This window comes from Pseudidiomarina planktonica, assembly GCF_900177775.1.
Lineage (GTDB): Bacteria > Pseudomonadota > Gammaproteobacteria > Enterobacterales > Alteromonadaceae > Pseudidiomarina > Pseudidiomarina planktonica.
This window is the reverse complement of the sequence record NZ_FXWH01000003.1, coordinates 230,686-287,941: the sequence shown is the minus strand read 5'-3', so window position 1 is coordinate 287,941 and position 57,256 is coordinate 230,686. Positions and strand designations below refer to the sequence as shown.

Annotated in this window: 56 protein-coding genes and 1 tRNA gene (2 of these 57 running past the window's edge); 29 read left to right on the top strand and 28 right to left on the bottom strand. The window is 47.8% G+C overall.

The genetic code is table 11. From position 1 onward, the window contains the following. From fliE to CCE91_RS11445, 6 genes are all read right to left on the bottom strand, one after another. Window positions 1-8, bottom strand: partial view of a flagellar hook-basal body complex protein FliE gene (fliE, locus tag CCE91_RS11470; protein ID WP_086435432.1) — the 5' portion only. The gene continues 334 nt to the left of window position 1, outside the view; the window shows 8 of its 342 coding nt (coding positions 1-8); the start codon lies at window positions 6-8; its stop codon lies beyond the left edge, outside the window. Window positions 9-92: 84 nt separating this feature from the next. Continuing rightward, complete coding sequence (locus tag CCE91_RS11465) at window positions 93-1,469, bottom strand: sigma-54-dependent transcriptional regulator (protein WP_234996333.1); 1,377 nt, start codon at window positions 1,467-1,469, stop codon at window positions 93-95. Continuing rightward, the gene (locus CCE91_RS11460; protein WP_086435431.1) at window positions 1,462-2,532 is read right to left on the bottom strand and encodes a sensor histidine kinase; all 1,071 of its coding nucleotides are present in this window, start codon (window positions 2,530-2,532) and stop codon (window positions 1,462-1,464) included. The genes CCE91_RS11465 and CCE91_RS11460 overlap by 8 nt, the downstream gene beginning before the upstream one ends. 143 nt (window positions 2,533-2,675) lie before the next feature. Continuing rightward, complete coding sequence (locus CCE91_RS11455) at window positions 2,676-4,121, bottom strand: sigma-54 dependent transcriptional regulator (RefSeq protein ID WP_086435430.1); 1,446 nt, start codon at window positions 4,119-4,121, stop codon at window positions 2,676-2,678. A gap of 90 nt (window positions 4,122-4,211) precedes the next feature. Continuing rightward, window positions 4,212-4,745, bottom strand: coding sequence for a DUF1285 domain-containing protein (locus tag CCE91_RS11450; RefSeq protein WP_086435429.1), 534 nt, complete (start codon window positions 4,743-4,745; stop codon window positions 4,212-4,214). A 3-nt stretch (window positions 4,746-4,748) separates the two neighbouring features. Further along, window positions 4,749-5,375 (bottom strand): LuxR C-terminal-related transcriptional regulator, encoded by a 627-nt coding sequence (locus CCE91_RS11445; protein ID WP_086435428.1) that lies wholly within the window; start codon window positions 5,373-5,375, stop codon window positions 4,749-4,751. Between the two features lie 260 nt (window positions 5,376-5,635). Here CCE91_RS11445 and CCE91_RS11440 point away from each other — a divergent pair, with 260 nt between their 5' ends. Genes CCE91_RS11440 through pdxH form a run of 3 tightly spaced genes read left to right on the top strand, consistent with a single transcriptional unit; the run spans window position 5,636 to window position 8,927 of the window. Beyond that, the gene (locus CCE91_RS11440) at window positions 5,636-7,324 is read left to right on the top strand and encodes an amidohydrolase (RefSeq protein ID WP_086435427.1); all 1,689 of its coding nucleotides are present in this window, start codon (window positions 5,636-5,638) and stop codon (window positions 7,322-7,324) included. Next, window positions 7,321-8,289, top strand: coding sequence for a DUF3369 domain-containing protein (locus tag CCE91_RS11435; protein WP_086435426.1), 969 nt, complete (start codon window positions 7,321-7,323; stop codon window positions 8,287-8,289). The genes CCE91_RS11440 and CCE91_RS11435 overlap by 4 nt, the downstream gene beginning before the upstream one ends. Further along, a complete protein-coding gene (gene pdxH, locus CCE91_RS11430) occupies window positions 8,289-8,927 on the top strand; it encodes a pyridoxamine 5'-phosphate oxidase (RefSeq protein ID WP_086435425.1) in 639 nt (212 codons plus the stop codon). Before CCE91_RS11435 ends, pdxH begins: the two co-directional genes overlap by 1 nt. A gap of 27 nt (window positions 8,928-8,954) precedes the next feature. Here the strand turns inward: pdxH and CCE91_RS11425 are convergent, their stop codons facing one another. After that, window positions 8,955-10,040: an Ldh family oxidoreductase gene (locus CCE91_RS11425; RefSeq protein ID WP_086435424.1), complete on the bottom strand. Its 1,086-nt coding sequence runs from the start codon at window positions 10,038-10,040 to the stop codon at window positions 8,955-8,957. 74 nt (window positions 10,041-10,114) lie between these two features. Between CCE91_RS11425 and CCE91_RS11420 the strand changes: the two genes are divergently transcribed. From CCE91_RS11420 to CCE91_RS11395, 6 genes are all read left to right on the top strand, one after another. Continuing rightward, entirely contained in the window at window positions 10,115-11,173 is a 1,059-nt protein-coding gene (locus tag CCE91_RS11420; protein WP_268802174.1) for an ATP-dependent 6-phosphofructokinase, read from the top strand. Window positions 11,174-11,273: 100 nt separating this feature from the next. Continuing rightward, window positions 11,274-12,200 carry an agmatinase gene (gene speB / locus CCE91_RS11415; protein WP_086435423.1) on the top strand — a complete coding sequence of 309 codons (927 nt, stop codon included), beginning with the start codon at window positions 11,274-11,276 and terminating at the stop codon, window positions 12,198-12,200. Beyond that, window positions 12,200-14,107 carry a biosynthetic arginine decarboxylase gene (gene speA / locus CCE91_RS11410; protein WP_086435422.1) on the top strand — a complete coding sequence of 636 codons (1,908 nt, stop codon included), beginning with the start codon at window positions 12,200-12,202 and terminating at the stop codon, window positions 14,105-14,107. Before speB ends, speA begins: the two co-directional genes overlap by 1 nt. Window positions 14,108-14,211: 104 nt before the next feature. Next, window positions 14,212-14,287: transfer RNA gene (locus tag CCE91_RS11405), tRNA-Phe, on the top strand. Window positions 14,288-14,457: 170 nt separating this feature from the next. Beyond that, entirely contained in the window at window positions 14,458-15,663 is a 1,206-nt protein-coding gene (locus tag CCE91_RS11400; RefSeq protein ID WP_086435421.1) for a tyrosine-type recombinase/integrase, read from the top strand. Between the two features lie 102 nt (window positions 15,664-15,765). Beyond that, the gene (locus CCE91_RS11395; protein ID WP_086435420.1) at window positions 15,766-17,460 is read left to right on the top strand and encodes an AIPR family protein; all 1,695 of its coding nucleotides are present in this window, start codon (window positions 15,766-15,768) and stop codon (window positions 17,458-17,460) included. Window positions 17,461-17,539: 79 nt separating this feature from the next. Here CCE91_RS11395 and CCE91_RS11390 read toward each other — a convergent pair whose 3' ends face one another. Then, the gene (locus CCE91_RS11390) at window positions 17,540-18,451 is read right to left on the bottom strand and encodes a DUF2971 domain-containing protein (RefSeq protein ID WP_086435419.1); all 912 of its coding nucleotides are present in this window, start codon (window positions 18,449-18,451) and stop codon (window positions 17,540-17,542) included. Window positions 18,452-18,579: 128 nt separating this feature from the next. Then, window positions 18,580-19,134 (bottom strand): recombinase family protein, encoded by a 555-nt coding sequence (locus tag CCE91_RS11385; RefSeq protein ID WP_086435418.1) that lies wholly within the window; start codon window positions 19,132-19,134, stop codon window positions 18,580-18,582. 304 nt (window positions 19,135-19,438) lie between these two features. Between CCE91_RS11385 and CCE91_RS12240 the strand changes: the two genes are divergently transcribed. Next, a complete protein-coding gene (locus CCE91_RS12240) occupies window positions 19,439-19,885 on the top strand; it encodes a hypothetical protein (RefSeq protein WP_126797218.1) in 447 nt (148 codons plus the stop codon). A gap of 66 nt (window positions 19,886-19,951) precedes the next feature. Further along, entirely contained in the window at window positions 19,952-20,725 is a 774-nt protein-coding gene (locus tag CCE91_RS11370) for a hypothetical protein (RefSeq protein ID WP_086435415.1), read from the top strand. Between the two features lie 48 nt (window positions 20,726-20,773). On the opposite strand, the gene CCE91_RS11365 is transcribed toward CCE91_RS11370, so the two are convergent. The 3 genes from CCE91_RS11365 to CCE91_RS12415 form a co-directional block, all read right to left on the bottom strand. Then, window positions 20,774-21,103, bottom strand: a complete 330-nt coding sequence (locus CCE91_RS11365) for a hypothetical protein (protein WP_086435414.1) — start codon at window positions 21,101-21,103, stop codon at window positions 20,774-20,776. Between the two features lie 92 nt (window positions 21,104-21,195). Further along, entirely contained in the window at window positions 21,196-21,726 is a 531-nt protein-coding gene (locus tag CCE91_RS11360) for a hypothetical protein (protein WP_086435413.1), read from the bottom strand. Further along, entirely contained in the window at window positions 21,719-21,907 is a 189-nt protein-coding gene (locus CCE91_RS12415) for a helix-turn-helix transcriptional regulator (protein ID WP_086435412.1), read from the bottom strand. The genes CCE91_RS11360 and CCE91_RS12415 overlap by 8 nt, the downstream gene beginning before the upstream one ends. Window positions 21,908-22,314: 407 nt before the next feature. On the opposite strand from CCE91_RS12415, the gene CCE91_RS11350 reads away from it, so the two are divergent. The 7 genes from CCE91_RS11350 to CCE91_RS11320 all read left to right on the top strand — a co-directional run bounded on the left by CCE91_RS11350 (window position 22,315) and on the right by CCE91_RS11320 (window position 27,992). Further along, a complete protein-coding gene (locus CCE91_RS11350; protein WP_086435411.1) occupies window positions 22,315-22,659 on the top strand; it encodes a hypothetical protein in 345 nt (114 codons plus the stop codon). Between the two features lie 26 nt (window positions 22,660-22,685). Then, window positions 22,686-23,240 (top strand): DNA polymerase ligase N-terminal domain-containing protein, encoded by a 555-nt coding sequence (locus CCE91_RS11345; RefSeq protein ID WP_086435410.1) that lies wholly within the window; start codon window positions 22,686-22,688, stop codon window positions 23,238-23,240. 105 nt (window positions 23,241-23,345) lie between these two features. Further along, window positions 23,346-23,963 carry a glutathione S-transferase family protein gene (locus CCE91_RS11340; RefSeq protein ID WP_086435409.1) on the top strand — a complete coding sequence of 206 codons (618 nt, stop codon included), beginning with the start codon at window positions 23,346-23,348 and terminating at the stop codon, window positions 23,961-23,963. 9 nt (window positions 23,964-23,972) lie between these two features. Beyond that, entirely contained in the window at window positions 23,973-24,638 is a 666-nt protein-coding gene (locus tag CCE91_RS11335; RefSeq protein WP_086435408.1) for a glutathione S-transferase family protein, read from the top strand. A 102-nt stretch (window positions 24,639-24,740) separates the two neighbouring features. Next, window positions 24,741-25,118, top strand: coding sequence for a photoactive yellow protein (gene pyp / locus CCE91_RS11330; protein WP_086435407.1), 378 nt, complete (start codon window positions 24,741-24,743; stop codon window positions 25,116-25,118). Between the two features lies 1 nt (window position 25,119). Continuing rightward, window positions 25,120-26,409, top strand: a complete 1,290-nt coding sequence (locus CCE91_RS11325) for an AMP-binding protein (protein WP_086435406.1) — start codon at window positions 25,120-25,122, stop codon at window positions 26,407-26,409. A 2-nt stretch (window positions 26,410-26,411) separates the two neighbouring features. Then, window positions 26,412-27,992, top strand: coding sequence for an HAL/PAL/TAL family ammonia-lyase (locus CCE91_RS11320; RefSeq protein WP_086435405.1), 1,581 nt, complete (start codon window positions 26,412-26,414; stop codon window positions 27,990-27,992). On the opposite strand, the gene CCE91_RS11315 is transcribed toward CCE91_RS11320, so the two are convergent. Together CCE91_RS11315 and CCE91_RS11310 are read right to left on the bottom strand one after the other, a co-directional pair. Then, entirely contained in the window at window positions 27,984-28,418 is a 435-nt protein-coding gene (locus CCE91_RS11315) for a CBS domain-containing protein (protein ID WP_086435404.1), read from the bottom strand. The genes CCE91_RS11320 and CCE91_RS11315 overlap by 9 nt on opposite strands. Before the next feature lie 3 nt (window positions 28,419-28,421). Next, on the bottom strand, window positions 28,422-29,765 hold the full coding sequence (locus tag CCE91_RS11310; protein WP_086435403.1) for a M24 family metallopeptidase: 1,344 nt from the start codon (window positions 29,763-29,765) through the stop codon (window positions 28,422-28,424). A 217-nt stretch (window positions 29,766-29,982) separates the two neighbouring features. Here CCE91_RS11310 and aceB point away from each other — a divergent pair, with 217 nt between their 5' ends. Both aceB and aceA read left to right on the top strand, forming a co-directional pair. Then, entirely contained in the window at window positions 29,983-31,578 is a 1,596-nt protein-coding gene (gene aceB / locus CCE91_RS11305) for a malate synthase A (RefSeq protein WP_086435402.1), read from the top strand. A gap of 46 nt (window positions 31,579-31,624) precedes the next feature. Further along, window positions 31,625-32,965 carry an isocitrate lyase gene (gene aceA, locus CCE91_RS11300; RefSeq protein WP_086435401.1) on the top strand — a complete coding sequence of 447 codons (1,341 nt, stop codon included), beginning with the start codon at window positions 31,625-31,627 and terminating at the stop codon, window positions 32,963-32,965. Here aceA and aceK read toward each other — a convergent pair. Then, entirely contained in the window at window positions 32,949-34,679 is a 1,731-nt protein-coding gene (aceK, locus tag CCE91_RS11295; protein ID WP_086435400.1) for a bifunctional isocitrate dehydrogenase kinase/phosphatase, read from the bottom strand. The genes aceA and aceK overlap by 17 nt on opposite strands. Window positions 34,680-34,831: 152 nt before the next feature. Here aceK and CCE91_RS11290 point away from each other — a divergent pair, with 152 nt between their 5' ends. From CCE91_RS11290 to CCE91_RS11275, 4 genes are read left to right on the top strand one after another with little or no spacing between them, the layout of a single operon-like run. Beyond that, window positions 34,832-36,106 carry an efflux RND transporter periplasmic adaptor subunit gene (locus CCE91_RS11290; RefSeq protein WP_086435469.1) on the top strand — a complete coding sequence of 425 codons (1,275 nt, stop codon included), beginning with the start codon at window positions 34,832-34,834 and terminating at the stop codon, window positions 36,104-36,106. 33 nt (window positions 36,107-36,139) lie between these two features. Then, window positions 36,140-36,859 (top strand): ABC transporter ATP-binding protein, encoded by a 720-nt coding sequence (locus CCE91_RS11285; protein WP_086435399.1) that lies wholly within the window; start codon window positions 36,140-36,142, stop codon window positions 36,857-36,859. 11 nt (window positions 36,860-36,870) lie between these two features. Beyond that, window positions 36,871-38,184 (top strand): ABC transporter permease, encoded by a 1,314-nt coding sequence (locus CCE91_RS11280; protein ID WP_086435398.1) that lies wholly within the window; start codon window positions 36,871-36,873, stop codon window positions 38,182-38,184. A gap of 23 nt (window positions 38,185-38,207) precedes the next feature. Then, complete coding sequence (locus tag CCE91_RS11275) at window positions 38,208-39,425, top strand: ABC transporter permease (protein WP_086435397.1); 1,218 nt, start codon at window positions 38,208-38,210, stop codon at window positions 39,423-39,425. A gap of 20 nt (window positions 39,426-39,445) precedes the next feature. On the opposite strand, the gene CCE91_RS11270 is transcribed toward CCE91_RS11275, so the two are convergent. Both CCE91_RS11270 and CCE91_RS11265 read right to left on the bottom strand, forming a co-directional pair. Next, entirely contained in the window at window positions 39,446-40,381 is a 936-nt protein-coding gene (locus CCE91_RS11270) for a LysR family transcriptional regulator (protein WP_086435396.1), read from the bottom strand. A 79-nt stretch (window positions 40,382-40,460) separates the two neighbouring features. Beyond that, complete coding sequence (locus tag CCE91_RS11265; protein WP_086435395.1) at window positions 40,461-43,658, bottom strand: amidohydrolase family protein; 3,198 nt, start codon at window positions 43,656-43,658, stop codon at window positions 40,461-40,463. Between the two features lie 177 nt (window positions 43,659-43,835). On the opposite strand from CCE91_RS11265, the gene CCE91_RS11260 reads away from it, so the two are divergent. The 4 genes from CCE91_RS11260 (at window position 43,836) to CCE91_RS11245 (ending at window position 48,591) form a co-directional block, all read left to right on the top strand. After that, window positions 43,836-45,212 carry a sensor histidine kinase gene (locus tag CCE91_RS11260; protein ID WP_086435394.1) on the top strand — a complete coding sequence of 459 codons (1,377 nt, stop codon included), beginning with the start codon at window positions 43,836-43,838 and terminating at the stop codon, window positions 45,210-45,212. Between the two features lie 192 nt (window positions 45,213-45,404). Further along, entirely contained in the window at window positions 45,405-46,502 is a 1,098-nt protein-coding gene (locus CCE91_RS11255) for a hypothetical protein (protein WP_126797220.1), read from the top strand. A 97-nt stretch (window positions 46,503-46,599) separates the two neighbouring features. Next, window positions 46,600-47,508, top strand: coding sequence for an alpha/beta fold hydrolase (locus CCE91_RS11250; protein WP_086435392.1), 909 nt, complete (start codon window positions 46,600-46,602; stop codon window positions 47,506-47,508). A gap of 12 nt (window positions 47,509-47,520) precedes the next feature. Next, window positions 47,521-48,591: a hypothetical protein gene (locus CCE91_RS11245; protein WP_086435391.1), complete on the top strand. Its 1,071-nt coding sequence runs from the start codon at window positions 47,521-47,523 to the stop codon at window positions 48,589-48,591. Window positions 48,592-48,726: 135 nt separating this feature from the next. On the opposite strand, the gene CCE91_RS11240 is transcribed toward CCE91_RS11245, so the two are convergent. The 7 genes from CCE91_RS11240 to CCE91_RS11210 all read right to left on the bottom strand — a co-directional run bounded on the left by CCE91_RS11240 (window position 48,727) and on the right by CCE91_RS11210 (window position 52,649). After that, window positions 48,727-49,137 (bottom strand): BON domain-containing protein, encoded by a 411-nt coding sequence (locus CCE91_RS11240; protein ID WP_086435390.1) that lies wholly within the window; start codon window positions 49,135-49,137, stop codon window positions 48,727-48,729. Window positions 49,138-49,211: 74 nt separating this feature from the next. After that, window positions 49,212-49,505 (bottom strand): hypothetical protein, encoded by a 294-nt coding sequence (locus CCE91_RS11235; RefSeq protein ID WP_086435389.1) that lies wholly within the window; start codon window positions 49,503-49,505, stop codon window positions 49,212-49,214. Between the two features lie 10 nt (window positions 49,506-49,515). Further along, window positions 49,516-49,869, bottom strand: a complete 354-nt coding sequence (locus CCE91_RS11230; protein WP_234996332.1) for a phage holin family protein — start codon at window positions 49,867-49,869, stop codon at window positions 49,516-49,518. 4 nt (window positions 49,870-49,873) lie between these two features. Continuing rightward, a complete protein-coding gene (locus tag CCE91_RS11225; RefSeq protein WP_086435387.1) occupies window positions 49,874-50,131 on the bottom strand; it encodes a DUF883 family protein in 258 nt (85 codons plus the stop codon). Window positions 50,132-50,290: 159 nt separating this feature from the next. Further along, window positions 50,291-50,743, bottom strand: coding sequence for an azurin (gene azu, locus CCE91_RS11220; protein ID WP_086435386.1), 453 nt, complete (start codon window positions 50,741-50,743; stop codon window positions 50,291-50,293). 93 nt (window positions 50,744-50,836) lie between these two features. Next, window positions 50,837-50,995 carry a YqaE/Pmp3 family membrane protein gene (locus tag CCE91_RS11215; protein ID WP_086435385.1) on the bottom strand — a complete coding sequence of 53 codons (159 nt, stop codon included), beginning with the start codon at window positions 50,993-50,995 and terminating at the stop codon, window positions 50,837-50,839. A gap of 124 nt (window positions 50,996-51,119) precedes the next feature. Continuing rightward, on the bottom strand, window positions 51,120-52,649 hold the full coding sequence (locus CCE91_RS11210) for a S10 family peptidase (protein ID WP_086435384.1): 1,530 nt from the start codon (window positions 52,647-52,649) through the stop codon (window positions 51,120-51,122). Window positions 52,650-52,804: 155 nt separating this feature from the next. Between CCE91_RS11210 and CCE91_RS11205 the strand changes: the two genes are divergently transcribed. Next, complete coding sequence (locus CCE91_RS11205) at window positions 52,805-53,617, top strand: sterol desaturase family protein (RefSeq protein WP_086435383.1); 813 nt, start codon at window positions 52,805-52,807, stop codon at window positions 53,615-53,617. On the opposite strand, the gene CCE91_RS11200 is transcribed toward CCE91_RS11205, so the two are convergent. The 4 genes in view from CCE91_RS11200 to CCE91_RS11185 are tightly spaced (each overlapping or abutting the next) and all read right to left on the bottom strand, a layout consistent with a single transcriptional unit that may run on beyond the window. After that, complete coding sequence (locus CCE91_RS11200) at window positions 53,614-54,228, bottom strand: CDP-alcohol phosphatidyltransferase family protein (protein ID WP_086435382.1); 615 nt, start codon at window positions 54,226-54,228, stop codon at window positions 53,614-53,616. The two genes, CCE91_RS11205 and CCE91_RS11200, sit on opposite strands and share 4 nt — an antisense overlap. Next, window positions 54,221-54,856 (bottom strand): ATP-binding cassette domain-containing protein, encoded by a 636-nt coding sequence (locus tag CCE91_RS11195; protein WP_086435381.1) that lies wholly within the window; start codon window positions 54,854-54,856, stop codon window positions 54,221-54,223. The genes CCE91_RS11200 and CCE91_RS11195 overlap by 8 nt, the downstream gene beginning before the upstream one ends. Further along, window positions 54,843-56,528: an ABC transporter permease gene (locus CCE91_RS11190; RefSeq protein ID WP_086435380.1), complete on the bottom strand. Its 1,686-nt coding sequence runs from the start codon at window positions 56,526-56,528 to the stop codon at window positions 54,843-54,845. Before CCE91_RS11190 ends, CCE91_RS11195 begins: the two co-directional genes overlap by 14 nt. Next, window positions 56,504-57,256: the 3' portion of an ABC transporter substrate-binding protein gene (locus tag CCE91_RS11185; RefSeq protein WP_086435379.1), read on the bottom strand. Its footprint extends 384 nt past the window's final position; 753 of the gene's 1,137 nt are visible here — the last part of the coding sequence; its start codon lies beyond the right edge, outside the window — the gene reads right to left on this strand; it ends in the stop codon at window positions 56,504-56,506. The genes CCE91_RS11190 and CCE91_RS11185 overlap by 25 nt, the downstream gene beginning before the upstream one ends.

The following is a 57,256-nucleotide window of genomic DNA, read 5'->3' as shown; positions in this document are numbered from 1 at the left end:
ATATCCATAACAGCCTCGGCGTCAAAATTTTGCGGTTCTTAACCCCTAATCAGAGGCTCTTTGTTAAGACTATGCAAAGGTAGTGCCAGCATTTATCTGCCCGGCAAAACCATGCCGTCTTCGCGCATTTTGGCTAGCTTGTAGCGCAGCGTTCGGGGGCTAATGCCCAGGTGTTCAGCTACCGGCTTGCGCTTGCCTTTAAAGCGCTGCAGGGTTTCCAGAATAATCTGACGCTCTTGCTGCCAGAGTTCTGCTCCAAGCGCTTCACTATGTGCAACCTGTTCGGGCAACACGTGATCAGAAGGGGTATCAGATGCCAGCTTATTGGCGGTATCCAACATCAGGGCTTCAGCAGTAATAGTGTCACCTTGCTGCAGAATTAACGCGCGTTGAATCACGTTCTCCAGTTCGCGTACGTTGCCCGGCCAGCTATGTTGCAACAGCATTTCATGCGCACAAGGGCTGAACTTCACCGCGGCCACGCCGGAGCGTTCGCAGTGGCGAGTCAACAAATGATCAGCCAAAGGCAAAATGTCGCCCTTACGTTCAACCAGTGGTACCCAGGCTAGTGGGAACACGTTCAAACGATAGAATAAGTCTTCGCGGAACTCGCCCGATTTAACCGCTTCCTGCAGGTCGCGGTTGCTGGTTGCAATAATGCGAACATCCAGTTGAATAAGTTTACGGCTGCCAATACGCTCCACCTGACGCTCTTGCAATACGCGCAGCAGCTTGGCTTGCAGGCCCAAATCCATTTCAGTGATTTCGTCCAGCAACAAGGTTCCGCCCTGCGCCAGCTCAAATTTGCCCGGACAAGCTTGAACAGCACCGGTAAAGGCACCTTTCTCGTAACCGAATAAAGTGGCTTCGAGCATATTTTCCGGAATGGCAGCACAGTTAATGGCCACAAAAGGCGCATTACTGCGCGGTGACTGGCGGTGAATAAACTGCGCCAACACTTCTTTACCAGAACCACTTGGACCGGAAATCATAACCGTTGCCTGAGTTTGCGCCACGCGCTGCGCCAACCGCAGTAAATCGCGACTGCGTGAATCGCCAACCACAGGATCATTGGTGCTGTTGGCACTGGCTGGTAAATAGCGCTCCACTAATAATTGCAGGCTTTCGGTTGAGAATGGTTTGCTCAAATAATCAATAGCGCCTTCGCGCATGGCCACTACCGCGTCATCAACTTTGGCGTAAGCGGTCATCATAATAGTTGGAATATCAATGTTCTGGTGACGCATGCTGCGTAACAGTTGCAGCCCGTCAAGGCCAGGCATTTGCACATCGCTGATCACCAACTCTACCGGTTGCTGTTTCAGCATTACCAGTGCAGCTTCACCACTGTCAGCTTCCAGACACTGATACCCCGATAAACTCAGGGTATCAATAATTGCTTCGCGCAGAGCGGCATCATCTTCAACAACAAGTAAGGTGCGCTGAGTCGATTGCATGGCTTCAGACATAAGAGAATTCCTTCTGCAGGGTCGTGGTTTCCTGACGGGTAAAAGTTGGCAAGGTTGCTATTGGCAATTCAATGGTGAAGGTTGTGCCTTCGCCCACAGTGCTGGCTACCTGAATGTTGCCCTGATGCGATTTGGTTACGGCCTGAACTACCGCCAAACCCAGGCCGGTGCCATGAGTTTTGGTAGTAACGAAAGGGGTGAATACGTTCTTCTGCTGCTGCTCGTCCATGCCACAACCGTAATCGCTTACTTCAATAGTCAAAGCGTCGTCGCAGGTGGTGGCATCAACATCAATAGTGGCGCCGGCCGAGCTTGCCTGAATACCATTCATCACCAGATTCTGAAGCGCACCAACCAACGAGTTCAGGTTGCCGCGCAGCATGGTTTGCGGGTGCTGCATGTGAATATTCAAATGCGCACGTTGCTGCTGCAAATAGGCTTCGGTTTGCTGTTCCAGTTGCTGCATAAGTTCAGCTAACGAGAAGGTTTGCAATACTTGCTGATCGCCGCTCTTGGCGAACAGCAGCATGTCGTTTACCTGATGCTCTAAGGTTTGCAGTCTGGAACTTAGTTTTTCCAAGAAGGGTAAGCGCTGGCCTTCCGGTAAGCGCGGACTCTTTAAATTATCGGTGTAGAGCATGGCGGCAGACAAAGGTGTACGAACCTGATGCGCCAGTGCCGCAACCATCCGGCCCATGGCTGACAGCCGTTGCATTTGACCAACACGCGCCTGCAAGGCGCGTGTTTCGGTTAAATCGGTAAGCACAATAAGCTGACCCGGCTCTGGCGCCAGGGTAGAAATATCGATGCGAACCCGGCGTCCGCTGCGCAACGAAACTTCATGACCGTCATCGGCGCGTGGTGCAAAGAAGTCACCAACCACATCACGCCACAAGCGGCCTTCCAGGGTATCGTTTAACAGATTAATGGCAGCCGCATTGGCGTGCTCAATCACACCCGCTGAGTTCAGCGTAATAATGGCGTGAGGCATCGCTTCTAAAATGGCATCAACATGAGATTGTGCTGCGGCTGATGCGGCCGATTGTGCAATTACATTTTGCATGGACAAAAACCCGTTAGTTATTTCAACTTAACGGATTCTTTGCAATTGATGTGCCATTTTTATTCGTTATAAATCAATGGTTTATTTTTAAAGTTTGCTAGATCACGCGCCAATTTTCTGGCGCGGTGATTATTTGGGGCGGGTTAATCGCGGACTAACTGAAATTTCTTCATTTTCTCAACTAAGGTGGTGCGGCGCATACCTAATAATTCGGCTGCCCGGGCTACCACCCAGTCTTGTTGCTCAAGCGCCTGGCGAATTAAATCAACTTCCAATTCACTTAGCATTTCTTTTAAGTTCACACCTTCGTCGGGCAGTTGCGATGATACCCCAAGGCCATTCCCGTTTGCCGCCAGTTCAGCCTCGGCCTGCACTTTCTCATCGGTAAACATTGCCGACAGCGCTTCGCGTTCGAGCAATTCTTCCGGATACTCAGGAACAATAGTAGGCACATCTAAATGACGGTATTTTACCGGCAAATCGCCAACATCAACGATACCGTTCGGATACATAATGGCCATACGTTCAACCAAGTTTGAAAGTTCCCGTACGTTACCCTGCCAACGGTGCAACTGCAGTGACTCCAGCGCGGTATCGGTAAAACGAACCGACACCTTGGTTTCCGCCTTAACCCTTGCTACCAGTTCGTGAATCAATAACATCACATCTTCCTGGCGCTCACGCAGGGCCGGCATTTCAATTGGAAATACGTTCAGGCGGTAATACAGATCTTCGCGGAATTTGCCGTCCAGAATCATTTGCTCAAGCTCGCGGTGCGTTGCCGCCACCACTCGAATATCAGCCTGAATAGTTTTGTTACCACCAACCCGCTCAAAGGTACGCTCTTGTAACACACGCAGAAGCTTTACCTGCATAGGCAGTGGCATATCACCAATTTCATCCAGAAACAGAGTGCCGCCCTCGGCTAACTCGAAGCGACCTTTACGGGCACTTACGGCACCAGTAAAGGCACCTTTTTCATGACCAAAGAGCTCACTTTCCAGCAAATCTGGTGGTATCGCACCACAGTTTACCGGTACGAAAGGACCCTTTTGGCGTGAAGACAGAAAATGGATATTGCGGGCGACTACTTCTTTACCAGTACCCGACTCACCTAACACAATCACGTTCGCTTCAGTATCAGCTACTTGTTCAATAAGTTTGCGCACATGCTGAATGGCCCGGCTGCGCCCAACCAGACTGCGGAATAAGTAAGAATCGGTATCTGCTGAACGCGTGCCCGGGCGATGGCGGTGATATTCCTGACAGTAATGAAGTAACTGGGTTAGTGCGGTGTAACTAACTTGCTGAGGCAGCTTACCCACGACATTCATGAGTGCTAAGGCTTCTTCCTGCCCTTCGTCAGCAACAATAAATGGTAACGCCGGCAGCTGTTGCGCTAATTCCGCCAGTGGCTGATCGCTTGAGCCCATGACTACGCACTGAGGTAGGGTGTCTTCGCAAAGGCCAATGACCTCTGCGGCTGAGGTTTCAACCACAGTTTCACCAAGAAAGCTCAATACCGTCTCCAACTGGCGGAAACGTTCGGGCGAGTTCTCGATAATGTAAATTGTTTTTGATTTCTGCATCAGCCCTACAGTACTTCACATCTGCACAAGTTGCGTGCCATTTTATCCAAGGACAGTTCAGACGCAAGGTGAACGTGCGTCAGTTATAAATTAATCTACTTTGCCTAGCTTAAAGCTTTTTCCTGCACTCGTCAGCGTTAATTGACCGTTTTCGTCTAACTGAAGCGCCTGTTCAAAAAGGGATTCTACCCATTGATAATATACGTTGCGGTGTACTCGTGCCAACAAATCTCGTCCAACATCCACATAAGGAACGCCGTTTTTAACAATCAAAGGATGTTGTTCAGATAATGGAAATTCATCGCCAATGTTGGTTGTAAGCTGCATAACTGGGGGCTTAGCGTCACCATGCCAGCGCCACTGGGTAATTAAAAATGGCGCGTCGGCAACGGTTATCTGCATTTTTTCGACAGGAGTAACTAAAAAGTAATCGTCACCCTCTTTCACCAATACCGAAGCTAATAAACGAACTAATTTTTCACGGCGAATTGGCGAATTTTGATAAGACCATTCGCCACGCTCATTAATATGAATAGGCACAGTGCCGCAATCGGGCGGATCCCATAACTCGGTGGGGGCATGCTTAACCTGTTCCAGCGACGCTAACAGCTTGTCTAACTGCATGGCTTAATTAACCAACTTTTTCTGCCGCAAGAGGTACCACAATGTTGCTTCCGTTCTATTCGATACTTTGATGGCTTTGAAAATTGCCGATAAATGAACCCGAATAGTACCTTCAGTAATACCCAGAATATTTGCGATTTCCTTGTTAGACAAACCTTGAGCTAACAACTGCATAATTTCCAACTGCCGTGGCGACAGGAAGTTCTCGGCACTGCCTTGCGAAGGTTTTACTTCACTCAAGCTAGAGTCATCGGGTAAATAACGGTCGTTATTCAACAATGCCTTTACTGCCAGCTTGGCTTCCTCGGCAGAGGCATCTTTAGGTAAGTAACTACGCACGCCAGCCGCTAAAGCTTGACGAACATCAGTTAAAGGTTTGCGCCAGGTAAATAACACTACATGAGCATTCGGCGAGTATCGCTTCAAGCGCTGCAGCGCTGGCCGTATTTCCGAATCCGGAAGTTCCATTTCCAAAAATACCAAATTAAAATCAGGCTCGCTGGCTAGATAATCTTCCGCTACAGAGAAGCTTGACGCTTCATAAATTGCTACATTTGACGTGTAACTAGTCAGTAGTTGAATAAGCCCTGCACGGACAAAGAACTGAGAGTCAATAATTAGTATTTTCATGCGCGATATCGATTTTCCTGCAGGCTGTAAGTAGTATTGGCACCTAATAGCAATAGACCTTTCCAGATTCATTTGCCAGTTTTGCCTTGAAAACGAATCTGTTTTAACACCTAGACATATGTTAATTAAAGATTCAAATTAGACCGATAGTGTAACAAAACACTAAATCATTTATTAAGTTTTTACACATTTTCTTAAGCCGCGTGCAAAAAGCAGTTAGAGTAGTAACTTGTCTTTCTTCCTAAAAAAGAGAAATTAATATGAATTGCATACGTTTAGCTGCCGTTTTGTGCAGTATTTTTATCACTTGTCCAAGCCTTGCAGCAACCCAGCTGTACTTCAACACCAATGGCTACACATTAACTGGCCAGCCTGGTGCTGATGCCAAGTTAAAAGAATTCTCGGTGTTGGTGGTGGCTGATGGCCGCATTGTTGCCGTTGGCGGTGATGAATTAAAACAACGTTATGCAGAGGCCGATCAGAAAGTTGACCTGAACGGCAAAACCGTTTTACCGGGAATCACCGACGCGCACGGCCATGTGCTAGGTTTAGGCGACTACTTGTTACAAGCTGACTTACGTGAAGCAACGTCAGCACAGGACGCGGTCGCAAGGGTCGCTTCCTATGCCACTGCGAATGAACAACAACCCTGGATTATTGGCCGCGGCTGGAACCAGGAAAACTGGCCTGACCGTACTTTCCCAACCGCATCTATGCTGGATGAAGTGATTCAACAACGTCCGGTATGGCTTACCCGCGTTGATGCTCACGCCGGTTGGGCCAACAGCAAAGCATTAGAGCTGGCCGGTATTACGGCAGATACCATGGACCCGGACGGCGGCGAGATTGTGCGTGATGCTGATGGCAATCCAACCGGTGTGCTGATTGATAACGCCATGAACCTGGTTGACCGCATCCGCCCTATTCCGAGTGCACAGCAACTGGGCGCTTCATTTGAACGTGCCTTTGAGCACTTACTGGCGCGTGGTATTACCGGCGTGCACGATGCCGGCATTAGCGCCGCAGAATTAAGTGTGTATAAGCAACTTGCTGCCGACAAGCAATTACCGGTACGTGTTTATGGCATGCTGGCGGCAACTGAACCGCGCTTGCCAGAATTACTGGCTGAAGGCCCGGTTACCACCCCTGACGAAAGCTTCACCGTTGCCAGCGTTAAAATTTACGCCGATGGTGCACTGGGATCGCGCGGCGCTGCGTTACTGGAACCATACTCCGATGCAGACGATCAAATGGGACTCATGGTGACTTCTGAGCAAGGTATCGAAGAGCTGTATGACTTAGTTATACCAGCCGGATTCCAGATTAACATTCACGCCATTGGCGATCGCGCTAACCGCATTGCGCTGGATCAGTTCGAGCGTGCCTACGAGACTATGGGTGGCCGTAATCTTCGCCATCGCATTGAACACGCGCAGGTAGTTCACCCCGACGACTTAAAGCGCTTTAAAAGCCTGAACGTGATTGCTTCTATGCAACCAACCCATGCTACCAGCGACAAGAACATGGCTGAAGATCGCTTAGGCAAAGCCCGTATGGAAGGCGCTTACGCCTGGCAAACCCTGTTGGAGCAAGGCACTATTATTGCTGCCGGTTCCGATTTCCCGGTTGAGCTTGCCAACCCATTCTTTGGTTTACACGCCGCAGTGACTCGTCAGGACCGTGACAATAATCCAGCCGGCGGTTGGTACGCGCATGAGCAAATGACGCTACCGCAAGCACTGCGTGCCTTTACTCTGGATGCGGCCTATGCCAGCGGTCAGGAACAATCGCTAGGTTCGTTAGAGCCAGGTAAATGGGCTGACTTTATTGTGTTAGAGCAAGACCCTTTTTCAGTAAACTCAACTATACTTTGGCAAACCGACGTTTTGGCCACTTATGTTGCTGGTGAAAAACGTTACAGCCGCTCTAATAGTGATAACAATGAATGAGTGACGAATTCTTATTTGCCGAAGACGAACCCGAGCAAAATCCTGAGGTAGAGCTTGAGCCCTACCATATCCTGATCGTTGATGACGATCAGGAAATCCACACCATTACGCGCATGGCACTGGGTGACTTTAAACTAGATGGTCACCCACTGGATTTCACCTCAGCCTACTCAGGTGCCGAAGCCCGCGAAATGCTGAAATACCGCCACGACTTCGCACTGGTATTACTGGATGTAGTGATGGAAACCGACCATGCGGGTTTGGATACGGCGCAGTGGATTCGTGAAGAGCAAAAGAATCATTTAATTCGAATTGTATTGCGTACTGGCCAACCCGGTCAGGCGCCTGAAGAAGAAATCATCGCCAAATACGACATTGATGATTACAAAGAAAAAACCGAGCTAACCTACCGCAAACTGGTTACGCTCATTTACTCCTGTTTACGCGCCTACCGCGACCTGTGCTCAATAGAGCGCAATAAGTTAGGGCTTGAGAAAGTAATTGAAGCCTCCGCCGAAGTTTTTTCAGCACGTTCACTTAATCAGTTGTGTCAGGGTATTTTAGAGCAAATTGTTGCTCTGCTGACTCGCTCAGACGATGCCGCTTATTGTCGTGTAAATGGCTTAACAGCCACGTCTTCTGACCACGAGCCCTTCGAAATTATTAGTGGCACCGGTGACTACGCAGCCGCTATTGGGCATACCATTAATAAAGATGTAGACCAGAGCGTAGTAAACCGCATGCAGGCACTACCAAGTTCTTCCGCGGAACTGGTTGGCGGCCATTACTATGGTTTGTACACTACCAACAGCGGCAATCAGTATTTGCTATTTATTAGAAATATCAAAGAATTGAGTGAACTAGACACTAAATTGCTCCGTTTATTTATGAACAATACCGCCATTGCAATTGAAAACCTAAGTCAGATTCAGGCGCAATCGGTTGATAGCAGTAGAGGTGAGTAATGGATTTGCATTCCGTGCGGCGCGATTACGAGCGCGCTACCCTAAGCCGTAACGACATCGTTCAGAACCCGTTTAACCAATTCGAATCCTGGCTAGCGGCTGCGCATGCTTCCGGCGCACTGAGCGACCCAACGGCAATGACAATAGCAACAGTGAACGCCTCGGGTAACCCACGCCAACGTACAGTGCTATTGAAACAAAATGATCATCGCGGGCTGGTATTTTTTACTAATTTAAACAGCGCAAAAGCCCAGGATTTAGCAACCAACCCGGCTATTTCAGCCCATTTTTCCTGGCTGGCACTTGAGCAGCAAGTGAGTGTAGAAGGCCGTATTGAGTTACTGCCGCGTAGCGATGTTGAAACCTACTTTCACAGCCGTCCACGGGAAAGTCAGCTCGGTGCCTGGGCGTCACAGCAAAGTCAGCCCATTGATTCTCGCGCCAGCATGGAGCTGGTTTATCAAGAGCTAACCGAGAAATATAAAAGTGGTGACATTCCGGTACCTGAGCATTGGGGCGGCTACCGAATAGTGCCGCACCGCTTTGAATTCTGGCAAGGTGGTAAATTCAGACTACACGACAGATTTGAATATGTGCTAACCGACAATGATTGGCATATTCAGCGCTTACAGCCCTAATCAGGGCTGTGCGCCAGCGCCTGCTAATTAAGGCTTCGAAATAACTTCTGGTAAATCTACGCCACACATTACTGCGCATTTTTCCAACTGCCGCCACACCGCCGGCGTATAACTAACACCTTCGGCCAGCTGCTGCTTTTTCAGAGCAATCGCATTGCTGCCCGGAACCCGAACCGGCTGGTTAGCATCAATTGGCGTTGCAGCCAAAATAGCATCCAGTTGCGCCTGACTTTCAGTTAAGAATTCTTCCTGATCACCAAAGGCTGACGGGTCTAACACCTGCAACCAAACCGTATTGGCGTCGCCGTCTTCACTGCCCTGACGGCGTCCGTAGTTGCTAAGCGCCATAGTCCACAACTCACTGAACAGGGTTAACCCCGAGCCTTTATAGCCCAGGTCTTTACCACCTAAACTAGCCAGCACGCTGGGCGGATCCGCCAGGAAGGTCGTCGCGTCGTTGGTGTACTCGCCGCCTGGCGTAATTAAACCAGCGAACGGCAACGGCCGTTCTTCGGCAATAGCCTGACGCACTTTGCCTGCCGCCGTCATAGACAAACTCATATCCAGCAAAATGGGCTGGGTTTGTGTAGGAACGCCAATGGCAAAAGGGTTAGGTGAGAACACGGCCTGCTTGCTGCCAAACGGAGCTACTGCACGTTGTCCCGGGGTGCTGGCAAACATGGAAATCATAAAGCCACGGTCGGTAGCCAAGCTTAAATAGGCAGCCAGTGACGCCACATGCTGCGCGCGGCGAATCACAATAGTGCCGGTGCCGCAGGATTTCGCTTTATCACAAGCCGCATCAATCGCCTTAGGCAACACGTACAAACCTGGTAATAACTGCGCGTCCCAACTGGCCACGGCTTTTCGGTCCTTTAATACCAGTGGCTCGCCGGAAGCACGGCTACGACCATCGCGTAAACACTCCAGGTTGTAGCGCAGGCGCAATAACCCATGGGTGCGAAAGCCCAGTAAGTCGCCCTCAAGCAAATAAGTCGCTATGTGCTGCGCTACACCAGCATCAGCACCAACACTTTGAGCACAGGCACGCGCCCACTCATGAATGTCAGCGGCAGCAACATAAATAGGCTTTGTATTGGATATATTCGTCATCTGGGGCCTGCTCACTTGTCAAAGTTGATAAGTTAGATAAGCTTACCAGACATAAACCAGAAGGAGTACGTGCCGTGTCTGCACACGAGATAAAAAAAATAGCGGTATTAACCAGTGGCGGCGATGCCCCGGGAATGAACGCTGCGCTACGCGCCGTAGTACTGGCAGCAGAACATTATGGTTTGCAGGTATTAGCGTTTCGTCACGGCTATAAAGGATTACTCGAAAACGACGCAGTGCCACTAGTGGCACAAGACGTGCTCCATATTTTGCAATACTCAGGCACCATTATTAAAAGTGCCCGTTGTCCGGAATTTAAAACCGACGAAGCCGCAAAGAAGGCCGCGGAAAATCTACAGAACAATGATATTGATGCGTTAGTGGTTATTGGTGGTGACGGTTCCTTCCGTGGTGCGGAACATTTGTCTCACCACTGGAACGGCCAAATCATTGGCGTACCCGGCACTATTGATAATGACCTGTACGGCACCGACGCCACTATTGGTTTTGCCACCGCAGTGTCTATTGCCATGGACGCCCTCGATAAAATCCGTGATACCGCCGAGGCCATGGACCGCGTATTTATTGTGGAAGTAATGGGCCGCGAGGCTGGCTTTATTGGGCTAAGCAGCACTATGGCAAGCGGCGCCGAACGTATGATTTTGCCAGAGCTACAACGCGAAAAGCCGCTAACTATAGCGGCGCTGGTTAAGCATATTGAACGCGTGAAAAAAGTTCGTGGTGAAAGTAGCTATGTGATGGTGCTAAGCGAACACCAATGGCCAGGTGGAGCCGTGGCACTGGCTGAGCAGTTAGAAGCTGAATATCACTTACCTTGCCGCCCCTGTTTGCTGGGCCATATTCAACGGGGTGGTTCACCTGCCGCGGCAGACCGTATTCTGGCCGCACAGCTAGGGGTTTATGCTATTGAGCTTGCGCTGCAAGGTGAAACTCTGGTGATGTCGGGTATTCAGGGCAATAAAGCCGTAGCCACACCGCTGCCGGATACTTGGCAAATAGACAAACCGCTCGATCCGAATCTGGTTCATATTCAGCATCGGGTATTTAATCCGGTGAAGAAAAACGGCGATGCTGAACTGAGTGCAAAAAATTCAGTCACAAACGTGGCCTGAAGATGGTAAATGTTCGTATTTAGGCCGATAATGCGGCCTTTATTTTACGCTAGTAATGCTAGCGCCTAAAATTCTTTACTAAAATTCCCTCTGGAGGTGAATGACCTTGACTAAAGTTGCAAAATTGCCGGTTTCAACACAAGTACCGGTACGTCCTTTTTTTGGTGCAGAAGACGAGCGTGCATTGCATGCCAACCGCACCCATATCATCGGCTTTGGCTTTGATGGTACCGCCTGTTTCCGCAAAGGCACCAAGGACGGCCCTGATGGTTTGCGTTCAGTATCTGAAGATATTGAATCCTACTCACCATATTTAGATGCGGATTTACACGATCAGCCATTCTACGACCTGGGTAATTTGCAATTAGGTGACACCGCCGACGTTGAACAGCAGTGGCAACGGGCAACTGATGACTTCCAGCAGATATTCGCCACCAACGATATCGCGAAGAATAAAATTCGGGTGCTTACCTTAGGTGGCGAGCATTCTATTTCGTATGCGCCAATTAAAACCTATCTGGAACAATATCCGGACATGGTGTTGTTGCATCTGGATGCCCACGCCGATTTACGTGACGGTTTCTTAGGTTATCACTTCTCGCATGCGTCTATTATTCGTCGCGTGGTGGATCATTTCGGGCCTGATCATCAACTTATTCAATACGGTATTCGCTCTGGTACTCGCGAAGAATACCAGTGGATGAAAGAAAACGGCACAGTGCGCACCTCACGCAAAGACTTTCTGGAAAGTGTGGCTGCCATTGCCGATGACCGCCCTATTTATCTGACCCTGGATTTGGACTACTTTGACCCGGCATTTTTACCCGGTACAGGTACCCCTGAGCCAGGCGGTGAAGATTTTCACTCCTACGTTAGCCTGTTAAAAATTCTGCGCCACAAAAATCTGGTGGGTGCCGACGTAGTAGAGCTTTCACCAAAAATTGACCCAACCGGTAACTCGGATGTTTTCGCCGCCAAAATTGTGCGCGAACTACTGATAATCATGAATGAAAAAGGATCTCGCTAATGGCAGACAACTGGACGATTGACGACGCTGAAGAACTTTACGGCGTCAACCGTTGGGGCGCTGGTTACTTCTCAATAGGCGATAATGGCAGCATTCAAATTGCGCCGAATCATCGCCTGCCAGATGTCACTATAGACATGAAAGAAGTGATTGATGAAATTATTGCCGAAGGTATTCAATTCCCGGCAGTAATTCGCTTTCACGATATTCTGCGCTCGCAAGTTGAAATTCTGAACGAAACCTTTCAGAACACTATTGAAGACGCCAAATACGATGGCAAATATGTGGGCGTATTCCCGATTAAAGTAAACCAGATGCGGGAAGTGGTTGAAGAAATCATGGATGCCGGCGAACCGTACAACTACGGCTTGGAAGCAGGCTCTAAGCCAGAGCTGATGGCAGTTATGGCGTACAACGAGAACCCGAACGCACTGACCATTCTGAACGGCTACAAAGACGAAGATTACTTAACGCTAGCGCTATTAGGCCGCCACCTGAAGCGCAAGATGATTATTGTGATTGAAAAGCTCAGTGAACTTGAAATGCTGATTCCACTGGCGAAGAAGCTAAATGTTGAGCCATTAATTGGTTTGCGCAGCAAAATGATGGTGCGCAGCTCAGGTAAATGGGCCGGCTCCAGCGGCGACCGCGCTAAGTTTGGTTTAAGCATTACCGAAATTCTGAACATTATTGAAATGCTCAAACAAGAAGACATGCTGCACTGCGCCAAGCTGCTGCACTTCCACATTGGTAGCCAGTTGTCAGATATCCGCAAAGTAAAAGAAGCGGTATCTGAAGGTGCGCGGTTGTACGCCAAACTGATGCAAATGGGTGTGCCGCTGGAATATCTGGATATCGGTGGTGGCTTAGGTATTGATTATGACGGTACCAGCTCAACCACAGATTCCTCGCGCAACTACTCTACCGAAGAGTACGTAGCCGACGTGGTGTATGGCGTGAAGCAGGTGTGTGACTTAGAAGAAGTGCCACACCCAAATCTGGTAAGCGAAAGCGGCCGCGCCATTACTGCCCACCACAGCTGTGTAGTCACTAATATTGTTGGTGAAATTCGTAATACCGGCAATAAGTTCGACATCTCCCCTGCGGAAGATGAGCACATTCTGGTTAGCAATATGCGCGAGCTAATTAACGCTAGCGACCTGCACCCGCAGGAATGCTATAACGACGCTGCCTCGTTCAAAACCAGTGCTTATGAAGCCTTTAAGCTGGGTATTTTGTCGCTACCGGAAATGGCCAAAATAGACACCATGTACTGGCAAATTCTAAGCGACATCCATCAGTCACTGGATCGCGAAGGCTTTGTATTCCAGGAACTGGAAGAGTTAGAGGACATGCTGGCCAGCCAGTACCTGTGTAACTTCTCCATTTTCCAGTCGGCGGCAGACACCTGGGCAATCAATCAGGTGCTTCCTATAGTGCCGCTAACGCGCTTAAACGAAAAACCTGAAGTGCGCTGTACCATAGTGGATATAACTTGCGACAGCGACGGTAAGCTAAGCAAATACATTGAAGGCACCGAAATCAGCGACAACATTCCCATGCATAAGCTCAAAAAAGACGAGCAGTATCATGTGGGCATGTTCCTGACCGGCGCTTACCAGGACGTTATGGGCGACATGCATAACTTGTTTGGGCGCTTAACCGAAGTACACATTTACTGCCATGACGACGAGCCGGGCGACTTCTACATCGAAGAAATTGTACCTGGCACTTCGGCAGAAAAAGTACTGGCTACCATGCAGTACAATACCGAGTATATGGCCCAGGCCGTGAAGAAATGCATCGATAAAGAGGTTCGTAAGGGCTTACTGGCTCCTCGCGAAGGTGTTCGTTGGACAGATTTCTACGAGAAATGTTTAGCCGGCAGTACCTATTTAAAGGTGTAAAAACGCTCAACATGGGCAATAACTGACCAAACGGCCCATTTCAGCCGCTTTCGACGTAAAAAGCGGTTGACTTGGATCCGAAAAACTCGTTAAATACGCCCCACGCCCGGATAGCTCAGTCGGTAGAGCAGAGGATTGAAAATCCTCGTGTCGGTGGTTCGATTCCGCCTCCGGGCACCATCTTAAAGTATCAGATAGTGTCTGATCATACTAAAGCCAGCATAAATGCTGGCTTTTTTTATACCTTCGTGTCTACTATAGTCTCACTCAGTTCCTCTAAATCCCCCTATTTCAGGGGTACTTCCAGGGGTATTCTAAAGGAATAGCTAACTAAGTTGACGGCCTAGTAAATGAACCTAACCGAAACAAAGTTAAAACGCGCACCTGTTGTAGCTAGACGCCTATATGATCGAGATGGACTTTACATTCAATGCAATTCTTCTAAATCAGCTTACAGATACTGGCGACTCAAATACTATCGCCCAACAAATAAAAAAGAAGCTACGCTGGCGATAGGAACATATCCAGAGATAAGCCTAGCAGAAGCTCGTGAAAGCGTGCGTTTAGCTAAAAAACAGATAGCCCAAGGGGTTGACCCAAAAGACGTATTAATAGCTAACAGAACGCGATCTGAAGAACAGTCAAAGAGGACGTTTGAAAAAGTCACCCAAGACTGTCTAAAGCGACAAACTCTAGCTCCATCAACCCAAGTGAAGAAAAACTCTCGCATATCTCGCTATGTACTTCCTCACATTGGTAAGAAATCCGTTAAGTCTATTACAACGGCCGATTTAGCCGAGATTGTAAATAAGCTAATCGATGCGGGAAAGCTAGAAACCGCAAGAAAAATTAGGCGTGATATTGATAAAGTGTTTGTCTACGCTGCGCAAAACGGATTTATTGAACATAATCCGGCACAAAACTTAAGAGGACTGGTTCCCGCCTCCAAAGTAAAGCATCAGCCAGCAATCATCGAGCCTATTGCATTCGGCAAATTGCTCCGCGATATCGATACATACAATCATAATTCTGTTGTTGGCTTAGCCCTTAAACTAGCTCCACTAGTGTTTCAAAGACCAGGTGAACTTGTTTCAATGGAGTGGAGTGAATTAGATCTAGCAAAGAGTATCTGGGTAATTCCAGCAGAAAAGAAAAAAGAACGACAACATCTAACCGCTGATCACATTGTACCGCTGAGTCGACAAGCAATAGAGATTATAAAATCAGCAAAAACTATAACAGAGCACAACACTTTTGTTTTCAGTAATCAGCAGCATAACGAAAAACACATCAGCACTGCTTCCGTTATAAAGGCGCTTAGATCTCTTGGTTATGATACAAAAAAAGTTCAATCCATTCACGGCTTCAGAGCATCAGCTAGAACTCTACTTGAAGAACAGCTAAAAGTTAGACGTGAGTATATAGAGCAGCAGTTGTCACATACCGTTAAAGATTCCTTCGGGAGAGCTTACAACCGGACTCTTTTCGTTAAAGAGCGCAGCGATATGATGCAGAGTTGGGCTGATTATCTAGATCAACTAAAAAGTCTAAATTAGGCTATCGAATTATTAAAAAGACTCTAACTATCGCTCAACGTTTTGAGCAACTGCAACATGATGCTATTGTAAGTTTATTCTCAGAACCAGAGCAAAAATATCATGGCAAGCTTGAATGACTTCAAAATATTAAAGACGAAATGCCTTAAATATTTCGAGAACCTTCAGAACACTAAGCCGCTGAAAAGCACACCGAAAAATGACATAGAAAAGGAACGTTTAGGTTTCTATATATTTGCGCTAGAGAATCTCTGTAACCTCCGAGAGATAACGGATATTGTTGACTGCATTACAGATTCAGAGTTTCTTCAATATGAAACAGGAAAAAAATATGATGACTTCGGAATTGATGCCATTTATCTCGATGAGGACGAAGCTGAGATCAAGTTATTTAATTTCAAGTATCGCGAAAAATTTAATCTAGACAAAAGACAATCATCAAACGACGCAGTAATATCCACCAAGTTTATTAACGCTTTATACAACGAAAGCACTGCAAGCATGTCCGGCAGAATTAAACGGCTTACCCAAGGTCTAATCTCTGCTCTGAACGAAAATAGAACATGGAAAATTACTCTGTACCTTGTTAGTAATGAAAATAAAGTCGTCTTACCTACTGATCCGGCTATCAGTCAGTTAAAAGACCATTATGATTTAGAGGTACAGGCAGTTGGCCTCGATGAGGTAAGCCAAGTAATTTCTATTAGACCGGAACCAATAGATGCAACGATCATGTTAGATGCTGAGGCTCTCATGGTATACAGAGAGAGTAATCTATCAACATTCAATTCGTTCATTGCCCGCATCCCTAGTAGTGAAATTGTTCGCCTTACGTGCACGGATGAAAGTCTGAGGCATGACTACAATATCGAAGATTTGTCTGTGCTATCCGAAGCAAAATTAGACTACAGTGTACTATTTGATAATGTCCGAGGTTTCGTCGTTAAATCAAAGTACAATAAGAACATAATAGAATCACTTCGAAACGACCCTCAAAAGTTCTTTATGTATAACAACGGATTAACCGTAGTTGCTCATAGAGTTGAATCCCAACATACAAACGCCAAAAAGAAAGTAAAACTCAAGATATCCGGATTTCAAGTACTTAACGGTGGACAAACTCTCAGATCTATTCATAAGTTTAATAAAGATAGTAAAAGTAATATAGATGACTACCTCAGTAGCAGTGAAGTTCTTGTTAGAATATTTTCATCCGATAATGATCAAGAAACGGTAAATCGGATTGCAGAATATACTAACAGCCAGAATAAAATTTCTAACGTCGATCTCAAGTCACTCAGTACCGAGCAATTGCACTTAGAACAATATTTGGAAGATTTCGATATAATTTATTCTCGAAAGTCTGGAGATACAGGCATAACTGAGAAAAAATCATACCGTCATAAAATTAGTATGGAAAGATTCGGCCAAATACTATTTGCCCTGAGCGGTTCGCCTCATCAAGCCTCAAACCAAAAACAACAAATTTTCGGCCGATATTATGATCAATTGTTTGGCACGGCAGTCTTCAACATCGAATCTGCACCAAGAATTATCGAAGAATATTTTAGTATTGTTAAGTATTATGAAACGTTATCCAATACATATACTCCAATAGAACAAAAATATTATTATATTCTTTATCTAGGTACTATTTTACCGAAATTGACTATAGACGAAAAAATTACAATTCTCGAAGACTGCTTGAAAGCTTACGAAACCAAGACTGAACTATCTGATGCAAGAAAAATGATTCAAGTAGCATTTTTCAATTTCGTTAAAGAAAGAGCAGTTTGATTTTTGAGCACTTTAACATTTTAGGAGTACAGCCTAGTCGTTCATGTAATCAGTTTTTTGATTAGGATTTATTTGAAATTCAGTTTAAAGGGATGGCACAAAGGTCATAAGTTTTTTCACAGGTTTTTACATCATACAGCTTTGTTTTATCCCTAAATGCTTCGTGCAATCTAGCTCTCACCTCAGCGTCACAGCGCTGTCCAAACGAAATGCTTTCAATACTGTCTACCGAGAACGGTACAAGTTTATTTGCAGCACCTTCAACAACAATTCTAAACTCATTCTCTCTATCCCAACTTTTCGATTTAGTAAATAAATAAGGGGAAATCACTTTCTCTTCCATGAGTTTCTGTCGGGCTAAATCATCACTAGTAAAAGATAAACTCCAAAAAAAATCCCAAACATCAATTACTGGTCGATTATCTTGATAAGTTATATGGTCTCGAGCAACAATCAGCTCGTCATATTTTTCTGACGTACTTAAACCAGACGTGTCAAGACTATCAACGAGTCGTTCTTGGTCAAATTCGACTTTGACACCTGATACCCCGTTTGCGTATAGACTCCACATAAGTTTTTCATCATCCTGAGGGTTCTGACTCTTAGCTGAGTCAACAAAACAACATACCCCATGGTTTTCCATACGCTCTGTCATTAAATCGAAATAGGCTGTTTTCAGACGCTTTCGATGATAATCGTTATATTGTTGGAGACCGCTCAAGCTAATCCGTCGAAGAAGTTCTATCTCTGCCTCTAGTGGTGAGTACCCATAGGTAAGTGCAAGCATTTTTTTATGAACAGTTATTAGATCAGGATCTGTTGCTGACAATAACCCCTCATCGTCGAAAATGGGAAGAACCTCAAACGGATCATTCAGTTCTCGTGGCGCTCTGAAAAACAACTGACCACTAATTAAGTTTTCCACATAGCTAAAATCTGGTCGATTATCGACTACCTTTAGTAAATTTAGAAAGCGTGAAATCTTCTTCATAAGGAAACTACTTATACTCAATGAGAGATAACTATCTATTTGATATCTTAACGTTCTAAACGGTAAAGTATCTTGTACCTAAATTAAAAACACTTACATTAGGCTCAGGTAACAACCAAGGAACTTATCTAGCTACATGCCCTTTTCACTGACGAACTAGATATTCCAAAGTGCTCTGCCGTCATCGATATACTAGCGTTGTTTTCGCTCCTCCAAATTAGAACTGCCCTATTATCTATTGTTTTTCTACGGCCTAATGATTTCCCTTCTGCTTTTGCCCTATTAATTCCCGACATTTGACGCGCCTTAATATTTTTTCGCTCCAGCTCGGCAAGTCCTGCGAGCATTGTAAGCAGAAGTTTCCCATGATCAGATGTTAAATCAAAACCCTCTCTAATCGATACCAAAGAAACTCCGTTAAGTTTGAGTCTCTCTACTGTGTTTAATACATCTATTGTGTTGCGACCTAGGCGATCAATTGCATAAACAACAACAGTATCACCTTCTCTTACGTAGTTAAGCAACTCTCCGAGAGCTCTTCTATCTATACCTTTTATTACACCTGACGTTGCATGATCTTCGTACCAGCGCTCAACTTTGAATTTGCTTTCTATTATAGCTCTTTGCGATTCGGTATTTTGTTTTTCCGAGCTTACCCGCAAATACCCTACAACTATTCCCATACACTTCCCCTAGCTCAAAATATTTAGCTCATATTATACCGTGTAGTTCATATATATTCGACAATAATGAACCATATCTGTGAGCCCTTCCCTGAGTAGTTCAAAAGGTGTACTTTATGAGCCATCACCTAAACGCCAATAAGGAAAATTAAATGAAAATGCGAAATAGATTATCGCTAGCTTTGCTTTTAATCTTAATAACTATTTTGCTTTTAGCGATTGGAAACAAAACAGAATATAGCGTAACGGTTTCAGATTTTCTCAGCGCGTACACTCTAAGCTTAGCAATATATGCTCTAGAGGCATGGCGAGAACAAAAAAACAAGAGGATCTTTTATCAGAATACCGAATAATATCCAAATCGATTATAACGATAACTTATGCATCAAATGCATTTCTCAAGAACGCTAGACATGCTTTTGAACAACCACACCTCCGTACAAATCAGCATGAAATTGGCGAATTATTCTTATCAGATATAACTTCAGCCCATAACGAATTAATAACCTATCTCGCTTTGCACAATGAGTTAGATCCAAACTTTAAGATGCCAATCGATGAAGATAAGCATAATTTGCTAATTGAATCGGTACATAAAGTACAAAACTTGCTAAGTTTTTTCTGCTCTTTAAGTATGGTTGATGGGTTTAATTATCTAAATGCCAAAAATTTATGTGATGAGTTAAGCGAACAAATTAACGACCGCTACGATTCAGCAATAAAAGAACTGAAAAAGTATCATAAGAATTAAATATTTACAGATAATTAAAACTTACGTACTCTTTCGTGTATTAATTAATTTAAACAAGGATGTCTAATGAAATTATCATCAGCAGTACCAAAGACAATTGCAGGGGCTGCAATGGCAGGTATAGGACTTAGCCTTGGCAGGGATATCTATAAGTCATCTAAAAATAGCGGTGGTTTTTTATTAGCTGTAGCTATATTTGTTGCAGCACTGTGGCTGTATGTACAGTCTTGGACATGGTTATTCCGGAACTATCGTTCTCCCGTAGGAAGTATACTTGTTCGTATATTTAGCATACCGACTTTGGTAATAGGCTTAATTTTAACCTCATTTTCGCTTAGTGTGATCGCAGCTCTTGTAGTCGATTTTATGTCGAATATGGACGCCGCTGAACCGTTAATCCTATATACGATATTAGTTTGGTCTTCCGATCACATTGTTCTACCGCTTTACAACTCTCTCGTTCCATATACCGAATTAAATCAAGTAGAAGCACTTTTAGATAAAAATGCGAGCATCGGTTACAAATGGATTGTATCAATAACTATTTGGGGACTACTAATTTTTGCGGTTCTTGGGATTAAACGAGGAATATCTCAACGAAAAAGTAGAGCATTAGCATGGGAAGCCGAAGAACATAACCAAGCGTTTATGGATGAAATCGGACTATCTGAAATTAGTAATAACCAATTCATTGATGATGATGGTAATCGTTATAGACTCGAAAATGAATTTCGGGGAATGATTGAATTATTTCCAATAGGAAGAAGAAATCGTAGAGCTTACATTGAGTTCGATGAGAATGGTAAATTTATAAACTGGTCTGGAATTATAAAAATATAGAAAATAATTGTTCAATACAGCTATCAGGTTTCATAATAAGGCATAAAATCATAACTCTATACTTTTATGCCTAAACCGATTTGAACAAGCCAATTGAAATAATATTTCTCGACCATCTAACCCAATTTCAAATAAATAATTAAAATTCAAATCAGAATCAAAAACATCATATTCATCGAACTCATAAAACTCATCTCTCTCGGGCTTATCAATATGATATATGTATTTGTCGTTAGTTGAAAATAACTCACCATCAACATTCATTTCATATGATGATTTAATTTTAAGAGATTCGATTACATTGCTATTTAACGTAAATCCAATTGAATCATTAATTTTATCAATATCAATTATGATTTTATCATTTCTATAATTCATGCAGGACTCCACAATTGCTACCATCTATATGATAACAAAATTTGACAATCAAAGCACCTGAGCCTAACCCTTGATGCTTGGTTTTATGAATATCAATCAATCGGATTCCAGTCATATATTTCGAACCTATCGTCGTAATTTAATTTTTCGCCGAAAGTCTTAGTTGCGTAACCAACCCAACCAATACCTAAGTTCTTTTTGTAGGGCTTTACCACTACGTTCTTCGATTTAGTCAATTTAAACCATTGGCGCTTTATTTCTATTTCCAAATCCAAAGCTTTGTTTGGATTTGGTGGCTCCCACATGACTGCATGTATGTGATAGCCACCTGCCTTGTGCTTTTCAAAAAACGAGAACATTGCAGGAGATACACGGCTAGATCTAATTTTCCGCAGCTTGTTAATGTAATGCTTTCCGTAAAACCGTCGTTTTAGGAATTTTAGAAGAAGATTATTCTTTCTTACCGCTGTGACCAATCTTTCATTTGTCGAATCAAACACTAACGTTACTGCATAGTTAGGATGCCATTTATCAATCCAGTTTTTAAAAACCTCACGTGCTGAAGTTTCATTTATAAGCGCACTTATATTTATATCTCTTGAAACACTTAATATATTATCCATTTAATTGCCTACTACGATTCTTTTCTTCCCATTTATCAAGTTCACTTTTAGGCCATCTACTTATTCTTTCGGAAAACCTTACAGGCCTTGGAAATTTATCTTCCTTTATCCATCTATATATAGTGCTTTTTGACATTCGATAATGCATTTTCAACTCTGATAATCTGTAATACCTTTCCATAAATCACCTTAATCATTTAATAACTATGAATATGATAAAGCATATTTTAAGATCAGAAACAGAAACGCCTATTTTTTTTAATTTTTTTATTATATGATTTTAGAATTTATAATTAATACGATTAAACAATTTGTAAGGTATATATTGATATCTTTAAGAACGGGGGTACTATTGGGGGTACGCAACAGAAGCGTTATTACACAAATTATTTTATTACAATAGCTTAAGCACTAATTACTGTTCCGCCTCCGGGCACCATTATTGCCCGAAAAAGCCAGCTTCTTAGCTGGCTTTTTTGTTTCTGCTATTCCGCAATTTGATTCAAACTTCCCACTCGGTTATCGCAAACCACTTCTTTCTTCTACACTTACTAGTCATTGGCATTCATAAAACTTAGAGGTACTTCCATGGCTATTGAAAAATGTCCGAAGTGTGAAGATCAGGTATTAGATAATAAGCACGGCTGCCCAGGCTGTGGTTACGTAAAGTCATCCGATTCGGAGCAAAGTGCGGAACCAGGCAACCAGCCCGGCGGAAACAACATTACTACCCAAAACACGGCCAAAAATTTACAGGTACAAGGGCTGTTATCCGTACTGCTGTTTGTGGCCGGCCTGATTTGGTTTTTCCTAACCTCAGAAGACTATCAGCAGCGTGACGAAATAAACGTTATTCCACTGGTCATGTTTATTGTCGGCTTTGTCTGGTACGTGGTTACCCGCTTTAGAATCTGGAGCCAGAACAATAAATAATCCCGCATGATTTGAGAGGAGTCACTATGGCAACTTCAAAACAGCAGGCTAAAGACAAGTTTGACTGGGCCAACAAGGGCCCAGCGTTTGTTATTCAAAAGCACGACGCCACCAACCTACACTACGACTTTCGCATTGAAGTGAATGGGGTGCTGAAGTCCTGGGTGGTGCCTAAAGGTCCGTCAACGGATCCTTCCGAGCAACGCCTTGCTATTCCTACCGACGACCACAAGCTTAACTACGCAGATTTTGAAGGCACCATACCAGACGAGGAATATGGCGGTGGCACTGTGATGGTTTGGGACAGAGGTAGTTATAGAAACCTGAAATCCGAGAGTGACAGCAACGAGGGTAAGTCAGTTGAACAGCAGATTGATGACGGCCACATCACCATTTGGCTGGAGGGTGAAAAGCTTACCGGCGGCTATGCGCTTACTCGCACGGACATGGGCGACGATGAACGTTGGTTGTTGGTGAAAATGGACGACGACAAAGCCGACGCTCGCCGCAACCCGGTTTCAACCGAAGCGGAATCGGTAAAAAGTGACCGGAGTTTAGCTGATATCAAGAAACAGGAGTAAGCCACTGTTCGGTGGCACTGTTGCTTTTGACCTTTCCTGGTACAAAGAGTAGATTCTTTACAACCTGTTTTATCACAATAACTTACGCATTGGCTGTGAGGCATTATGAAAATTTATGAAATGGCAAAAGCGCCGAACCCGCGCCGGGTTCGCATGTTCCTGCAAGAAAAAGGTCTGCTGGATAAAGTTGAGTTTGTTGAAATGGATCTTACCAAGGGCGATAACCTGACGCCTGAGTTCAGAGCCCTGAATCCAATGAAAAAAGTGCCGGTACTTGAGCTTGAGGATGGCACCAGCATTGCTGAAACTATGGCTATTTGCCGTTACTTTGAAGAAAGCTTTACCGATGCCCCTACTTTGCTTGGCGATACTGCGTTAGAGAAAGCGCAAGTGGAGCAATGGTTACGCTGGCTTGAATTCTATTTCTTTATGCCAACTGGCATGTGCTTTCAGCATTCCACCGGCTATTTCAAAGATCGCATGACACCAATTCCCGAGTGGGGCGAAGTTTGTCGTGAAACTGTGCTTAAGTTTGTCAGCTTTTTAGAGAAGCATTTGGCCGGCAAAGACTATTTATGTTTAGACCGGTTTACCGCAGCTGACATCAATGCGTTCTGCACCATGGAGTTTGCCCGCGTGGTAGATATTCGTGTTGGCGATGAGAGTCCTAATCTTAAAGCCTGGTTGGGTCGTATTAAGCAACGTGAATCCGCCAGCGTTTAAGGAAGTATTATGATTGATCTCTACACAGCACCTACTCCGAATGGGCATAAGGTAACTGTTACGTTAGATGAAATGGGACTGGACTATAATTTAATTCCGGTTGATTTAAGTAAAAACGAACAGAAAACGCCTGAATTTTTAGGCCGCAATCCCAATGGTCGTATTCCGGTGATTGTTGACCGTGCTAACGACGACTTTGTGGTGTTCGAGTCAGGCGCCATTATGCTGTACCTTGCTGAAACCTACGGCAAGCTGTATCCAAAAGACGCGAAAGAGCGCTCACGCATGGTGCAGTGGCTGATGTTCCAAATGGGCGGTGTTGGCCCAATGATGGGTCAGGCAAATGTGTTCTATCGTTATTTTCCGGAGAAAATCGAGCCGGCTATTGCGCGCTATCAGAACGAATGCAGACGTTTGTTTGAAGTGCTGGACAAGCAACTTAGCCAGACCACCTACTTGGCGGGTGAGAACTTCTCGCTGGCGGACATTGCCAACTGGTGTTGGGTGCGCACTTACAAATGGTCAGGCGTAAGTGTTGAAGGGCTGCCTAATTTAAACCGTTGGTTGGAGTTAGTTGGCGACCGCCCTGCGTGCCAAAGTGGCATCACCAAGCCCGAGCGCCTGAAGGATCCCGACGAATTGGTAAAACACGCGAGGACGATGGTCCAAAGGTAAAGGGTCCAAAAATAGAGCAATGAAAGCTGGCGCTGAGTGATCCATTTAGCGCTAAAGGCTCTATATGATGATAACTTTTTAGAACAACAGAGGGTAATAACCATGGAAATGATTCGATTTGGTTCCGATGATATCGAAAACACCTTAGCGAAAATGCAAGACAGCCAGTTAAACGACGTGGCTTTCGGAGCAATTCAATTAGACGCGCAGGGTAAAATCATTAAATACAACGCTGCTGAAGGTGATATCACTGGCCGTAAGCCAGAGGAAGTAATTGGTAAGAATTTTTTCCGCGATGTAGCTCCTTGCACCAACAGCAAAGAGTTTAAAGGCCGCTTCGACGAGGGCGTGAAGTCAGGCAACCTGAACACTATGTTCGAATACGTATTCGACTATGAAATGAAGCCAACCAGTGTGAAAGTTCACATGAAAAAAGCGCTAACCGGCGACAGCTACTGGGTATTCGTGAAGCGTCTGTAATATGTCGAAGATGACTCTGTCCGCAGCACTGGTGCTGGATGTTATTAAAGCGCTGGTTGCGGACGAGCTAAAAGCAATTCGGCAAGTAGGCAATCACCAGCTATCGCCCGATAGCTGGAATGCCGACACCCAAATAACACCAACCGAACAAACTTCAACAGCAGCTTGTGACAACGCCTTGCAGGTTGACTCATTAGAGTGGCTCGCTATGGCAAGTCGCGTTATGCAGTTCTTCCAGTTGAACGATAGCGGTTATGAAGACTATCTGCTTAGGTACAAAACCTTAGGTGGCTGGGCCGAACTGGTGCAAACCGCCCGCGCCGATCATAGCAGCGACATTACTTTGCAAACCTCAGGTAGCACAGGCTCAGCACAAGCTGTTAGCCATAGCTTTGATTCATTAAGCACCGAGGCGCATACCTTTTTACAGCACTTTCAACTGCTGCTTGGGCAACAACCTAAACGAATTATTGCGTTAACCCCCTGCCACCACATTTACGGTTTTATTTTTACCGTGTTGTTGCCGGCTTTATTTCCGAATGAAAAGCAGCAGGTTGTACGTGGGCTAAAAGCTTTTAGTACGGTACAAGGTGGCAAACTGCAACCCGGTGACATCGTCATTGGTGTGCCCCATATTTGGCAGCAACTGCAGCGTTCCGGCGTGCAGTTTCCAGATGATGTGTGCGCCGTTACCTCTACCGGACCCTGTCCATCTGAGGTTGCGGCCGGGTTGAAGCAACAGGGCTTAAAGCACTTTATTGAAATTTATGGTTCCACTGAAACAGCCGGCATTGGCATACGCGCCAGCCACACCGAACCATTCGAGCTGCTACCACGGTGGAACCGCGAGCCCGACGCAGCGGATAAAGATACCCTGGTTGACGTAACTACTAATGCCAAGGTTACTTTGGGCGACCACCTGCACTGGCTGAACCAGCGTCAGTTTTTACCGCAGGGGCGCAAAGACAAAGCCGTGCAGGTAGCAGGCACCAATGTGTATCCGGCGCAGATTGAAGAACACTTATGCCAACATGCGGAAGTAGAGCAAGCGCGCGTGCGGCTCATGACCGCCAACGAGGGCAATCGCCTGAAGGCGTTTATTGTGCCTAAGCAACAATCAACTGGCGCTGCTGGCGAGCACGACCAATTGCTTGCAAAGCTACAAAGCTGGTGCCAAACCCTGAGCGCGGCGGCCCAGCCGAAGCATTTTAGCTTTGGTAACCAATTACCGGTTAATAGCATGGGCAAGGCTGCCGACTGGCCTATAACTTCAAATATCGAGGAAGTCTGATTATGACACGGCCGGTTCAACTTGCAGCAAATCAAGATTTAAGCCCGGCGCAGCTGGAAGCCGTTGCTAATGGCGCAGAGCTACAGCTAAGCCAGCAGCATTGGCAAGCGGTTCAGCAATGCTATGAGCAAGTGCAACAACTGCTGCAACAACGCGCCCGCATTTACGGCTTAACCACAGGTTATGGCCCCTTAGCAGATACTTATATCGACCCGGCCGACTCGGCCAGCCTGCAACGTAATTTAATTTATCATCTGAGCAGTGGCACCGGCCCATTATTGGCCGTAACCCAGGTGCGCGCCATCATGGCCGCCCGTGTTGCCACGCTTGCCCGTGGCCACTCGGGCGTGCACCCTAAGTGTTTGAAGCTATTACTAGCCTGTTTAAATCAAGATTTGATTCCGGTAGTGCCATCGCTCGGTACTGTTGGCGCCAGTGGTGACTTAACACCACTAGCACATATTGCCCGCGGCCTGCTGGGCGAAGGGAACATGCATGTGCAGGGCCAGCTGGTTACTGCAGCTGACGCCTTAGCAAAAGCTAAGCTAGAGCCACTAGCCCCAACGGGTAAAGACGCCCTGGCCTTAGTGAACGGCACGTCAGCAATGACCGCCATTGCCGGTTTAAACCAGCAACTTAGTGAACGCTTGCTTACCTTGTCGGTGAAGCACACCGTACTTTATGGTGAGGTGTTGTCGGGTAGTACGGAAGCCTTACAGCCTGGTCTTGGCCAGTTGCGGCCGCATGCGGGTCAATGCTGGGCGCACCAGCAACTGTTGGCGCAGGCTGAGGGTAGCGAACGCTTACAAGCCTACGCACCACCACCACAGCTGAACGATCAGGTGCAACAGCAGCAAGCCATGTTTGCGCAAGCCATGCCGCAGGACGCCTATAGCTTTCGCTGTGCCCCACAACACCTGGGCGCGGTTTACGACACCCTTAAGTTCCACCAGCAAACAGTAACCACTGAGCTGGCTTCGGTAACCGATAACCCGGTATTTTTAAATCAGCCCGACGGCTCAGTGCAAGTACTGCACGGCGGCAACTTCTTTGGGCAGCATATTGCGCTGGCGGCAGATGCACTGAATAACGCCTTACTAACCCTGGCTATTCATAGTGAACGGCGTATTGCGCGGGTAACCGACGACAAGCTAAATCAGGGCTTGCCACCTTTTGTACGCGGCAATAACAATGGTCTGCATAGTGGTTTTATGGGCGCTCAGGTTACGGCTTCAGCGCTAGTTGCAGAACTACGCACTCATGCGCACCCAGCCAGCATTCAGTCGATTCCCACCAATGCCAATAATCAAGACGTGGTTACCATGGGAACTATTGCGGCACGGCGCTGTGCTGAAACCTTGCAACGGTTAAGTGAGTTATTAGCTATTGAAGCCATGATACTGGCGCAGGCGGCCGAGCTTAGACATGCTTCGGTGACGTCGTTTAGCCCTGCCAGCCAAGCCTTTATAGGGGAAGTACGCAAACAAGTTAAGCCGTTAGGTGACGACAGGTCACTGGCAGATGATATTCAGCGGCTCGCTCACCACCTGCAGCAACCGGGCTTCAATGCTCAGTTAGTCTGACGCTACTTGCTGTTTACGTTGCTGTTGCAACTCGAGTGCTCGCATAATGTCGCGCCAACTCAAAATACCAACGGGTTTTCTGCTCTCATCCATTATGGGAATACAGGAAACCCGTTCGCGGTTAAACAGCCGCACCGCGTCGTAAATACCTGCCGTTGGCGGTAAGGTTCGGAGCTCTCGTTGCATCACCTGATGTACTTTTTTATTCAAAGTAGCCAGGTCACGCATGGTTTCAGCAGCGGTTCCTAAGTTGGGGCTCAGCGCTTTCAGTAAGTCACGATCCGATACCACGCCCACCAATTGAGTACCGTCTACCACCAACACATGGTGAAACTTATTGCGGCTAAAAATATGCTGTAAAGTTTCCAGCGTCTCGTCCATGCCAATAGTGGTGACCTGACGCGTCATAATATTCAGCAAACTCATGACCTACTCCTTGGAACGAATAACGTGTAGTTCGGTTTGGCGTCCATTGAGGTAATCAACTTCACCGTTCCAAAAAATAGCATCTTCTTCCAGCATAATCATCAGGTCCTGGCCCCATTCGGTGCCTGTAACCGTTGTGTTCAACTCAATAGAATAGGCGGTTCTATCGTATAGTGGGTACTCACCTGAACCCTCAATAGCGGCTTGTTTGTCCCACATACCAATAGTAGGGCCTGAGCCATGCCCGTAATAGCCAATCGGGTGACTATAAATACTAGGTTGCAAGCCTTGTTCACGTGCCTCGGCCAGCGCGCTCAGTAGAATTTCATTGCCCGTGCGCCCGGCTTTGAACTCATTCGTAAGTATGTTCTGCACCTGATTGCCGTCGGCCAGTGCCTGGCTTAAATACTCAGGAACTTCAGTTTCATTTTCTCGTAACACATAGGCCTGTTGCTGGGTGTCGGTATTCAGCCGTAAATAGGTGATACCAAAATCCACATGCAGTAAATCGCCCGGCAAAATAGCCTCCACCTGAGCGCGTGGATTACCTTCTAACTCGCCCTGCCGTTGCACAGTTACCGTCGGGGGAAACCACACATCCAAATCCAGTGCCTCCACCTGTTCACGCAGCCACCATTCCACTTCGGTAGTTGAGGTTTTACCCGGCTCTACCACTTGATTTGAAAAGGCTTCAGCAATCAGTGCATGAGCAATTTCCACCGCGTGTCGGTAATAAGGAAGCTCGGCTTCAATACGGGTTTCCAGCCAGCCCACAGCTAGCGGCTCGGCACTAACAATACGGTTGCGGTAGGTTTCATCCAGTGCCGCCAGTAACTCTTCTTTGTCAGTTGCAACAAGCCCATCTGCCTGAGCAAAATCAGCGGACTGATTCACGCCAATACGCTCCGGATTATGCTCGCGAACGAGCTCAGCTAAGCGCGCCCACTGGTCCGGTTGTTGCTCCGGATCCCAGGCCTTCTTAAATAAGTCACCGACGTCATAACGGGCTACCGCCAGAGCTTCAACGCCCTGGTCTACACCATCATGAACGCCGCGGTCTGACAGTACCAAAATGGTCCGTCGGCGGGCTGACAACCAGCTACTTGGCAGCATGGTTTTAAGCACAGGATCTTCGTTGTATTCCCGGCTTACCAATATCCACATATCAATATCGTGCTTGCGCATCAGTTGCGGCGCCAGAGTTTCAAGGCGCTCCTGCAGCAACTTATCAACTACTTGCCCGCGTTGTTGCAGCGACAAAGGTTTATCCACTGACTCGGGTAAAGCCTGAGCCGGATACGCCAGCAATAAACCGCCGACAAGTAACAGTGTGTAAAGGTATGGCATAGCGCACCTATGGTTTTTTTAACTTGCCTTCAGCTTACCAGCATTTCGCTAAAAACCGAATTTTCAAAACTACCGAAACAGGCTTATCCCTTTCGCTGTATTGGCCCAACCGTATATTCATTAAATAAATGGCCACAATTAAAAGGATAAATTAGTTTAATTTTAGGGGCAGCGCTAGTCTTGCTTCATTAACACGCAACCAACAAATGAGCTAAAAATGACCACCAATAACTCTCAGAACCTGCGCGTTCTTGCTGACCCGGTTAGCGGTCAGGACGAAATTCTTACTCCGGAAGCCATTAGCTTTCTCACCGATTTAGTGCGCGAGTTCCAGCCGCGTTTGCAGCAATTGCTAAGCCAGCGCAAAGTTCGCCAACAGCAAATAGATGCTGGCGCCCTACCCGACTTTGATGCCAACACAGCACCTATTCGTGACGGCAACTGGAAAATTGCCGAGCTACCGGCTGACTTGCAGAAGCGCCGACTAGAAATTACCGGCCCGGTTGACCGCAAAATGGTTATTAACGCATTAAATGCCAATGTGGATTGCTACATGGCTGACTTCGAAGATTCGCAATCACCTACCTGGCAAGGTGTGGTCGACGGCCAGATTAACCTGCGTGACGCCAACCGCGGTGAAATCTCTCACACCGACCCGAACAGCGGTAAAAGTTATCAGTTGAATGACAATCCAGCGCTGTTAATTGCCCGGGTGCGCGGTCTGCACTTACCTGAGAAACATCTGCAGTTAGACGGCCAGCCAATTCCCGGTGCGCTGATGGATTTCGCCTTGTACTTTTTGCACAACTATCAAGTACGCCAGCAAAACGGTAGCGGTGTTTATTACTATTTGCCAAAACTTGAGCACAGCACTGAAGCCAAGTGGTGGAGTGACGTATTTGCGTTCACGGAAGAACGCTTCAATTTACCAACTAGCACCATTCGCGCCACCATACTGATTGAAACTCTGCCTGCTGTGTTTCAAATGGACGAGATTCTGCACGAATTGAAAGATCACATTGCGGCGCTGAACTGCGGCCGCTGGGATTACATTTTCAGCTACATAAAAACCCTGAAAAACCATCCGGATCGGGTGCTGCCTGACCGTCAGGTGGTTACCATGAATCAGCCATTCCTGAATGCCTATTCACGTTTACTAGTGAAAACCTGTCACCGCCGCGGCGCGCTGGCTATGGGCGGCATGGCGGCCTTTATTCCAAGTAAAGATGCGGCCGAAAACGAAAAGATTTTGGCCAAGGTAAAAGCCGACAAAGAACTCGAACGCGACAACGGCCATGACGGCACCTGGATAGCTCACCCGGGTTTAGCCGACACCGTTCGTTCGGTATTTGTGGATGGCATTACCGGCATTAACCAACTGCATGTCAGCCGCGCCGAAGATGATGAAATTACGCAGGCACAGCTGTTGGAGCCATGTCCGGGCGAGCGCACCGAGGCCGGCATGCGAATCAATATACGCGTGGCCCTGCAGTATTTAGCGGCGTGGGTTTCCGGGGTTGGTTGCGTCCCTATTTACGGCCTGATGGAAGACGCTGCCACTGCAGAAATATCGCGCACTTCAATCTGGCAATGGATTAAACACCAGAAGTCACTGGATAACGGCCAGGTAGTAAGCAAGGACCTGTTCCGCAAATACCTGCAACAGGAAGCTCAACAGGTTCGCCAGGAAGTAGGCGATGAACGTTGGCAGCAAGGCAACTTTGCGCCTGCGTTGCGTTTGCTTGAAGACATTACCACCAGCGATGACCTGGTCGATTTTCTTACTTTACCGGGCTACGACCTGTTGTCGTAACCCCAGAACAACACATAACCATATAAAACATTACAGGACTAACACCATGACAACCACAACCTCGTTAACTCAAGCTGAAGCGGCCAAAGAACTTCAACAGCAATGGGACACCGACCCGCGCTGGAAGAATGTTGAACGCACCTACACAGCACTGGACGTGATTCGTTTGCGCGGCTCGCTAAAAGTAGAACATACCTACGCCAAACAAGGTGCCGAAAAACTTTGGCGTCTGGTTAATGGTGCCGCCCAGCAGAAATTCGGCAAAGACTACGTGAATGCCCTTGGCGCACTAACCGGTGGTCAGGCAGTACAGCAAGTAAAAGCTGGCTTGCAAGCCATTTACTTAAGCGGTTGGCAAGTGGCAGCAGACAATAACAGTGCCTGTAGCATGTATCCCGATCAGTCGTTGTACCCGGTCGATTCAGTGCCTACCGTGGTGGAGCGCATTAACAGTTCGTTTTCCCGCGCCGATCAAATTCAGTGGTCCAAAGGTATTACGCCTGAGCAGGAAGGCTACATTGACTACTTCGCGCCTATCATTGCCGACGCCGAAGCGGGTTTTGGTGGTGTTCTGAACGCCTACGAATTGATGAAGAGCATGATTGCCTCAGGCGCTGCCGGCGTGCACTTTGAAGACCAACTGGCCTCGGTGAAAAAATGCGGTCACATGGGCGGCAAAGTATTAGTGCCAACTCAGGAAGCCGTGCAGAAACTGGTTGCTGCTCGTCTGGCAGCCGATGTTGCCGGCGTGCCTACCTTGTTGCTGGCACGCACCGATGCCAACGCAGCCGACCTGCTAACCTCTGACTTTGACGCGAACGATTTACCGTTTTGCACTGGCGAACGCACCGCCGAAGGCTTTTACCGGGTTCGTGCTGGCATTGATCAGGCTATTTCGCGTGGTTTGGCCTACGCGCCATATGCGGACTTGCTGTGGTGTGAAACCGCCAAGCCTGATTTAGATGAAGCCCGTAAATTTGCCGAGGCTATTCACGCGAAGTTCCCGGGTAAACTATTAGCCTACAACTGCTCGCCGTCGTTTAACTGGCGCAAGAACCTGGATGACGCCACCATTGCGAAATTCCAGCGTGAATTGGCGGCTATGGGTTATAAATTCCAGTTTATTACCTTAGCTGGCGTGCATAACATGTGGTACCACATGTTCGAATTGGCGCACGATTATGCCCGCAATGACATGTCTGCTTATGTGAAATTGCAGCAACAGGAATTTGCAGCAGCCGACAAAGGCTACACCTTCGTAGCGCACCAACAGGAAGTGGGTACCGGTTACTTTGATGAGGTAACTAACGTGATTCAAGGTGGCCAGTCGTCGGTAACTGCATTAACCGGCTCAACCGAAGAAGATCAGTTTAAACATTCCGCTTAAACTGCATGCTGCTTGAATAAGGAAAAACATCCGTAACCACCCCGTTGCGGATGTTTTTTTGTTGCTGCCGCCAGAATTCTGCCTGAATTAATTCCGGGTGCTCACTAAGCAAAATATCCCGCCAGGGTTGTTTGGGTAGTGCAAAGGTAGCGAGTTGTTCCGGAAATACATCGTTGGGCGCAATGGCATACCAGGGCTCGGCAGATAACTGATCAACCGAGTTGTCAGCCACAGGTATTTCACGAAAGTTCATGTCGGTTAAGTACTGAACCTCGTCGTAATCATAAAACACCACCCGTTGGTGCCTAGTAACCCCAAAGTTTTTCAGCAGCATGTCGCCCGGAAATATATTGGCGGCAATCATTTCTTTTAAGGCGTAGCCATAATCAATAATAGCGTTACGGGTTTCCTGCTCAGACGCGTATTCCAAAAACAGGTTCAGCGGAATCATGCGGCGCTCCACAAACAGCTGCTTAATTACCAGGGTATCGCCTTCAATACGCAGTGAATCAGCTACCGTTGCCTGCAATTCTTCCAGTAAATCTGCCGACACCCGATTAAGCGGTATGGCCACATTTACGTACTCCAGGGTATCGGCCATACGCCCGGCGCGATCATGGCGTTTCACCAGCCGATAGCGCTCAATGACGGTGTCGCGGTCAATATGTTTCCCTGGCCCGAAGCGGTCTTTAATAACCTTAAAAACATAGGGGAAGGACGGCAGGGTAAACACCGTCATCACCATACCTTTCACCCCGGCTGCGGCCACTAACTGGTCGTCACTTTGCTGCAGGTGGTGCAGAAAGTCGCGATAGAACTCGGTTTTACTTTGCTTGTGCAGGCCAATAGCAGAGTACAACTCAGCCAGGGTCTTCTTCGGCATCAGGCTTTTCAGAAAACGAACCAGCGCCGATGGCGCCCGGGTTTGAACCATAAAATACGAACGGGCAAAGCCGAATATAACCGCCATGGCATCAGCCTGGGTTATTAAGGCATCCAGATAAATACCACCCTGGTCGGCTCTGAGTACCGGAACAATGAAGGGGTAAGTTGCAGTACTGGTAACAATACGCCCCACTACATAGGCTGCTTTATTGCGGTAAAACGGCGCGCGCATTACATCAATACGCATTTGGTAAGAGGCTAAGTCAGTTTCAATCGCCTGGGCTTTAAACGCTTGTCGCAGTAAGCGAATGTCCCCCTCAAGATCAACAAAAGGCGTACCAAAATCAATGTCGGCAATAACCCGTTGCAAGGTTCGCCGCATACCCTGCACAACGGGAAAGTAGGAGCGAAACTCGGTTTCCAGTGGTACCGGAATACTGTCACTAAGGGTGCTTTCGACGAAAATATAGGCGTTATTAAAGTAACGCCGGTGGAACAGGTTACAGAACACCGAGTTGTAAAAGGTTTCGGCCAGTTCAGCCTGAGGGTGAAACGCTAAATACGCATGATAAATCTGCCGGGTTTGCTGCCAAAGCTCTGGTTGCCAGTTCTCGTTGGTTAACTCACGCAGCAGTTTCGTGGTTTCCGACACCCGCTGGTCATATAACGAAATTCGCTCGCTGGCTGCTTGCTGGCCGCCCAGCCAGTCGCCCTGAGTAAACCGCTCACTAGCACCTGCTGTGACTTCCTGAAACACCTCATAGTGCTTATGGAAGCCCTGCAAAATACGCCTGGCGTATAACTCGGCTTGCTGTTGTTGGTCACTCATGTGGCAAAGGCTATGCGGTCAGTTATCCATAACCGCATTGTTACATGCTGTTACCCGTGCGCAACTTTATTTTTACACCGAGTAAACCTTTTGTAAGTTCCCAGCGACTCTTTGTTCATAACTCTACTTACAAAAAGGATTTAGCCGTGGCGATAAAGATTGCCGATACCAGTGGTCAGGACGTAGTCAGAGAGCCTGCAAATAACAACCATCGCCGCTGGCGCTATGGCCTGTTGGCCGTAGTTATAGTGGCACTTATAGTTATGGCCGTGCCGGTAATTTCGCAATGGGCCAAAGCCGAAGCTTCGGTTCCCCGTGACCGGCTGCGTTTAGCCACGGTCAGCACCACCGACTTTATTCGTGATATTTCTATTCAGGGTCGGGTGATTGCTGCGGTAAGCCCCACCTTGTACAGCCCTGCGCAAGGTACTGTTACTTATCATGTTGATGCCGGCGATCAGGTTGAGCAAGGCCAACTGCTAGCCAGTGTTGAAAGTCCGGAATTAGAAAGCCGATTGCAACAGGAACGCGCCTCGTTAGAGAGCGTGATTGTGGCCTTGCAGCGTCAGGAAATCACCACGCGCAAAGCCGAGCTGGAAGCACAGAAACAGGTTGATATGGCGCGCGTAACCCTAACCGCCGCTGAGCGCGAGAAACGTCGCGCCGACGAAGCCTGGAAAACCAAAACCATTAGCCAAATTGACTATGAAAAGGCCCAGGACGATTTAGAAAATGCACAATTGGTGTATCAACATGCGGTTGCCGACGCCCAGCTGAATTCAGATTCATTGGCGTTTGAACTACAAACCCGGCAGTTAGAAGTAAATCGCCAACAATCATTAGTGAATGACTTAGACCGACAAGTACTGGCGTTGAATATTCTGTCACCGGTAAACGGCTTAGTGGGTAATCGCGAACTAGACCAGAAAAACCAGGTTGCCAAGAACCAGGCAGTTCTAAGCGTGGTTGATCTCACCGCGTTCGAAGTTGAAATAGCCATTCCGGAAAGCTACGCCGATGATCTGGCTATTGGTATGGCCGCCGAGATTAACTATAACGGCACCATACACCCCGCTACCTTAGTGTCTATTTCACCTGAAATTCGCAATAACCAGGTGATGGGCAATGTGCGTTTTGCCGACACTATGCCCGGCGCTCTGCGCCAGAACCAACGCCTGACAACGCGCATTCTGCTTGAACAAAAACCCAATGTATTAGCGGTACAACGCGGCCAATTTTTAGAAAGTGGCGGCGGCCGTATTGCCTATCTGGTAAATGACGGCGTAGCCACCCGCACCACTATCAATGTAGGGGCCACCAGCATGAGTTCGGTTGAGATTCTGGCCGGCTTGCAGGAAGGCGATGAAATTATTGTGTCCAGTATTGAAGCCTTTGGCGAAGCCAATACAGTGCGCATCACCGATTAACGATTAAGTGACATTCAAAAGGAAATTACCAGCATGTTAAAAATGACAAATATAAAAAAGGTGTTTCGCACTGAAGTTGTGGAAACCCATGCATTACGAGATTTCAGCCTGCACGTGAAGGAAGGCGACTTTGTGGCAGTAACCGGCCCGTCAGGTTCGGGAAAAACCACCTTTTTGAACGTAGCCGGCTTACTGGAAACCTTTGACGAAGGTGACTATTTACTGGATGGCCAAAGCGTAAAAGGCATGTCCGATAACCAATTAGCGCGCATGCGTAACGAAAAAATTGGCTTTATTTTTCAAAGCTTCAATTTGCTGCCCGACTTAAACCTGTTCGACAACGTTGATGTGCCTTTGCGTTATCGCGGTTTTAACGCCAAAGAACGCAAAGAGCGTATTGTGCAAGCGTTGGAAACCGTTGGTTTAGGTAGCCGTATGAAGCACCTGCCGGCACAGCTTTCCGGTGGTCAACAACAACGGGTAGCTATTGCCCGGGCGCTGGCCGGTGAACCTCGCTTTCTGCTGGCCGATGAGCCTACCGGTAACCTGGATTCCGCCATGGCGCAAAGCGTGCTGGAACTGCTGGAAGACATCAACAAAGCCGGTACCACCATTATTATGGTTACCCACGACCCGATTCTGGCAAAACGCGCCGGTCGTAATGTATTTGTGCGCGACGGTCAGGTAACCGAGGTTACTAAAGAGGCCGAGCTTGACGAGTTGGTTCAGAAAACTGCCCAGGTTGGCGGCTAACGGAGCGCACTATGATTGCTTATTACTTTAAACTTTCGCTGCTAAGTTTGCGCCGCAACCTGCTGTTAACCGGTTTAATGATAGCCGCTATTGGCCTTGGTATTGGTGCCGCCATGACCACCATTACGGTGAATTATTTGATGTCGGCCAACCCTATTCCGCATAAAAGTGAGCAGCTGTTTTATGTGCAATTAGACAGCTGGGATCCAAACCAACCCTACACTGAGCCGAACGAACCACCGGATCAGGTAACCTGGACAGAAGCGACCAACCTAACCGCTGCTAAACAGGCCAAACGCCAATCGGCTATAGCAACTTCCAATGTTGTAATAGAACCTGAGCGCGCCGAACAAAAGCCATTTATTGCCAGCGTACGGCTGGCCTACAGTGACTTTTTCCCGATGTTTGATGTGCCATTTTTATATGGCTCCGGCTGGCAAAACTCCGCTGATCAAGATCTGCGCCGGGTGGTGGTGCTTAGCAAAAAAATGAACGACGAGCTATTTGGTGGTGAAGACTCCGTAGGCCGTAATCTGGTTATGGCTGGCACCACTTTTCAGGTTGTTGGGGTGCTGGACAGCTGGGAATTAAAGCCCAAGTTTTTTGACGTAACCACCGGCGCCTTCAACGAAATGGAAGACGTTTACATTCCATTTTTGTTGAAACAAGCCATGGAACTACCCAGCAGCGGCAATAACAACTGCTGGAAACCCTTCGAAGAAGGTGGCTTTAGCGCTTACCTCGGCTCTGAGTGTATTAACTATCAGATGTGGGTGCAGCTGGACAGTGACGCCGAAAAAGCCGATTACCTGTCGTTTTTGCACAGCTATGTTGAAGAGCAAAAGCGTTTAGGTCGCTTCCCACGGGAACAGAATAATCGCCTTTCCGACGTTATGGAGTGGATGGAAAACCAGGAAGTAGTGGCAGATGACGCGCGCATGATGATGTATATGGCGCTCATGTTCCTGGTGGTCTGTTTACTTAACACTGTGGCGTTGTTGCTGGCTAAGTTTATTGGCCGTACCCCTGAAATAGCTCTACGCCGCGCCGTTGGTGCCAGTAAGCGCACCTTATTTTTACAGCACATTATTGAGTCCGCCATGTTGGGTGTTGCCGGCGGTATTTTGGGCTTAGCTATTGCCTGGCTGGGTTTACAAGGGGTTTCCGGTTTGTATGGCGAAGACACCAGAGGGTTAGCCGAACTGGATTTAACCATGGCGGCACTTGCCGTAGTTCTGGCCATTGTCAGCACCGTATTAGCTGGTATTTATCCAACCTGGCGTACCTGCAGCGTAGCTCCTGCCGGTCAGCTTAAAACCCAGTAGCAACACTATTAAGGATTATAACAATGAGCGAACTAGGACCTATTTTTCGCGCACTACTGCGCAATAAGGTTGGTGCTTTGTTACTGGCACTGCAAATAGCGGTCACTATGACCATTATGGTGAACGCTATTCACATGATTGAGAACCGCAGCTCTTTAATGGCGCGCCCTTCGGGGCTCGACGAAGCAAACCAGTTTTATCTGTCCAGCACCGGTTATGCGCAGGACTTCAACGAGCAACTGGTAGTAGAAGAAGATTTGCGCTTAATTCGCCAGTTGCCGGGTATTGTGGATGCCACCCAGATTAATGCCATTCCACTTAGTGGTGGTGGCTGGTCAATGGGCTTGTCAGTTGAACCCGGCGCTGAAGCACGCGGCTCTGGTATTGCCGTGTACTTTGTTGACGACAATGGCATGAATACCTTGGACGTAGAACTGATTGCGGGGCGTAATTTCAGTGCTTCGGAAATCGGTTACCGCGGGCGTAATGCCACTGAGTGGCCACAAAATATTATTATTACCGAAGCGGCCGCGAAAGAATTATTCCCGGATCTTAGCGTGAGCGAAGCCGTGGGTAAAACCGTGTATATCAACAACGATGAGCCTATGACTATTATTGGCATCATGGACCAGTTGCAAGCGCCCTGGGTGGGCTGGAGTGCGGTTGAACGAGTGATGCTGGTGCCACAACGCACCCTGTTTGGCTCGTCACGTTACTTTATTCGCACCGAGCCAGGCCAGCGTGATGCCATGATTAAAGCCACCGAGAAACTATTGCTGGATCGTGATGTTGGCCGGTTAATTCGGAATGTTCGCACTATGGAAGAAACCCGTGACGACAGCTATCGCGGCCATCAGGCACTGCAGACTATTCTGTGGGTAATAGTAACGGTACTCACCATTATTACGGCGTTAGGCATTGTCGGCATGGTTACTTTCAGTGTGAACCGTCGACGTAAGCAAATTGGTACGCGCCGGGCATTAGGTGCTACCCGCTGGCAAATTATCCGTCACTTTTTAGTGGAAAACGCACTGGTTACCAGTTGTGGTCTGATTTTAGGCGTAGGCTCAAGTATTGCGCTGAATATCTGGCTGGTGGATGTGTTTAGCTTGCCACGGGTTGGCTGGCATTACCTGCCGATAGCCATGGCAGTGCTGCTGGTAGTGGGCCAGTTAGCGGTGCTTGGCCCGGCTCGCCGAGCCGCAGCCATTTCACCGGCGCTGGCAACGCGCAGTGCCTAAGCTTTGGTTTAAGAGCGAGCTTATTCTTCTGCAGCCGTTGTTGCCACCAGTTGACGAAACCAACGGTGACCAGCATCGTGCTGCAGCAGCGGGCTCCAGATCATGGTTAGCGCCAGCGGCGGAATAGCAAACGGCGGGGCTTTTACTGTTAGTTCGCTATCATTTTGATACAGCGACGCAGCGCGGGTTGGTAGCGTTGCAATTAACCCCTGCCGCGCTAAATACATAGCTACGTGATAGTTCCGGGTAAACACCCGGATTTCGCGTTTATGGCCAATTTTACCTAAAGCTTCATCAACCCAACCCAACTTCTGCACGTCGTGCGGGTCCATACCCACACCCACACCAAAACCGGTTTTGCTTACCCACACGTGCTCCGCTTTTAAATAATTTTCCAGCGTAAAGTTTTCCAGTAGCGGGTGATCACGGCGAATCAAACAGGAAAAGTCATCTTCCCAAATAGATTTCTGGTGAAACGACTGAGGTAATTTATCAAACCGGTTAATGGCAATGTCTACTTTGCCGTTTTCAACATCATGAAAGCTAATGTCGCTGGGCGTCATAATGTCTAAAGTAACCCGCGGTGCTTGCTGCTTTAACGCCGTTAATAGCCGTGGCATTAAGGTAGAGGCGGCGTAGTCGGAGGCCATGATACGGAACACCCGGTCACTGCTTTGGGATTCAAACTCCCGTGCCGGTTGTACCATTTCTTCAACGGAATACAGAATGTGGCGAACCTGCTCCTGCATGGCCAACGCCCATTCGGTTGGAATCATACCTTCACTGGTACGCACTAAAATAGGATCGTTTAATAGCGTTCGTAAGCGCTTCAGGCCGTTACTCATAGCTGGCTGAGTAATGTTGAGTTGGGCCGCGGCTTTGGTCACGTTGCGCTCACGCAGCAACACGTCCAAATACACCAGCAAGTTCAGATCGATGTCTTTTATGTTATTCATGAAAAAAATAAATCCCGCTATACGAATATAGCGGGATTATAACTGGCTTTTGCCTAACCTGCATCAGACCTTGGTCTGATTATTCCCAGTAAAAGGTTTCCCGGTCTTGCTGCTGAGGGTGCAACAAGTTCATGGTAGCGGCATCATATAAGCGGCCATTCACCATAGTATGGGTCACTTTGTCGGTTACCCGAATGTCTTCCAGCGGGTTGCCGTCAATCACAATAATGTCAGCCAGTTTGCCCTCGGTCAGAGTACCCAGCTGATGATCCATACCGAACTCTTTGGCCGGATTAATGGTACCAGTAGCCAAAGCTTCAAGTGGTGTCATACCACCTTGCTCCATCATCCAGATTTCCCAATGCTGTGCCAAACCTTCACGTTGGCCATGCGCACCCGAGGTTACATTCACACCCAGGTCATTTAACTGCTTCGCCACATGGGCATTGTTAAAGTGGTTGTAATGGTTATGCGGCGCTTTTTCCCGACGCATTGACGCTGGTGCCAGAATATCTTGCGGAACAAAGGCACTCAGGCGCGGATGCTCCCACACGTCAGTTTCTGCATACCAGTAGTTCTCGCCCCAGATACCACCGTAGGCGACACCCAGAGTTGGCGTGTAGTCGGTTTCGCTCTGGCTCCAGAACTGCTCGATGTCTTTATACATGTTCGCTACCGGAATAGAGTGCTCCACCGTGGTATGGCCGTCGGCAATCATGCTCAGGTTGTGCTGCAGCAAGGAGCCGCCTTCAGGCACTACCATCATTTCCAGCTCACGCGCAGCCGCAATAATTTGCTGACGCTGATTACGGCGTGGTTGGTTGTAGCTCTTCACCGAGAACGCACCCACTTTCTTCAAACGCTCTAAATGAAACTTGGCGTCGTCCAGGGTATCCACATGAGAGGTATAGCCCGGGCCATTGGCACCATACAAAATGGTTCCGGTAGAGAAGATTCGCGGCGCGGCAATTTCACCAGCTTTTTGCATTTCACTGGCCGCAAAAATCTCAGTGGTGTCATTTGACGGATCGTGAATAGAAGTCACCCCGAACGCCAGCGTGGCGTACATTTTCCAGTTTTGCTGCGGAATGATTTCGTTGTCACCCTGCGGGCCGTGCGCGTGTCCGTCAAACAGACCCGGCATTACCGTTTTGCCTGAGACATCAATAACTTTGGCGCCAGCAGGTACATCAACACTGTCTGATTCACCCACCGCAACTATTTTGTTACCGGTTACTACCACAGTACCGTTTTCAATCACTTTAGCACCTTCCATGGTAATCACCCGGCCGCCAACAAAAGCCACGCTGCCATCAGGTATGGCGGCATCGGCAGTGAACGAAATATTAATGCCGTTCTCAACACTGGCCAGGGCAGCATCGTCGTCAGTCTTAGGCTGTGCAAACACGTCACTTACATCGGCATGATAAAGCTCCGGCCCAAGCGACCAGTACAACTGCTTGCCATCAGCAGTCCAGGAAATATTTTCACCGGCACGCACAGACAACTGTTCAACCGGGAACTGCTTGTCAGTTGGGCTAATGCTAATTGGCTTGCCGCGTTCTACGAACGGCGTTACAAATACTTTAAAGCGCTCAGCAAAGGCCAGTTGCTGGCCGTCTGGTGACACTCTGAACTCGGTGGCATGCTCGGCGGTGTAAAGCGTACGTGCTTCGCCAGTTACCATGTCAACGCTTATAAGCTCAGGGGTTTCACCATAACCAAGCAAATATACCCGGTCGCTACGTTTGCCGAATTGCGGCTGACTGCCACGTTCACTTACCAGTTTGGCTTCCCCGGAACCGTTCGCAGCCACCTGATAAACGCCTGGATTTAATCCATGTGAGGTTGGCGTAATGTAGCCACCGCTAATTTTGCGATACACCACAGTTTTGCCGTCTGGCGTAAAGGTAGGTTCCACAAACTTACCGCCACCGGTGTTTAGCACCTGCTCTTTGCCGGAACTTACATTGCGAACAATAAGTTGCCCCTGCTGCTGGTCGTCCCAGGTTGCATAAACCAGTGACTTACCGTCGCGGGAAAACTGCGGATACAACTCAAACGTCTCGTTTTGACTGGTCAGTCGTTGTGGTTTGCCATCTGGTAAGGCACGGGTATACAAATGCCCCATAGCTTCGTACACCACTTGTTCACCGTCAGGAGACACTTGCACCATACGTAGCATTTTTACCGGGAACTGGTCCTGGTCAATATTCTGCTGATAACGCACAGCGGTCTGCACTTTCTTGGTGGTTTCAACACTGAATGGAATCACGCGGGCAGAACGACTTTCAACGTCTAACCGCATGATTTTACCGCCAGCCCAGAATACTAGTTCTTCACTGTCGGGCGTCCAGTCCATAGTCGGATAAACACCGTGAATGGCCCAGGTTTCCTGCATGTCACGGTCCAGCCCGTCATACAAACGAGTTTTCTCACCAGTTTTCAGGTTGTAGGTGTAGAGCACACTTTTAAAATCTTCGCGGCGAATATAAGCCAGGTAGTTACCATCTGGTGATGGCGTTGGCCGAATAGCGCCACCGGTTCCACTTAATAGAACATCAATTTCGCCGGTTTCACGATCGTATTGCTTGATGGTGTAAATACCTTCAATGGAGTCTTTGCTGTAATGGAAAGTTTTGCCCGGAGTATCGTCCTGGGAAAAATAAATGTAGCGACCATCAGCTGAAAATGCCGGTTCACCCAGATCTTTCTGATCATTTGGTCGTGCCGTTAGCTGCACCCCAGAGCCACCATTCACATGGTACATCCACACTTCACCTGCGCCCAGCGAACGACCTGCAGTATAGTGCTTACGTGCCACTATATAGTTGCTGTCAGGGCTCCAGGCCGGGCTGTTTAACAACCGGAAAGTTTCATCGGTAACTGCGCGGGCATTGCTGCCGTCGGCATCCATTACCCAAATGTTGTCGCCACCACCTTCGTCGGTGGTAAAGGCAATAGATTTGCCATCAGGCGAGTACACCGCCTGCATTTGCCAGGCAATACCACCGCGCAACAACTTCGCATCGCCACCCTTGGCCGGCATCTGGTAAATGTCACCCAGCAAATCAAACACTATGGTTTTGCCATCCGGGCTCAAATCAACGTTCATCCAGGTACCTTCGGATACGTTAATTGAAACATCTTTAAATTCGCCCGAGGGATCATTTACTTCCCACTGTGCAGGTTGTTCCTGCGCACTCAGCGTAAAAGGTGCGGTAAATGCAGCCAGACTCGTGGCTAAAGCAAGCGCAATTGGCGTTAGCTTCTTCATAATTATTCCTTGGATTTATTGTTCGTGTAGCCCTGTTCTATCGCTGTTGGCGAGCTTTGTCCAGCCTTCGCCCGATGAACACGCACCAAGACAGGTTCAATGACTGTCAGGTCATGCTAGCATCTTGTCGAAATCTTGCTTATTCTTAAATTTCAACATTTTGGGTAATAGGTCAGCATGCGAAAGGATCTTGAGAATATCCTTTTAGAGGTTTCCAAATCACCAGTTATTGATAGCGGTGAGTTGCACTCTGCCATACAAGTTATGTTGGAAGCCGTGCTTGAAGGGCTGCAGGTTGATCGCGCCAGCGTGTGGGTATTGAGTAACGATAGCATGGCAATTACCTGTGAACTGCTCATTGACCAACGCACGGGCAAAAGCAGCTCCGGTTTAGTCATTACCCACCGCGAATTCCCCAGTTATTTTGAAGCACTGCTGGAAGACAGAGCCATTGTTGCCCACGATGTTTACAGTCACCCCGATACCGCTGAATTTGGCGAGCCCTACTGCAGACCCTTAAATATACAAGCCATGTTAGACGCACCACTGCGGCACCGCGGCGTTATGGTGGGTATTTTGTGTTGCGAACATTGCGATCACACCCGGTTGTGGCAGGCAGACGAAGTAACCTTCGCTTCAGCCATGGCAGATTTGTATGGCCGGGTTCTTAGTGCTGCCGAGCGCGCTCGCTTTCAGCAACAACTGCAACAGCAAAATGACAAACTTGAGCAAATAGTAGCGGAACGAACTGAGTCACTGGAAAAAGCTCTGGCAAACTTCGAGTATGCCCAGGAACGTTTGATAGAAACCGAAAAAATGGCCGCATTAGGTAAACTGGTGGCTGGCGTTGCGCACGAAGTAAATACCCCGTTAGGAATTGCCGTTACCGCTATCAGCCACAGTCAGCATCAATTAAATAAATTAAGAGAACGCATTAACGAAGGTAATTTGTCACGCAAAGGCATGGCTTCTTTTATGGATGAAACCCAACAGGCGTACGATTTACTGTATTCAAATATTGAGCGCGCAGCTTTACTGATACAAAACTTCAAACGTACCGCCGTCGATCAATCCAGTTTTGAGTTGGTAGATTGCTATATTTGCAACTACCTGGAAGCACTCATGTTTAGCTTGCGGCCGCTGATTAAAGAACAACAAGTAGATGTGATTATTGACTGCAATGAAGAAGTTTTTATAAAAACCTATCAGGGAGCTATCGCCCAAATTGTGACCAACCTGCTCAGTAATAGTTGCACCCACGCCTTTACCGATCCCGGAGGTAGGAACACTGTTACTATAACGGGTAGCGAAACCGATACCGGTATTACCCTTACCTTTACCGACAATGGTTCGGGCATGGACAAAAACACTCGTAAACAAATATTCGACCCATTTTATACGACCGCCCGGCATAACGGCGGGTCAGGTTTAGGCCTGTATATTGTTTATAATCTGGTAACGCAAAAACTGAATGGAAGCATTAGCGTCACCACAGCTCCCCAACAAGGCACTCAATTCACCCTGCATTTACCCGATCTAAATCAACAATTGTAAAAATTTAGGATTACTTTTACGAAATCTTCACTATAATCAGCAAAGTATGAATGCTGTTTTTTTACGCAATTCCTTTCAAATAATAATAGTTAACAAGACAGGGTCATCTTTATGAAGTTTCTCAATCCTATAATCGCCAGTGTTTTGGTGGCTTTTTTGGCTGGTTGTAGTTCTCAGGCTGCACTAGTTTCCATGCCAAACCTTCCAGCTCCTGAATCAGACAAAACAACCTTTAAAGTGTCCCGCTCGAATTCAGCGGAGCTTGAAAATAACGTGGTGCAATCCCGCGCTTACCCGATTCCAATTGGTAGCTCGGTGGTTATTTCAGTACCTGATGTTTATAACCAGTACCGCGCGAATCCACAGCGTACCGACAGCGAATATCGCTCACTTGGTTACTTCAACATTGCTGAGCAGCAAATTGAAAAAGAACTGCTACGTGCAGGCTTTCAAGTGAAAGACCGCTCCAAGTTTGAAGCTATTTTGCGTGATTTACGTGACCAGAGTGCCTGTAACATCAACAGTTGGCGCGAGTGTCGCGAAATTGATCCGCAAGCCAGTAAAATTCTTGAGCAGCTTGAAGAGCAAATGAAGAAAGGCGATATCTCAGTTTCTGATTACAGCAAGCGCATTAAAGAAGTACAGGCTGAGTTTAAAGTTGGCTCTGCTGGCAGCTCACGTGAAGCCGGTGCTCAGGAATTAACGGATATTTCAGAAGTTATTCGCGCCGCCAGTGCCAGTGATATTCAGGCCGATTACATTCTGCAAATAAACGAGTTTGTAACCGACGATGTAAAAACTGAAAACATTAACCTGATGCAGGTTGATGAAGTGCGTGCCTTTATGTCGAAGCATCCAGCCTTGCGCCCGGCCATAAATGAAAAGCAATGGTTCCAGTGCGAAACTCTGGTTGCCGCATTAAACGCCAAGCTCATTAATGTTAAAACCGGTGATGTGGTGTGGATTGGTAACCACAGTGCCAGTGAGTTCCACGGTGCTGATTCACAACTTGAGTTAGCCTTAGAGTATCGCCGCTACGTAGCAAACCTGCGCGAAATTCAACAAGCGGTAAACTATCAGAACCAGCCGCATGTACGCGAATACCGTGTTGATAACCCGCCATTACCGCAAGCGCGGTTTACCACTGAACTGGTAGGCCCTATGAATGTAGGTGGCGCCAGCTGTGATGCCGAAGAACGAACTGCAACTCAGCAAGACCAAATCCGTAACGTATTGGCGCGCAATGTAGCTCAGGAACTTATTGCTACCATTCGAACCGGTGACTGGTAAGCTATAGTTCATAAAGCTTAAGCTAAACTATCAAAGGGCACAGCAGGTGCCCTTTGTGTTTTCTGAGTATCCGAAAATTACTTCATTAAGGTGATACGTGACCTACCAACTGAAACATAGCGCTATTGCCGGCGGTACCATTGCCATTTCGCTGTTTGGAAACCCCGAGCTACCCAAACTTCTGGTGCTGGGCGGTATTAGCGGCACCCGGCATGCCATTACGCCCACCGGTGATGGTTGGTGGCAAGGGCTGGAGCCAGCCATACCCCTTGCTGATTACTGCATTGTGGGAGTGGATTATGCCGGTGGTATTGGCGAGTCTGAACTGGAGCAAAACAGCCCGGTGGCTGACCTTAGCGAACATGCCAGGTTAATTGCCGAAGCCCTTATAGCCGCTGGTATCAACAGTGTAGCTGCCGTTATTGGTGGTTCTTTTGGTGGCACCGTAGCTCTGGCGCTGGCTGAACAAGGCAAAATAACTATCAAGCAACTGGTGATAGTTGCGGCGGCTCACCGGCCCCATGCCAGTGCGGTGATTCTGCGCAACTTTCAGCGCGACCTGTTGCAGTTAGCACAAACCGCAGGCAATGCGGATTTGGGAGCCGAACTTGCCCGGGCGCTGGCCATGTTTAGTTATCGCAGCTCACAGGCGCTGGACTATTATCACCCCGAGCCAAAACAAGCGTACAACTACCTGCGTTCACGCGCGGCTCAGCTGGTGGCTAGCAATCCACGCCGTACCGCACAACTATTTGAGCAATTTGGTCCGGCGCTGGACAACTTCAGGCTTGACCCGCAAGGCATTGGTCAGCCAACCTTAGTTATTGGTTTCACCAGCGATCAGTTAGCACCGCCGCATTTAATGACCGAATTTGCCGAACAACTAAGTAACTGTGCCGGAATACATTTGTTTGAATCCAGTTACGGCCACGATGGCTTTATTAAAGACACCGCAAACTATGCGTCGCTGGTACGTGAGTTCTTAACTCTTTCCAACAAAACCTAACGGGAGCATGCTTTGTCGCAAACCAATTTAGGAATTATTGTGGTTGGTGCCGGTAACGTTGGCGGTTACTGGCTGGATAATTTTGCACCTGAGCTACCAGTTGGGGCCGAAATTGTTGCCATAGTGCGCTCAACGCGCTACCTGACAAACTGCCAAGGTAATGTCAGCAACTGGCGTGAAGACTTTAGCAATACCACACAGCACAGCCCTGCTGACGCGCTGGCAGTGATTCTGCAACAGCTTGAAGCCTGTAGCCATCCGCATAAGGTAGTGCTGGACTTAACCGCCGACGAGCGTATCCGTCACCACTACACCGACTGGATTGCTGCCGGTGCGCATATTATTAGCGCCAACAAATACGCCGGTGCCAGCAGTAATCAGGACTACCAGAAGCTCCGTGCGGCGTTACAGCAACACCAGCGCCACTGGCTGGCAAACACTACGGTGGGCGCCGGTTTGCCTATTCAGGCAGCTATTCAGGAACGGCTGCGCGGCAATGACACTATTCATAAAATTTCGGGGCTTTGTTCTGGTTCGCTGTCGTGGATACTGCGCCAGTTTCAGGCCAGCGACAAAGCGTTTTCGTACTGGGTAAAACAAGCAGCTGAACTTGGTTACACCGAGCCGGATCCGAGACAAGATTTAGGTGGTCACGACGTTGCCCGTAAACTAACTATTCTGGCGCGTGAAGCCGGTTGGACTATTGATCCGAACGATGTTCAGCTGCAGTCTTTGGTGCCACCGGAGTTACGACAGGTTGACCTCAGTCAATTCTGGCAGCAAATAAATAAGCTTGACGCTTATCTGCAGCCCTGGCTGGAAACCGATTCAGCAAAACCCATGGATTACTTAGGTACAGTTGCACTAACTAACGGGCAGTTAACGGCAAATGCAGAGCTCACCAGCTTTGCTGCTGACAGTTTATTCGCCACAGTGCGAACCGGTGATAGCGCGTTTCAGATTTATAGTGACCACTACTGCGAAGGACCGCTTACCGTGCAAGGGCCTGGCGTAGGTGCGGCATTAACCGCTTCGGGCGTGCATAGCGATGTGCTGACGCTGTTCAGCGAATTAAATAGTTAAAATGGGATAGTTAACGTGGGGCTTAATTTTCGCGGGAGTTTTTCATAAACCGAATATGAAAATGGCATTCCTGCCTACTCACCAGAGTATTTCAGAATGCCATTCACAAACTTCCTTACACGTACCTAAAAACAATTAGTAATCGTCTTTACGCACCTGGATATCATTTTCGATATCTTTAACGCCTTCAACAGTTTCCGCCAGGTTCTCAGCAGTGTCGATATCAGCTGAATCTTCAACAAAGCCTGATAATTGAACAATTCCATTGCTCGTTTCGACATTAATATCCATGCTGCTTAAATTGTCGTCTTCGAAAATAATGGCTTTAACTTTGGTGGTGATAACAGCGTCATCAATATATTCACCAGCGTCTTCAGCTTTGCGCTCAGCGTAGGTTCCTGCTTTTTCAGCTTTATTTTCGGTTTGTTGCGCCGCATTTTCAGCTTCGTATTCCGCGCGTTCGGTTTCTGCTTCACTGCAGCCCGCAACGGTAAGCATTGAAAGTGCGATTAAACTTGTTGGTAATGCCATTTTAAAATTCTTCATGGGGTAACCTCCTGTTATTGAAATATCATTCCGACAATCACTATAGCGCCATTCGTGTAAGTGTATCGTCATCTTTACAGATGTTTTGCAAAGCTGTTGGCAGTTTGCACTCCTGCAATGACTCTTAACACGTTGACCACTAGTTTAGTGCGGGATCCTTCTTTACCGGCGGCCTTCGTCCGTTTCGGCCTATCCGTTATTTTTCCAACTAAAAATCCTGTTCCTGCAGCACACCACAGCGCTGTTGGAGAAGACAAATTCTTGTGCGTTATCGAAACAACCTTTTGTGAGTGAAACCTTACTGCCAACTTATGCAGTTTCAGGTTTTCCTCAAGTTGGGTTATTTGACTGTCCAGCCGTGATGCCATAAACCCTCCGCTACAAATTACTGTTGGTTATTGCAAACATCAGGTTGCGACTGCGCCGTTTTATATCTCTGACAATATAAAAAGCCGCGCCCAGGTGAACAACTGCCACAATAACCAGCGCTAAGGTAAGCGACAAATAGCCACCGCTTACCACAGCAATAACAGCAGCTGTCACGAACAACGCCCATGCCGTAAGCGTTAAACCAGCGGCAATAATGCTAAGGGCAATCATTCGGACAAAGCTTTCACCGGCTCGGCGGGCTTCCATGCCCGCCAGTTCGAGGTGCGCTTTCACCACCTCACGAACTTCAGTTCCCAGTACCTGAACTTGCTTGAGCAAGCTTTCGGTTTCAGCTGTGTTCATTTGTTTATGAACGGTCACTGAACAACCGGCTTAATAAGTAGCCGCCAGCAGCTGCAATGCCTAACGCTTTAACCGGATTTGCTTTCACATAGTCGGTGGCAGATGCCAGCCATTTTTCCTGAGCTTCTTTCAGGTCATGACCTTTCTCGCCTAAGCTGTCAGATGTGCGCTTAGCCGCGTCAGCAACTTTGTCGATAGTGTCATGTGCTTTATGCGCTGACTTGTCTACTGCTTCTTCTGCTCTTGCTTGATTCGTATTCATAAAAATATCCTCGGGTTGGTTGGAATGTACTACTAAGCAAAGTCGCTGGCGGGTATTTAAGCAAAGTTATTTACATAGATTTACTGTGTTGTAGGTAAATTGAAGGCAAAAAAAACGGCCCCAACTGGGACCGTTTTCGTTCATAAGCTTAACTTAGCGTTAGGCTTTAATCTTAAAGCTACCAGTCATAATGTTCCAGTGACCTGGGAACGAGCAGAAGAATACATAATCTTCGTCGGCATCAAGGTCAGCTACTGAAAACGTGATACTGGTTGATTCGCCACCACCAATAACATCAGTTGCGGCAATAACTTTGTCACTGTCAGGTACATACTGATTGTCCATACCTGCTGCAACAGCAGCGCCGGTAATGGCATTTTTGTCGCTGGCTTTGCTCAGCACCCAGTTGTGACCCATAACTTTGGCCGCTAACTTGCCGCTGTGCTCCAGGTTCAACGTAACTTCTTCACAGCTAGCTGGTACTGACAGTTCTTTTTTGTCGAACTGCATAGCGTCGTTACCAGATATAGTCAGTTCGCACTCGTTTGCCTGCGCTGACGCTGAACCAAATAACAATGCAATACCTGCTAATGATATCGATAATAATCGCATAAAAATCTCCTTGTAAAAGAATAAAACCGCTTTTTTCTACGCCTCAATATACGTACAAACCACCTGAAAAGTTTAGGTTGCCTGTCAGGTAGTTTAGCGGCGTGCAATTATCCAAACCGCATGAACAACACCCGGAATGTAACCTAGCAAAGTTAGTAATATGTTTAGCCAAAAATGGCCGCCAAAACCAACTTGTAAAAACACGCCAACAGGTGGCAGCAGAATCGATAGTATTATACGTAGTAAGTCCATTTTAGTTCCTTGATTTAAGACAATGCATAGTGGCATTGAAAAACTTCTGTAAAGGCCATAAAAAAGGTCGCCAGTTGCGACACTGACGACCTTTTTCAAGCTAACTAAAGCGACTTAGTCGCGGTTAGTATTTAGCCGGTTCGCCAGCAGCTGGCAGACTCTTTTGGATGAACTCACGCAGGTCCTCATTAGACTGGCGCAGATCATCGCGACGTAAATACATCATATGGCCACTCATATAACCCTTAAAGTCTAGTCGATCTTTCATCTTACCGCTTGGGTCCAACTGCCACATGTTGTATTTGCCATCGAAATAGTTGGTAGCACCGTCAAAATAGCCCGACTGAGTTAACACATTCAGGTATGGGTTTTGTGCCATCGCCTGACGTAAGTTTTCGCCGGTATTATTGTTAGTGCGATCCCACGGATGAACAGGACCAAACATGTTGTATTTAATATCAGTTTTGAAGTTTAATTCTTCACGCAGGTAATAGTTAATAGCCGGCGTAAATGAATGCAACCACGAGGTTAGCTCAGAGTTGAAATCTGGACGAGAACCAACATCGTTTTTATCGATACCTAAGTAGCGTGAATCCAACCGGCCAATAGTTTGACCACGATCACGCAACAGCTCTTTCCAGAAGAACCAGGTGTCTACATCCAGGTTCGAGCGCATAACCACTTCTTTAGAAAGGCCTGAATAACGGGCAACTGTTTCCGCAATACGGTTTTTATCTTCAGCGCTAATAGAGTTACCTTTTGCCAGAGCTGGCAGGTATTCATTAATAGTGAACTCTTCAATTTCAGGCAGAATGTCTAACAGTTCCTGACTTTGTAAATCGCTTTCTAAAGCGTCGTGATACCAGGCTGCAGCAGCAAAGTAAGGCAGGCGGTTAGCCGCTTTTACCGGACCGTTACGATCTATACCCAAGTCAGTAGGAGACACCAGAATAACGCCGTTTAAGTACATCCACTGGCGGTTTTGCAGTTCCAGCGCCAGGCCAGATACGCGGGTAGTACCGTAGCTTTCACCAATGAGAAACTTCGGTGAGCGCCAGCGCTCTTTACGCGTTACAAAAGTGTTCAACCATTCAGCTAAATACTGCACGTCGGCATTCACGCCAAAGAACATCTCTTTTTGCTGGTCGCGTGACGGCATTTCGCCATCAGCGTTTGGCAACACGCGTGAATAGCCGGTGTTTACCGGGTTTACAAACACGATATCGGCAACATCAAGCACCGAGAACGGGTTGTCTTTCACGCCGTACGGTTGAATTGGAAAGCCTTCATCATCAACCCGTAGTGACTTAGGTCCGGTGTAAGCAATGTGCATCCATACTGATGCAGAACCTGGGCCACCGTTGAATGAAATAAGCAATGGACGACTAGCGCGATCTTTCACGCCCTGACGCTCATAATAGGTGTACTGCAAGGTTGCGGTCGCATCACCAGCTTCATTGTAAACCGGTTGGGTACCTGCAGTGGCGTTATAACGTACCCGTTCACCTTTAATAGTAACCTGATGCTCGGTAACTACCGAAGAATCAATATCGATGGTGCGTTTATGGTCGGCCACGTCGTCGTACGCCAGGGCACTTTGACTAAGACCAACGCTAAGCAGCAAAGCTGCCGTTGCTAGTTTTAAGGTTGTCATATAGAACTCTCTTATTGTTTTATTCGTAATGCTATTTAAAAGAAGATTACCACGAAGCTCAAGGTGATTGAGATAACTAACCAGAGAAACCGTTGAATGGTATGATTGAGAACAATTTCAGACCAATACTGCGGTAACCAGCGGATTTAATTCATATGGCCAGCGAACCCCTGATTCGATTATCAGCTTTTTTAGCAGTGCTACTGCTAATGTTGCTGTGGGAGTGGCGCAAACCCTTCCGGCAAACCACGCTGGGGCGTAAACAGCGGTGGCCAGCCAACTTAAGTATTGTGGTGCTAAATACCCTGCTGGTGCGGGTACTGATACCCGCAGGAGCTGTGGGCGCCGCACTTTGGGCGCAGGAACAACAATGGGGCTTACTGGCACAGTTTGAGCTGCCCTGGTGGCTGGTCACTGTTCTAGCGGTGGTGGTTCTGGATATCGCCATTTACTGGCAGCATCGCATTTTTCACCAGGTACCCTGGTTATGGCGTATGCACCGCGTGCATCACGTTGATCAGGACATTGATGTAACCACTGGCCTACGCTTTCATCCGTTGGAAATTCTGCTGAGCATGCTGATTAAAATTGGCGTGGTGGTTGCCTTGGGTGCACCAGCGGAAGCGGTGATTTTATTTGAAATTATACTGAGCGCTACCTCGATATTTAATCACGCCAACGTGACCTTACCCAAAGGGTTAGAGCGCCCCGTGCGGGCTATTATTGTAACCCCCGCCATGCACCGCATTCACCATAGCCAGCGGCCAGAGGAAACCAACAGTAACTACGGTTTTAACCTGTCGTGCTGGGATCGTGTGTTCGGCAGTTACACCGCCAACGCCAAAGGTGGCGAAGCGAACTTGAGAATAGGCATTAAAGAGTTCCGGGAACGCACGCAAACCAATGGGCTGCGCGGCATGTTGTGGCTACCTTTCGCCAAACCCGCTGCCTCGAAACAGCAAGACTAGGCCCGGTGTTTAAGGGTTTGGTACCCGGCCCATAAACGACTGCAGGCGGTTATCCAGCATAAGGCTGAGAACACTAGTGCCAGCGCCACAAAATACTGGGGCCACAGGCAGAACAACACAAACGCCAGAATGGTTTCAAAGCCCTCGGTAATACCGCCCATATAGTGCAGCGACTTATTCGGATACTCGGGGTTATCAATGCCGTGTTTCACCGCCAGCGTTGAGAAGGCCAGAAAGGTGGAACCGGTACCCATAAAGGTAACCAGCAACAGCCCTGCCGCAATGGCATTTTGTTCCGGATTGGCCAGTAAAAAACCAAACACTACCGAACTGTAAAAAATAAAATCAAAGGTAATATCTAAATAGCCGCCGGCGTCTGTGGTGTGCGTTAACCGCGCCACGGCACCGTCTAAACCATCAGCGATACGGTTAATAGCAATCATCGCCAGTGCCCATAAATAGGCTTCAAATGCCAACAATGGCAGCGCCAGCATACCTATTAAAAAGCCAACCACAGTAATCTGATTGGCACTCACTCCCGCCTTTACCAGCAGTTGTGCAACCTGCTTCAGTACCGGTCTAAGGATGCTATTTAGTCTGGGATCAAACATAAATCACCTGTTGCGCCGACTCGCTGTCGGCAATGTCATGGCTAACCACCAGCGCCGGCACTTGCCATTCTTGCAGCAGCTTATAGGTCCAACTGCGAATGCTGTCACGCAAGGCCATGTCCAGCGCTGAAAAGGGTTCATCCAATAGCAGTGCCGCCGGTTCATGAATTAGTGCCCGTGCCAGACCAACGCGAGCCTGTTGGCCACCGCTTAAGGTTTCCGGGTACACGTCACCAAAGTCTGCCATTTCCATAGACGCCAGCATGGCCTGCACATGTTCACGCTTTTCTTCCGGCTTGGCTTTACGCAATCGTTTAGGCAGCGCAAACGCCAGGTTTTCAGCCACGGTCATGTGTGGAAACAGCAACACGTCCTGAAATAGCAAGCCAATGTCACGATCCTGAGTGTTAAATTCAGTAATATCAGTATCGTTCAGCAGCACCTGGCCACTAATGTCAAAGTCAGGCTGCGACTCACCAATAAGCCAGCGTAGCGCAGTAGATTTACCGCTGCCGCTAGCGCCCATGAGCACCCCTACTTCGCCTTTCTTCACGCACACTTCGGGCAGGGTTAATAACGGCTTTTCCGAGTCTTTCAGCCGAATTGTCAGTTGGTTAATTACCAGCATCAGAGTTCACTCCCTGGGTTTGGCCTGCCTTTCGACCAGCAGTTCGTCCTGCTGTTCGGCCAGTAAAGAGCACCGCCGTGAAAATCAGTAAAGGTAACAGCGCCTGCAGCAATGAATAGAGCGCGATCAAGGCGCGGTCACCGCCACTAGCCAGCGCCACGGTTTCGGTAGTCAGGGTGGTAATGCGACCATTGCCCAACAACAAGGTAGGTACGTACTGCGCAATGCTGACCGCAAAGGCCATAGCACCGCTGAACAACAAGGGCGCGCGCAACAGCGGCCACTGAATCTGCCACCACGCCTGCCAACGGCTGTAGCCCAAAGTAGCGGCAATGCTCATATAGCGCTGATTGAAACTACGGTAATGGCTGGCCAGAACTAAATAGCTGTAAGGCAGCGCAAAAATAATGTGGCCAATAATAACCGCCAGGTAACTTGACCATACCTTGGGCGTAATACCCAACATACTTTGCAGGCTTACCCAACCCAGCACCAGGCTTACTTGCGGCACTAGTAGCGGCAGCAACACAATCCAGTCGGGCCAGTGCTGATTACGCTTGCGCTGATGTTCCAGCAGCAATACGCTCAAGCTTAAGGCGGCTACCGCGGTAATTAATGCCAGTGACAATGAATGAAATAAAGGCTGTTGCAGAAACGGCCATTCCTGCACCCACAAACTCACTTGCCAGGAATCTGGGCTTAAATCGGGGTAGTACCAACCAAAGGCAAGCGACCAGCTTATGAGCACCGCCAGCGAGCCAATTACCAACACCACTGCCAGTGGCTGCCATAACCGCCCTAAGCCGATAGCTAACACGCCCCATGGGCGGCGCATAAACCACCACTGCTGCCGGGCGCCTTTCAATACCCAGCCTTCATGCCAATGCACCAGCGCATACATAAATGCCGCCGCCACTAGCAGAATAAAGCTACCGAACGCAGCAAAACTTTGATCTACCGGCACAAAGCTGCGCTGCCAGTTCACCACTTCTACCGCCAGTGGTGCCGGCGTATTCGGGCCAACCAAAGCAGCAATATCTACCACCGCCAGGCTGTAAACCACCACCGCAAAGAATGGCAGTTTTAACCGGCGCACCAACAATGGCCGCATGATTTTCCACCAGCTCACATAGCTGCCATAACCCATGGTTGCGGCCAACCGCTGCCATTGCTGCTGTGGAAATTGCTGCGCACTGGCGGCAATCATAAAGAGTAGGAAAGGAATTTCCTTTAGCACCAGCACCAGAATCATTAAGCCCAGGCTTTTTTCCTGCGGCCACCAGTTGGTTGGCGGTTGTGGGAATAACGAGAATAGCTCCTGTAGCAGGCGTACCAGCCAACCACTGGGGCTTAACAGGAAGAGTAAGCCAATGGCAAACGCCACATGCGGCATGGACAGCAAGGGTGCCAGCCACTGCCGGGTGCGGCGCCAGGCGCCGGTGTGTTGCGCGGAGGCGCTAATAAGTAAGGCTGAATATAGCGCTAGTAGCGGCGCAACTATGGCCACCAACAGGCTGTAGCCAATGCTTTTAAACAAGCCCGGCTGCTGAAAAAATTCGAACCAGTCAGTAAACCGCCAGAGCCCATTCAGGCCCAGCAGTATGCCAATGGCTACCGGCACCACTAACACCAGTAACCATGGCCAGGTTAATGTTGATAACGCTCGAGCCATGCGCTCTCCAGATAATCCTGCCAGCTGCTGTGAAGTTCTGCAGTGGCCGGAAACAATTGCTGTTGTTGCAGCATATCACGACGCACCGAAGGATCACCCCACCCTGACAACTGCGCTTTTTGCTGCTGTGCTTCGCGGGACAATAAAAACTGAATTACCACTTCAGCGGCTTCAGGCGCTTGGGCGCTTACCGGAATAGCCAGGTAATGGCTATTGGTTATGGCTTCAACGCCCAAACTGGCACGGGTTAATTCAGCAGGTAACCTGCCGGCTTGCGCGGCTACCTCAAGTTCATTGGGGTTAAAGCTAAAGGCTATGTCCAACACACCGTCGGCCAGTAGCCGTTGCTGCTCGCTAACGCTTTGCACAAACACCTCACCCTGGCGCCATAACAGCGGATGCAAGCTGTCTAAATAGTCCCACAATAAAGGTAGCAGGTCTGCCGCGGCCGCTTCAGTAACAGGTTCGTATAAACGTGAATCTTTATCGCTAAGTACCAGCAGCAGTGACTTTAAAAAGGTAGTGCCGTGGAATTCAGGCGGAGCCGGATAAGTAAATCTGTTGTGGTTTGCTTTGGCAAAGTCCATTAATTGGCTCGGGCTAAACTGGTCGCCACTGATGCTGTCGGGCCGCGCCAGCAAATGAAACTGGCCAATGCCCCAGGGCACTTCAAAGCCTTCAACAGGCTCACCAAAATCGCTGCTTAGCGGCAAGGTGTCAAAGGCTAG

What these genes read in the sequence shown, in the direction of transcription:
- aceK (WP_086435400.1), bottom strand. Translation starts at nt 34,679, where the DNA reads ATGAGTGACCAACAACAGCAAGCCGAGTTATACGCCAGGCGTATTTTG.
- CCE91_RS11310 (WP_086435403.1), bottom strand. Translation starts at nt 29,765, where the DNA reads ATGCCATACCTTTACACACTGTTACTTGTCGGCGGTTTATTGCTGGCG.
- CCE91_RS11345 (WP_086435410.1), top strand. Translation starts at nt 22,686, where the DNA reads ATGGCAACTTCAAAACAGCAGGCTAAAGACAAGTTTGACTGGGCCAAC.
- CCE91_RS11455 (WP_086435430.1), bottom strand. Translation starts at nt 4,121, where the DNA reads ATGCAGAAATCAAAAACAATTTACATTATCGAGAACTCGCCCGAACGT.
- CCE91_RS11285 (WP_086435399.1), top strand. Translation starts at nt 36,140, where the DNA reads ATGTTAAAAATGACAAATATAAAAAAGGTGTTTCGCACTGAAGTTGTG.
- CCE91_RS12415 (WP_086435412.1), bottom strand. Translation starts at nt 21,907, where the DNA reads ATGGAAAGGTATTACAGATTATCAGAGTTGAAAATGCATTATCGAATG.
- CCE91_RS11350 (WP_086435411.1), top strand. Translation starts at nt 22,315, where the DNA reads ATGGCTATTGAAAAATGTCCGAAGTGTGAAGATCAGGTATTAGATAAT.
- CCE91_RS11275 (WP_086435397.1), top strand. Translation starts at nt 38,208, where the DNA reads ATGAGCGAACTAGGACCTATTTTTCGCGCACTACTGCGCAATAAGGTT.
- CCE91_RS11215 (WP_086435385.1), bottom strand. Translation starts at nt 50,995, where the DNA reads ATGGACTTACTACGTATAATACTATCGATTCTGCTGCCACCTGTTGGC.
- CCE91_RS11240 (WP_086435390.1), bottom strand. Translation starts at nt 49,137, where the DNA reads ATGAAGAATTTTAAAATGGCATTACCAACAAGTTTAATCGCACTTTCA.
- pyp (WP_086435407.1), top strand. Translation starts at nt 24,741, where the DNA reads ATGGAAATGATTCGATTTGGTTCCGATGATATCGAAAACACCTTAGCG.
- CCE91_RS11205 (WP_086435383.1), top strand. Translation starts at nt 52,805, where the DNA reads ATGGCCAGCGAACCCCTGATTCGATTATCAGCTTTTTTAGCAGTGCTA.
- CCE91_RS11440 (WP_086435427.1), top strand. Translation starts at nt 5,636, where the DNA reads ATGAATTGCATACGTTTAGCTGCCGTTTTGTGCAGTATTTTTATCACT.
- CCE91_RS11195 (WP_086435381.1), bottom strand. Translation starts at nt 54,856, where the DNA reads ATGCTGGTAATTAACCAACTGACAATTCGGCTGAAAGACTCGGAAAAG.
- CCE91_RS11260 (WP_086435394.1), top strand. Translation starts at nt 43,836, where the DNA reads ATGCGAAAGGATCTTGAGAATATCCTTTTAGAGGTTTCCAAATCACCA.
- CCE91_RS11465 (WP_234996333.1), bottom strand. Translation starts at nt 1,469, where the DNA reads ATGTCTGAAGCCATGCAATCGACTCAGCGCACCTTACTTGTTGTTGAA.
- aceB (WP_086435402.1), top strand. Translation starts at nt 29,983, where the DNA reads ATGACCACCAATAACTCTCAGAACCTGCGCGTTCTTGCTGACCCGGTT.
- aceA (WP_086435401.1), top strand. Translation starts at nt 31,625, where the DNA reads ATGACAACCACAACCTCGTTAACTCAAGCTGAAGCGGCCAAAGAACTT.
- CCE91_RS11335 (WP_086435408.1), top strand. Translation starts at nt 23,973, where the DNA reads ATGATTGATCTCTACACAGCACCTACTCCGAATGGGCATAAGGTAACT.
- CCE91_RS11395 (WP_086435420.1), top strand. Translation starts at nt 15,766, where the DNA reads ATGGCAAGCTTGAATGACTTCAAAATATTAAAGACGAAATGCCTTAAA.
- speB (WP_086435423.1), top strand. Translation starts at nt 11,274, where the DNA reads ATGACCTTGACTAAAGTTGCAAAATTGCCGGTTTCAACACAAGTACCG.
- CCE91_RS11320 (WP_086435405.1), top strand. Translation starts at nt 26,412, where the DNA reads ATGACACGGCCGGTTCAACTTGCAGCAAATCAAGATTTAAGCCCGGCG.
- CCE91_RS11445 (WP_086435428.1), bottom strand. Translation starts at nt 5,375, where the DNA reads ATGAAAATACTAATTATTGACTCTCAGTTCTTTGTCCGTGCAGGGCTT.
- CCE91_RS11200 (WP_086435382.1), bottom strand. Translation starts at nt 54,228, where the DNA reads ATGTTTGATCCCAGACTAAATAGCATCCTTAGACCGGTACTGAAGCAG.
- CCE91_RS12240 (WP_126797218.1), top strand. Translation starts at nt 19,439, where the DNA reads ATGGCGAGAACAAAAAAACAAGAGGATCTTTTATCAGAATACCGAATA.
- CCE91_RS11270 (WP_086435396.1), bottom strand. Translation starts at nt 40,381, where the DNA reads ATGAATAACATAAAAGACATCGATCTGAACTTGCTGGTGTATTTGGAC.
- CCE91_RS11280 (WP_086435398.1), top strand. Translation starts at nt 36,871, where the DNA reads ATGATTGCTTATTACTTTAAACTTTCGCTGCTAAGTTTGCGCCGCAAC.
- CCE91_RS11210 (WP_086435384.1), bottom strand. Translation starts at nt 52,649, where the DNA reads ATGACAACCTTAAAACTAGCAACGGCAGCTTTGCTGCTTAGCGTTGGT.
- CCE91_RS11390 (WP_086435419.1), bottom strand. Translation starts at nt 18,451, where the DNA reads ATGAAGAAGATTTCACGCTTTCTAAATTTACTAAAGGTAGTCGATAAT.
- CCE91_RS11370 (WP_086435415.1), top strand. Translation starts at nt 19,952, where the DNA reads ATGAAATTATCATCAGCAGTACCAAAGACAATTGCAGGGGCTGCAATG.
- CCE91_RS11190 (WP_086435380.1), bottom strand. Translation starts at nt 56,528, where the DNA reads ATGGCTCGAGCGTTATCAACATTAACCTGGCCATGGTTACTGGTGTTA.
- CCE91_RS11385 (WP_086435418.1), bottom strand. Translation starts at nt 19,134, where the DNA reads ATGGGAATAGTTGTAGGGTATTTGCGGGTAAGCTCGGAAAAACAAAAT.
- CCE91_RS11400 (WP_086435421.1), top strand. Translation starts at nt 14,458, where the DNA reads ATGAACCTAACCGAAACAAAGTTAAAACGCGCACCTGTTGTAGCTAGA.
- CCE91_RS11450 (WP_086435429.1), bottom strand. Translation starts at nt 4,745, where the DNA reads ATGCAGTTAGACAAGCTGTTAGCGTCGCTGGAACAGGTTAAGCATGCC.
- CCE91_RS11315 (WP_086435404.1), bottom strand. Translation starts at nt 28,418, where the DNA reads ATGAGTTTGCTGAATATTATGACGCGTCAGGTCACCACTATTGGCATG.
- CCE91_RS11360 (WP_086435413.1), bottom strand. Translation starts at nt 21,726, where the DNA reads ATGGATAATATATTAAGTGTTTCAAGAGATATAAATATAAGTGCGCTT.
- CCE91_RS11425 (WP_086435424.1), bottom strand. Translation starts at nt 10,040, where the DNA reads ATGACGAATATATCCAATACAAAGCCTATTTATGTTGCTGCCGCTGAC.
- CCE91_RS11230 (WP_234996332.1), bottom strand. Translation starts at nt 49,869, where the DNA reads ATGAACACAGCTGAAACCGAAAGCTTGCTCAAGCAAGTTCAGGTACTG.
- CCE91_RS11225 (WP_086435387.1), bottom strand. Translation starts at nt 50,131, where the DNA reads ATGAATACGAATCAAGCAAGAGCAGAAGAAGCAGTAGACAAGTCAGCG.
- CCE91_RS11325 (WP_086435406.1), top strand. Translation starts at nt 25,120, where the DNA reads ATGTCGAAGATGACTCTGTCCGCAGCACTGGTGCTGGATGTTATTAAA.
- pdxH (WP_086435425.1), top strand. Translation starts at nt 8,289, where the DNA reads ATGGATTTGCATTCCGTGCGGCGCGATTACGAGCGCGCTACCCTAAGC.
- CCE91_RS11265 (WP_086435395.1), bottom strand. Translation starts at nt 43,658, where the DNA reads ATGAAGAAGCTAACGCCAATTGCGCTTGCTTTAGCCACGAGTCTGGCT.
- CCE91_RS11255 (WP_126797220.1), top strand. Translation starts at nt 45,405, where the DNA reads ATGCCAAACCTTCCAGCTCCTGAATCAGACAAAACAACCTTTAAAGTG.
- CCE91_RS11365 (WP_086435414.1), bottom strand. Translation starts at nt 21,103, where the DNA reads ATGAATTATAGAAATGATAAAATCATAATTGATATTGATAAAATTAAT.
- CCE91_RS11235 (WP_086435389.1), bottom strand. Translation starts at nt 49,505, where the DNA reads ATGGCATCACGGCTGGACAGTCAAATAACCCAACTTGAGGAAAACCTG.
- CCE91_RS11340 (WP_086435409.1), top strand. Translation starts at nt 23,346, where the DNA reads ATGAAAATTTATGAAATGGCAAAAGCGCCGAACCCGCGCCGGGTTCGC.
- CCE91_RS11460 (WP_086435431.1), bottom strand. Translation starts at nt 2,532, where the DNA reads ATGCAAAATGTAATTGCACAATCGGCCGCATCAGCCGCAGCACAATCT.
- speA (WP_086435422.1), top strand. Translation starts at nt 12,200, where the DNA reads ATGGCAGACAACTGGACGATTGACGACGCTGAAGAACTTTACGGCGTC.
- azu (WP_086435386.1), bottom strand. Translation starts at nt 50,743, where the DNA reads ATGCGATTATTATCGATATCATTAGCAGGTATTGCATTGTTATTTGGT.
- CCE91_RS11435 (WP_086435426.1), top strand. Translation starts at nt 7,321, where the DNA reads ATGAGTGACGAATTCTTATTTGCCGAAGACGAACCCGAGCAAAATCCT.